Annotated in this window: 47 protein-coding genes and 3 pseudogenes (1 of these 50 running past the window's edge); 38 read left to right on the top strand and 12 right to left on the bottom strand. The window is 64.3% G+C overall.

What is annotated here, in order from left to right; all coding sequences use genetic code 11:
- Positions 1–1,050 carry the final stretch of a condensation domain-containing protein gene (locus BMY03_RS00240; RefSeq protein ID WP_143067504.1) on the top strand. Its footprint begins 1,056 nt before the window's first position, so the window shows 1,050 of its 2,106 coding nt (coding positions 1,057–2,106); its start codon lies off the left edge, out of view; the stop codon is at positions 1,048–1,050.
- Positions 1,051–1,077: 27 nt separating this feature from the next.
- Positions 1,078–1,248, top strand: a pseudogene (locus BMY03_RS26490) (histone-like nucleoid-structuring protein, MvaT/MvaU family); the annotation flags it as partial.
- A 90-nt stretch (positions 1,249–1,338) separates the two neighbouring features.
- Here BMY03_RS26490 and BMY03_RS00230 read toward each other — a convergent pair.
- A complete protein-coding gene (locus tag BMY03_RS00230) occupies positions 1,339–1,905 on the bottom strand; it encodes an ImmA/IrrE family metallo-endopeptidase (protein ID WP_232888155.1) in 567 nt (188 codons plus the stop codon).
- A gap of 438 nt (positions 1,906–2,343) precedes the next feature.
- Between BMY03_RS00230 and BMY03_RS00225 the strand changes: the two genes are divergently transcribed.
- From BMY03_RS00225 to BMY03_RS00205, 5 genes are all read left to right on the top strand, one after another.
- Positions 2,344–3,555, top strand: a complete 1,212-nt coding sequence (locus tag BMY03_RS00225; RefSeq protein WP_094009918.1) for a hypothetical protein — start codon at positions 2,344–2,346, stop codon at positions 3,553–3,555.
- Positions 3,552–4,049: a three component ABC system middle component gene (locus BMY03_RS00220; protein WP_094009917.1), complete on the top strand. Its 498-nt coding sequence runs from the start codon at positions 3,552–3,554 to the stop codon at positions 4,047–4,049. The genes BMY03_RS00225 and BMY03_RS00220 overlap by 4 nt, the downstream gene beginning before the upstream one ends.
- Entirely contained in the window at positions 4,046–6,049 is a 2,004-nt protein-coding gene (locus BMY03_RS00215) for a DUF3732 domain-containing protein (RefSeq protein WP_094009916.1), read from the top strand. The genes BMY03_RS00220 and BMY03_RS00215 overlap by 4 nt, the downstream gene beginning before the upstream one ends.
- A 489-nt stretch (positions 6,050–6,538) precedes the next feature.
- Complete coding sequence (locus BMY03_RS00210; protein WP_094009915.1) at positions 6,539–8,470, top strand: ATP-dependent nuclease; 1,932 nt, start codon at positions 6,539–6,541, stop codon at positions 8,468–8,470.
- Complete coding sequence (locus BMY03_RS00205; RefSeq protein ID WP_094009914.1) at positions 8,467–10,146, top strand: UvrD-helicase domain-containing protein; 1,680 nt, start codon at positions 8,467–8,469, stop codon at positions 10,144–10,146. Before BMY03_RS00210 ends, BMY03_RS00205 begins: the two co-directional genes overlap by 4 nt.
- 199 nt (positions 10,147–10,345) lie before the next feature.
- On the opposite strand, the gene BMY03_RS00200 is transcribed toward BMY03_RS00205, so the two are convergent.
- The 3 genes from BMY03_RS00200 to BMY03_RS00190 all read right to left on the bottom strand — a co-directional run bounded on the left by BMY03_RS00200 (position 10,346) and on the right by BMY03_RS00190 (position 17,645).
- Positions 10,346–11,725, bottom strand: a complete 1,380-nt coding sequence (locus BMY03_RS00200) for a DUF6035 family protein (protein ID WP_094009913.1) — start codon at positions 11,723–11,725, stop codon at positions 10,346–10,348.
- Between the two features lie 232 nt (positions 11,726–11,957).
- Positions 11,958–13,277 carry a putative histamine N-monooxygenase gene (gene basC / locus BMY03_RS00195; RefSeq protein WP_094009912.1) on the bottom strand — a complete coding sequence of 440 codons (1,320 nt, stop codon included), beginning with the start codon at positions 13,275–13,277 and terminating at the stop codon, positions 11,958–11,960.
- A 75-nt stretch (positions 13,278–13,352) separates the two neighbouring features.
- On the bottom strand, positions 13,353–17,645 hold the full coding sequence (locus tag BMY03_RS00190; RefSeq protein WP_232888157.1) for an amino acid adenylation domain-containing protein: 4,293 nt from the start codon (positions 17,643–17,645) through the stop codon (positions 13,353–13,355).
- A 128-nt stretch (positions 17,646–17,773) separates the two neighbouring features.
- On the opposite strand from BMY03_RS00190, the gene BMY03_RS00185 reads away from it, so the two are divergent.
- The 7 genes from BMY03_RS00185 (at position 17,774) to BMY03_RS00155 (ending at position 26,093) form a co-directional block, all read left to right on the top strand.
- Positions 17,774–18,946 (top strand): isochorismate synthase, encoded by a 1,173-nt coding sequence (locus tag BMY03_RS00185; protein ID WP_094009910.1) that lies wholly within the window; start codon positions 17,774–17,776, stop codon positions 18,944–18,946.
- A gap of 26 nt (positions 18,947–18,972) precedes the next feature.
- Positions 18,973–20,574: a (2,3-dihydroxybenzoyl)adenylate synthase gene (locus tag BMY03_RS00180; RefSeq protein WP_094009909.1), complete on the top strand. Its 1,602-nt coding sequence runs from the start codon at positions 18,973–18,975 to the stop codon at positions 20,572–20,574.
- A 17-nt stretch (positions 20,575–20,591) separates the two neighbouring features.
- Positions 20,592–21,458, top strand: coding sequence for an isochorismatase (locus BMY03_RS00175; RefSeq protein ID WP_023632374.1), 867 nt, complete (start codon positions 20,592–20,594; stop codon positions 21,456–21,458).
- A complete protein-coding gene (dhbA, locus tag BMY03_RS00170; RefSeq protein ID WP_353511530.1) occupies positions 21,425–22,207 on the top strand; it encodes a 2,3-dihydro-2,3-dihydroxybenzoate dehydrogenase in 783 nt (260 codons plus the stop codon). The genes BMY03_RS00175 and dhbA overlap by 34 nt, the downstream gene beginning before the upstream one ends.
- An 81-nt stretch (positions 22,208–22,288) precedes the next feature.
- Positions 22,289–23,584, top strand: coding sequence for a histidine decarboxylase (locus BMY03_RS00165; protein ID WP_094009908.1), 1,296 nt, complete (start codon positions 22,289–22,291; stop codon positions 23,582–23,584).
- A gap of 438 nt (positions 23,585–24,022) precedes the next feature.
- Positions 24,023–25,090, top strand: coding sequence for a GNAT family N-acetyltransferase (locus BMY03_RS00160; RefSeq protein WP_094009907.1), 1,068 nt, complete (start codon positions 24,023–24,025; stop codon positions 25,088–25,090).
- Positions 25,091–25,109: 19 nt separating this feature from the next.
- Entirely contained in the window at positions 25,110–26,093 is a 984-nt protein-coding gene (locus BMY03_RS00155; protein WP_094009906.1) for a fatty acid desaturase family protein, read from the top strand.
- A 56-nt stretch (positions 26,094–26,149) separates the two neighbouring features.
- Here the strand turns inward: BMY03_RS00155 and paaX are convergent, their stop codons facing one another.
- Entirely contained in the window at positions 26,150–27,073 is a 924-nt protein-coding gene (gene paaX, locus BMY03_RS00150) for a phenylacetic acid degradation operon negative regulatory protein PaaX (protein ID WP_094009905.1), read from the bottom strand.
- 59 nt (positions 27,074–27,132) lie between these two features.
- Positions 27,133–27,732 (bottom strand): phenylacetic acid degradation protein PaaY, encoded by a 600-nt coding sequence (gene paaY / locus BMY03_RS00145; protein ID WP_094009904.1) that lies wholly within the window; start codon positions 27,730–27,732, stop codon positions 27,133–27,135.
- A gap of 339 nt (positions 27,733–28,071) precedes the next feature.
- Here paaY and paaF point away from each other — a divergent pair, with 339 nt between their 5' ends.
- The 16 genes and pseudogenes from paaF to BMY03_RS00065 all read left to right on the top strand — a co-directional run bounded on the left by paaF (position 28,072) and on the right by BMY03_RS00065 (position 43,977).
- Positions 28,072–28,845, top strand: coding sequence for a 2,3-dehydroadipyl-CoA hydratase PaaF (gene paaF, locus BMY03_RS00140; RefSeq protein WP_094009903.1), 774 nt, complete (start codon positions 28,072–28,074; stop codon positions 28,843–28,845).
- 31 nt (positions 28,846–28,876) lie between these two features.
- Entirely contained in the window at positions 28,877–29,671 is a 795-nt protein-coding gene (gene paaG / locus BMY03_RS00135; protein ID WP_094009902.1) for a 2-(1,2-epoxy-1,2-dihydrophenyl)acetyl-CoA isomerase PaaG, read from the top strand.
- 2 nt (positions 29,672–29,673) lie between these two features.
- Positions 29,674–31,191: a 3-hydroxyacyl-CoA dehydrogenase PaaH gene (gene paaH / locus BMY03_RS00130; RefSeq protein WP_094009901.1), complete on the top strand. Its 1,518-nt coding sequence runs from the start codon at positions 29,674–29,676 to the stop codon at positions 31,189–31,191.
- Positions 31,184–31,633 carry a hydroxyphenylacetyl-CoA thioesterase PaaI gene (gene paaI / locus BMY03_RS00125; RefSeq protein ID WP_038706126.1) on the top strand — a complete coding sequence of 150 codons (450 nt, stop codon included), beginning with the start codon at positions 31,184–31,186 and terminating at the stop codon, positions 31,631–31,633. Before paaH ends, paaI begins: the two co-directional genes overlap by 8 nt.
- Positions 31,626–32,846, top strand: a complete 1,221-nt coding sequence (gene pcaF, locus BMY03_RS00120; protein WP_094009900.1) for a 3-oxoadipyl-CoA thiolase — start codon at positions 31,626–31,628, stop codon at positions 32,844–32,846. Before paaI ends, pcaF begins: the two co-directional genes overlap by 8 nt.
- A 94-nt stretch (positions 32,847–32,940) precedes the next feature.
- Positions 32,941–34,260 (top strand): phenylacetate--CoA ligase PaaK, encoded by a 1,320-nt coding sequence (paaK, locus tag BMY03_RS00115; RefSeq protein ID WP_038707537.1) that lies wholly within the window; start codon positions 32,941–32,943, stop codon positions 34,258–34,260.
- A gap of 215 nt (positions 34,261–34,475) precedes the next feature.
- Positions 34,476–35,465 (top strand): 1,2-phenylacetyl-CoA epoxidase subunit PaaA, encoded by a 990-nt coding sequence (paaA, locus tag BMY03_RS00110; RefSeq protein WP_094009899.1) that lies wholly within the window; start codon positions 34,476–34,478, stop codon positions 35,463–35,465.
- A gap of 26 nt (positions 35,466–35,491) precedes the next feature.
- Positions 35,492–35,773: a 1,2-phenylacetyl-CoA epoxidase subunit PaaB gene (gene paaB / locus BMY03_RS00105; RefSeq protein WP_023631078.1), complete on the top strand. Its 282-nt coding sequence runs from the start codon at positions 35,492–35,494 to the stop codon at positions 35,771–35,773.
- Positions 35,774–35,781: 8 nt separating this feature from the next.
- Positions 35,782–36,540, top strand: a complete 759-nt coding sequence (gene paaC, locus BMY03_RS00100; RefSeq protein WP_094009898.1) for a 1,2-phenylacetyl-CoA epoxidase subunit PaaC — start codon at positions 35,782–35,784, stop codon at positions 36,538–36,540.
- The gene (paaD, locus tag BMY03_RS00095) at positions 36,527–37,051 is read left to right on the top strand and encodes a 1,2-phenylacetyl-CoA epoxidase subunit PaaD (RefSeq protein WP_094009897.1); all 525 of its coding nucleotides are present in this window, start codon (positions 36,527–36,529) and stop codon (positions 37,049–37,051) included. The genes paaC and paaD overlap by 14 nt, the downstream gene beginning before the upstream one ends.
- A 15-nt stretch (positions 37,052–37,066) precedes the next feature.
- Positions 37,067–38,143: a 1,2-phenylacetyl-CoA epoxidase subunit PaaE gene (gene paaE / locus BMY03_RS00090; RefSeq protein WP_094009896.1), complete on the top strand. Its 1,077-nt coding sequence runs from the start codon at positions 37,067–37,069 to the stop codon at positions 38,141–38,143.
- 98 nt (positions 38,144–38,241) lie between these two features.
- Positions 38,242–38,550, top strand: a complete 309-nt coding sequence (locus BMY03_RS00085) for a DUF485 domain-containing protein (RefSeq protein ID WP_023631978.1) — start codon at positions 38,242–38,244, stop codon at positions 38,548–38,550.
- Positions 38,541–40,109: pseudogene (locus BMY03_RS00080) on the top strand (cation acetate symporter); the annotation flags it as partial. The gene BMY03_RS00085 and the pseudogene BMY03_RS00080, both read left to right, overlap by 10 nt.
- 35 nt (positions 40,110–40,144) lie before the next feature.
- Complete coding sequence (locus BMY03_RS00075; protein WP_094009894.1) at positions 40,145–41,377, top strand: OprD family porin; 1,233 nt, start codon at positions 40,145–40,147, stop codon at positions 41,375–41,377.
- A 38-nt stretch (positions 41,378–41,415) separates the two neighbouring features.
- Entirely contained in the window at positions 41,416–43,464 is a 2,049-nt protein-coding gene (gene paaZ, locus BMY03_RS00070; RefSeq protein ID WP_094009893.1) for a phenylacetic acid degradation bifunctional protein PaaZ, read from the top strand.
- A 201-nt stretch (positions 43,465–43,665) separates the two neighbouring features.
- Positions 43,666–43,977, top strand: a complete 312-nt coding sequence (locus tag BMY03_RS00065) for a hypothetical protein (RefSeq protein ID WP_094009892.1) — start codon at positions 43,666–43,668, stop codon at positions 43,975–43,977.
- 17 nt (positions 43,978–43,994) lie between these two features.
- Here BMY03_RS00065 and BMY03_RS00060 read toward each other — a convergent pair whose 3' ends face one another.
- A complete protein-coding gene (locus BMY03_RS00060; RefSeq protein WP_038706120.1) occupies positions 43,995–45,614 on the bottom strand; it encodes an ATP-binding response regulator in 1,620 nt (539 codons plus the stop codon).
- Positions 45,615–45,720: 106 nt separating this feature from the next.
- On the opposite strand from BMY03_RS00060, the gene BMY03_RS00055 reads away from it, so the two are divergent.
- Together BMY03_RS00055 and BMY03_RS26260 are read left to right on the top strand one after the other, a co-directional pair.
- Positions 45,721–46,335, top strand: a complete 615-nt coding sequence (locus tag BMY03_RS00055) for a LuxR C-terminal-related transcriptional regulator (RefSeq protein ID WP_023632602.1) — start codon at positions 45,721–45,723, stop codon at positions 46,333–46,335.
- Positions 46,336–46,481: 146 nt separating this feature from the next.
- Positions 46,482–46,649 (top strand): hypothetical protein, encoded by a 168-nt coding sequence (locus BMY03_RS26260; protein ID WP_158659514.1) that lies wholly within the window; start codon positions 46,482–46,484, stop codon positions 46,647–46,649.
- A 79-nt stretch (positions 46,650–46,728) separates the two neighbouring features.
- On the opposite strand, the pseudogene BMY03_RS00050 reads toward BMY03_RS26260, so the two are convergent.
- Positions 46,729–46,947, bottom strand: a pseudogene (locus BMY03_RS00050) (DUF6555 family protein); the annotation flags it as partial.
- Positions 46,948–47,049: 102 nt separating this feature from the next.
- On the bottom strand, positions 47,050–47,259 hold the full coding sequence (locus BMY03_RS00045; RefSeq protein WP_023632601.1) for a con-10 family general stress protein: 210 nt from the start codon (positions 47,257–47,259) through the stop codon (positions 47,050–47,052).
- A gap of 324 nt (positions 47,260–47,583) precedes the next feature.
- Between BMY03_RS00045 and BMY03_RS00040 the strand changes: the two genes are divergently transcribed.
- On the top strand, positions 47,584–51,714 hold the full coding sequence (locus BMY03_RS00040; protein ID WP_094009891.1) for a CheR family methyltransferase: 4,131 nt from the start codon (positions 47,584–47,586) through the stop codon (positions 51,712–51,714).
- Positions 51,715–51,760: 46 nt separating this feature from the next.
- Here BMY03_RS00040 and BMY03_RS00035 read toward each other — a convergent pair whose 3' ends face one another.
- Genes BMY03_RS00035 through BMY03_RS26720 form a run of 3 tightly spaced genes read right to left on the bottom strand, consistent with a single transcriptional unit; the run spans position 51,761 to position 52,870 of the window.
- Positions 51,761–52,312 (bottom strand): ATP-dependent Clp protease proteolytic subunit, encoded by a 552-nt coding sequence (locus BMY03_RS00035; RefSeq protein WP_023631812.1) that lies wholly within the window; start codon positions 52,310–52,312, stop codon positions 51,761–51,763.
- Between the two features lie 14 nt (positions 52,313–52,326).
- Entirely contained in the window at positions 52,327–52,722 is a 396-nt protein-coding gene (locus tag BMY03_RS00030; RefSeq protein ID WP_038706118.1) for a low affinity iron permease family protein, read from the bottom strand.
- 13 nt (positions 52,723–52,735) lie between these two features.
- Positions 52,736–52,870 (bottom strand): hypothetical protein, encoded by a 135-nt coding sequence (locus tag BMY03_RS26720; protein WP_256586252.1) that lies wholly within the window; start codon positions 52,868–52,870, stop codon positions 52,736–52,738.
- A gap of 157 nt (positions 52,871–53,027) precedes the next feature.
- On the opposite strand from BMY03_RS26720, the gene BMY03_RS00025 reads away from it, so the two are divergent.
- Genes BMY03_RS00025 through BMY03_RS00005 form a run of 5 tightly spaced genes read left to right on the top strand, consistent with a single transcriptional unit; the run spans position 53,028 to position 57,329 of the window.
- Positions 53,028–53,945, top strand: a complete 918-nt coding sequence (locus BMY03_RS00025; protein ID WP_094009890.1) for a DUF72 domain-containing protein — start codon at positions 53,028–53,030, stop codon at positions 53,943–53,945.
- On the top strand, positions 53,942–54,715 hold the full coding sequence (locus BMY03_RS00020) for an endonuclease/exonuclease/phosphatase family protein (protein ID WP_038706117.1): 774 nt from the start codon (positions 53,942–53,944) through the stop codon (positions 54,713–54,715). Before BMY03_RS00025 ends, BMY03_RS00020 begins: the two co-directional genes overlap by 4 nt.
- Positions 54,712–55,914, top strand: a complete 1,203-nt coding sequence (clsB, locus tag BMY03_RS00015; protein ID WP_094009889.1) for a cardiolipin synthase ClsB — start codon at positions 54,712–54,714, stop codon at positions 55,912–55,914. Before BMY03_RS00020 ends, clsB begins: the two co-directional genes overlap by 4 nt.
- A complete protein-coding gene (locus tag BMY03_RS00010) occupies positions 55,914–56,873 on the top strand; it encodes a lysylphosphatidylglycerol synthase domain-containing protein (RefSeq protein WP_094009888.1) in 960 nt (319 codons plus the stop codon). Before clsB ends, BMY03_RS00010 begins: the two co-directional genes overlap by 1 nt.
- A 27-nt stretch (positions 56,874–56,900) precedes the next feature.
- Positions 56,901–57,329 (top strand): hypothetical protein, encoded by a 429-nt coding sequence (locus BMY03_RS00005; RefSeq protein WP_023631785.1) that lies wholly within the window; start codon positions 56,901–56,903, stop codon positions 57,327–57,329.
- Positions 57,330–57,671: the final 342 nt, after the last annotated feature.

Below are 57,671 nucleotides of genomic sequence, written 5' to 3'. Positions count from 1 at the left end.
CTGGCCGGCGAGGCGAAGCACCGCTTCGACCTGGCCCGCGAACTGCCACTCAGGCTGCGCATGCTGCGTGACCCGCACAGTGGCCACCAGGTGCTGTCGTTCCTGGTCCACCACATGGCCATCGACGAATGGTCTCTGAACGTGCTCATGGCCGAACTGGCCGAGGCCTACCTGGCCCGCGCCCAGGACCGGGCGCCGCAATGGCCCGCGGCGGCGCGCACCTTCCACGAATTCGCCCTGGCCCAGAGTGCCCAGGGCCCGAACCCGCGCCACCTGGCGTACTGGACCGAGCTGCTGCGCGACGCCACCCGCGGCCTCGCCCTGCCCGCCTGTGATGACGCCACGCTGCTGCCCGCCGGCCAGGCGACCACGCGTGCGCGCTGGCTGGAACTGCGCCCCGAACCCGGCATGCTGGAACAACTGGGCGCCAGTGCCCGGCTGCATCAGTCATCGCTGTTCAGCGTGATCTACACCGCCATCGCCCTGTCGCTGCACAAGCTCGGCAACCTCCCGGACCTGGTGATCGGCACTTCGGCGTCCGGGCGCACCGACCCTGCGTATTTCGACACCGTCGGCTACTTCACCACCATGGTCGCCCACCGCGTGCAGTTCGCCCCCGAACAGTCGCTGGCCGGGTTGCTGGGCGAGGTGACGCGGATGATCAACGACTCGATGGCCTATGCCGACGTACCCATGGAGACCATCCAGCAGGCGCTGGGCATGACCCCCGCCGAGGGCCTGATGTTCGATGTGTATGTGCAGATCCACGCCAACAACGCCCTCAATGGCGCGCTGCAGGCACCCGATGGCCGGGCTATCCGCTACAAGCAGATCGACCCGGACAAGAGCGAGTCGATGTTCGGCCTGCAGTTCGAGATCATGGAAGATGTGTTCGATGGCCAGCGCTCGCTGCGCCTGGTGATCACCTACCGCAGTGATCGCTACAGCAGTGCTCAGGTCGAGCGCCTGTGCGCGATGATTTCGGCGGCGTTCGGGGTATTTGCGGAAGTGGATGCCGGCCAGCGGGCGCTGGACGACGTGCTGTTGTAGCACCCCGGGGGCGCTTTGCGCCCCTTTCGCGGCGCACCAGCCGCTGTGGCTGAAAAGTCCAGCCGCAAGCCCCGTCAGCTCAAGGTCTACAAGAACCCGCACACAGGCGAGCGTGTCGAGACCAAGGATGGTAACCACAAGACCTTGAAAGAGTGGAAAAGCCATTACGGTTCCGATGAAGTCGAGAACTGGTTAGCTAATAAATCTTCAGAAAAGTGGATGTGCCTTTCCAGGCGACCCTCCCCCCTACATACCCGTTTCAAGTATGGCCAGAGCTACCTGTCCGCTCTAAGACCACCGCACCAAGTCCAGCTCCTTGAGCCGGATGGCCATCGCCGAGTCCGAGACACCGAATTGCTGGGCCAGTGACACCAGGTGTTGGTTGTTAAATCGGGTGCATCGCGCCAGCGCCAGCTCACGTTCTCCCGACTCTTTTGGGGAGTAGAGAAGCCGATCCGGATTGTTGGGGTCGAGGTGATAGGCAATCACGTCGCTGAAGCGCAATTGGCCCTTGGAGCAGAACATGAACTCGAACCGTTCCCTCACCAGCTTTTGAGGCATGAGGAAGCAGGCGGCGAAGCGATCGGCTTGTCTCTCTGCAGGTGCACGTGGTGTTTGCAGAGGACAGCCGTCAAAAGCGCGGTCACGGTGCATGACAGTGTCTTCGCGAAGTACAAGATGGCCGATCTCATGCGCTCCGGTGAAGAGTTGCACTTTGTCACCAAACTCAGTCGCGACTGCGATCTTGTTCGATTGACGGTCAATCAGACCCGCAATACGAGTACCGGTGTTGTGCCGGTTGAACTGGGTGTCCCCAAGTGTGGGATGCACATGGTAGTCGTAGCAGCAGATCATGGCAGCGATTCGAGGACTGCGCACATCATCGGCGGCATCTCTTGATAAGGCTAGAGGTACTGGCGATAACGGTAAATCTGCATGAGCAGGTCAGTCGCCGCTTTCTCGATATGGGCTTCGTTCATGGCAAAACACCAGATGTAGGCTATCAAACACAACCAAGCCCAATATCTAGTAATTTTAATGTTTGGAAAACCCAATATGTAGGTTTTGCCGATGAGCGGTAGATCGGCGCAAGGCGACCCTGGGGAAGCTTTTCCATTGACTGAAATGAAGACCGGATACGGCTTGGATGGCGCTTGGCCACTGGTGATTGCTACTATTGCCGGCTGAACACATTTAGCCTGTATATATGTACAGCATCATGGATGTTCCCGGCCAGGATGGCGACGTTAGCTACTCACTGGCCGATCTTGCCTTCCCAAGATTGGAGTAGCTGTGAACGCCAAGCTCGATTTTGATGCAACAAAGCTCTACGAAGCCCTGAAGTACCAGATCCATGTCGCGATGGAGTACTGCCATACCCTTGAGAAGGACGATGTCCTTTGGATCGAGGTCTTCGGTGATGTCACCGTCGAAGGGAGAGACCAGATTGAAGTCAAGGAGTACAGCGACAGCCTCACCGACAGCCATGAAAACTTCTGGAACACCCTCAATAATTGGCTAAAGCCTGATTTCAACCATCGCCAGTACGCAAACCTGGTTCTATTGACCACCCAGGCCTATGGTGAGCGAGCAGCTATCAAGGATTGGGATCAGTGGAATGCTGATCAGCGCCTGGCTGCGCTTCAGGCCATTTTGAAAGATAGCGAGGCTCGCTTCGAGGCCGCCGCACTCAAAAAAGAAGCGGCCGCTGATCAAAGCGATGAAAGCGGGGCTAAGGCCTCCGGGCCCTCGAAAGCGTTGACCTTGCAGCGCAAGGTAATGGCGCAAGCCATGCGCGAATCCCTGATCGATGCGCTGCCGAAGGTCAAGATCATCACCGAGCAGCCTGACCTGGTCGGCTTGATCGCCAGGTACAAAAGAGCGCACCTCAAAAGTATCCATGAGCATCGCATGGACGACTTCCTGAATGACCTTTTTGGTTTCATGACCAGTGCAGTGAAGGTCACAGAAGGCTGGCGTTTCACCACGGCAGAGTTCGACAGGAAATTCACGGAGCTAACGGCGCGCTACATGAAAGGCTCGGTGAGGTTTCCTCGGGTCAACGCCGACGAAATCGAGCGTGATGCTGGGACGCTGAACGTGCGTGATCGTATCTATGCCAAAAAGCTGGATGAAATCGGCGGCGATGAGGACGTGATTCTTGAGGCTACCGTCGATTTGCTTCACGCCCACAAATACATCGTCGAGCTGATCAAGGATTGCACCACGTCACAAGATGACGTGGAAAGCTACAGCAAAAGCCATATGCGTACCCATAGCGCTAGCAGGTCAGCGCTCATGACCGATATCGACGAAACCTGGTCGGAGGAAAAAACTAAGCGAGCATCCCTCAAATTTTACCATTCACGCTGCGGCATGGATGTCGTTGGCTTGGGTGGCTACGAAGATACGCCAGCAGAATTCCGTAATGGCATCTACCACATGCTCGCGGAGGACGTTCCTGCAAGCCCGGCGAAGGAATTTCACTGGAGGCTGTGGAAATGATTGAGGAAGAGATCGAAAAAGTGCCTGAGAGAGCGGTCAATAAGCCCATCGAACACCTATTCACCCTTCAGCGCTCCCCCATCGCCCTGGCGCCGGTGATCCACAATTTCTTTGCCAATTCGTTGCCTCGAGAGCGTGACCTGCTGTTGAGCTACCTTGTACTGCCCATGGTGCTCTACCCGGCCATGCAGACAGCCCTGCTGGGCGTCAGGAAGACCAGTAATCTGCGTACGCTCTGCAAGGACCAGTCGAGACTGGTTGGGCTTACCCACAACACCCAGCAATTCAAGTCACTCACCAACGCGGCCCTGCTGATCCTTCAGGCCGAACAAAGCATCGAGCTTACTGACGACTTGACTGTGAAGTCCATCAAGGATGTCAGGGCCTCGAATGCCAATCCCAAACACCTCGAAGCCGCACGCCGGCTTTCCATGGTCTGCGCAGAGGCAGACGTCGTCACCATCTACAGGACGTTAGGATTCAAGTCGCTATGAAATGCTTTCTGCGGTACATCGGCGTGGTTGACACCCAAGACAAGATTCACCACGTGCGTTTGGAGCCTGGGCTCAACGTTATCACTGGTAAATCGTCCACGGGGAAAAGCGCGATCCTGGAGATCTTCGACTATTGTCTTGGCAGCACTGAAGACACAATTCCGGTCGGTACGATCACCGAGCGCGCTGAGACGTTCTTCATCGCGTTGCAGTTCCCCAGCTATTTCGTCGTAGCGGCACGGAAGAAGAAATCCGATCGATGCTTCCTGCTTGAAGTGCAGGGATCTGATCCGGAGCGGCTGCTTAAGCTAATTGAGCAACCCAAGGCCTTCTTCGACCCCAAGCACTACATGCCCCTGGCCGACTTCAAGAAAAGCCTCGGGCGTTACTTCGCCATCACGCTTGAGAACGTCGATGAAGACCCGTACCTGAAAGCAGCAGGTCGCAACAAATCCGCGACCCCGTCAGTACGCAGCTTCTCCTCCTTCATGCTTCAGCATCAGAACTTGGTAGCCAACAAACACGCCATTTTCTACCGTTTCGATCAGAAGGAGAAACGTGACCAGGCGATTAACCATTTCAAAATCCTGATGGGGCTCGTCGATGAGGCCTATTTTGATCTGTACCGGGATCATGAGGTCGCCAAGTACGAGCTGAAGAAAATCCAGGCTCAGATTCCGAAGCAAGAGCAGCGGAAAGAAGCTGCTATTGCTCGCTACAACCGTTTTTTGACTGAATTCAAGTCGCTGGCGGGCATCCCTCTAATTGATGCCACGGCTGAAGAGATCTACAGCAAGCCCGCCACCATGCTGAAGATGATTTCTGGCCGGTCTGTCAAAATCGATGTGCTCTCAGACCAGGTCGAAACACGCCGGGCAGAGCTCCATGCGCAACGAATTGTTCAGCTCATCGAGAAGCGGCAGTTGCAGGGGCAAATGAGGCTGGTCAACGAGTCCCTTTCCTCTGCGACACAGTTCAGTTTGAGCATGACGGCTGAATCGTTGCCTGACTCCATCGAGCTGTCTGAAGCCCACTGCCCCCTTTGTGAGGCCCCCACTAGCACCCCTGCCATGGAGGCCAACAAGCTTGTAAGCGCGATTGATTGGTTGAACGACGAGCTCAAGCTGTCTGCATATGCCAGGGAAAGTTTTGCAGCCGAGCGACGTACCATTCAGGAATCGCTCGACAAGGTGAACGTTGAGTTGCGCCGCATCCAGGCCGACATCCAGCCACTAGATGAAGAAATTGCAAAGCTCAAGACGTCCAAGTCGATCGATGAGCAGGCCATGAAGGCTAAGCTGCGTCTCGAAATCGCGATTCAGGAGCAGGTGGACAAGCCCGAGTCCGAGCTTCATGCCCTAGAAAAAATTCTGCGCGTTGAAGTCGATCGCTTGGCGGGCGAGTTGGCTAGATACAATATCAAGGACAGGCTGAAAACCCTGAGCAATGATATCGATGCCAAGATGTGCGAGATTGGCAGCGAATTCGACTTCGAGGCAACGTACAAGCCATCGAAGCTCCGTTTTGACGTCGAATCATTCGACCTCTGGTACCAGCAGAACCCGAGTACCAGGGTGTATCTGCGCTCCATGGGCAGTGGTGCAAACTGGCTATATTCGCACCTGGCATTGTTCATGTCGCTCCACTACCAATTTGCAGTGCTTTCGGAGAAAGGATGCAAGATTCCTCCGATCCTGTTCCTTGACCAACCTACCCAAGTCTACTTCCCTGCGTCTCTGGACGACGCAGAAGCATTTGACGCCAAGGAACTGGCAAAGCAGGCCAAGCGTGAAGAGGCGGTGGATGCGGACATGACAGCGGTGACTAATATGTTCACCCAACTGGCTAAATTCTGTGATGAAACTGGCGAGAAAACCGGTGTAACTCCACAAATCATCGTTTCCGATCATGCCGACCGGCTGACCCTGGGAGAAGGCTACAAGTTCTCGGACTATGTCCGAGCTACGTGGAGAACCCGTGGTTTCATCGCCGAGATGTGATGGTTAGATCATCTGGCCGTCACATCAAAAACGTGACGGTCAGTGATCAATTTTACCGCAAATGGTCGGCTAGCTTTGCCCAGTGCCCGCAGCGCGTCGGCGGGTTTATAAACTGCACTGTTACAAGGGTACATCTGTACTCATCCGAAGTTTTACCATCACAGATGGTCATAGCCGAAGCCGAGCCATCGATCGGGTTTGCCGCGATGGCGCCAGCTCGCACTATTCGTAGTCTCTCGAGGCTTACTCCGAAGGTGTTGTTTGAATCAGAGCCGCTTCCGGCGTCAACTACCCTGCTCTCCTCCACCCGATCAAAGACAATTTGGAAGTTAAAGAAAGGTGCCTAGGGTGCCGTATTCCTGCAAAGCTAATCCTGCCTAGTCATTCACGTAATGCATGTCGTATCTTGTAGCGGCACGGTGCCACCTCCTCACCCCAATATTCGTGAGTCAGAACTAGCCATAAGGAGGAGCCGAAAGGAATCATCTCATGAAGCTTTGCAATCTGAGAATCAGCGGCTTTCAGTCGTTTGGAAAGGGTATTACGGAGATCACCTTCGACGGAGTTACATACCTCCTAGGGCCCAACGGTGCAGGAAAGACGGCCACGCTGCAGGCATTGGCACGTATGTTTGGCTTCGAGCCAGGCCTACGTCGCCTCCGTCGATCAGATTTCCACGTTCCGTTAGATGAGCAGGAGGTACCTACTCAACGCGTGCTTTGGATTGAGGCGGAATTCACGTTCGCTGAAACGCTAGATGATGAGGAAGACGACACAGTACCGCCGTTCTTCACGCAGATGACACTGCAGACGGCTGATGGGGTTCCCCGCATTCGCTATCGCTTGGAAGGCGTTTTGCACCCCGATGGTGAGGTGGAAGAGCGCTTACTCTACGTGATCCGGATGGACGAGAAAGGGCAACCCACGACTCTGAAGCCAGTTGCGAAGCGTGAACGAGACGAGATACACGTCCACTATTTACCCGCCCGGCGGGATCCCGCTGACCATATTGCATATGGCGCGAGCGCGCTATTAGGCCGCCTCCTTCGAGCTGTCAACTGGAGCGATGACCGGGACTCAATCAAGCAGCTCACTGAGCAAATCACTGAGTGTTTGTCGGAAAACGAGTCGATCAAGACCTTAAGCGCTAGCCTCACCGGAGCGTGGCAACGGCTTCACAAAGGCAACTTCTTTGCGAATCCATCCGTTACTTTTGCGAACTCTGAAATTGAGGCCATCCTGCGGTACCTCTCGATTTCCTTCACGCCTGGCCATGGTGAAAGCCACGTGGACTACGCGAGGCTGAGTGATGGGCAGAAATCGATGCTGTACCTCTCGCTCGTCCTCACATCCCTGACCATTGGTCGCGAGGTCAGATCAGGACAGAACACCTCGTTTGACCCCCTCAAACTGAAGCCTGCTGCCTATACGATTCTGGCAGTCGAGGAGCCTGAGAACAGTCTGTCTCCGCACTACCTGGGGCGTATCGTGAGCTCCCTGAAATCATGTGCAGGTGTGGACGCACAGGCATTGATCGCCACGCAGGCCCCGTCGATGCTAAGACGAGTTGAGCCTGACCAAATCAGGTACTTGCGTCTGAATGCAAAGCGAGAAACGGATGTGTCGATCATTGTGCTTCCGGATAAGCGCAGTGACGCATACAAATTCGTCCGAGAAGCCGTCCAGGCATTCCCCGAACTTTATTTCGCCCGCCTGGTGGTGCTGGGTGAGGGCGACAGTGAGGAAATCGTCCTACCTCGCATCCTTCAAGCCAAGGGTGCATCCGTCGACGAATACGCTGTTGCAATTGCTCCTCTAGGGGGCCGGCACGTCAATCACTTCTGGCGTCTGCTGAATGCGCTAGGTACGCCTCACATCACTCTGCTCGACCTCGACGTAGGTCGTTATCAAGGCGGCTGGGGACGTGTGAAGTACGTACGTGACCAACTCGACAAATTTGATCCAGAACGCAGTATCCCTAAGCATTGGGAACGCCATGATTGGAATGATGCCCAACGGCCTGTCAGAACCCATCACTGGTTCGAGAATGGCAACACAACTATAAGCAGCATGTTCCAGGAATTAGAAAATCGAGACGTATTTTTCTCGGATCCACTGGATCTGGACTTTGCGATGCTCAAGGCGTTTCCCGACGCTTTCCTTGCTGTGCGATCAAACCCGACGCCGCACGATCATCTAGCAGTCCTCGGTAAATGCCACTTCGATCCCGGGCAGTACGACGCTGATGAGCAACAACTATTCTCGGCCTACCATAGCCTGTTCAAGCTGAGCAGTAAGCCAGCAGCTCATTTGGACGCCCTGGGCAAGCTTACTGACGCGGAGCTGTTGGCTTCGCTGCCAGCGTCCCTCAATCGACTAGCAGACAGGGTCAAAGCTAAGCTTGAGGAATCTCCAGAGTGATTTCTCATGATCAATGGGTTCCATCGCCCGGCGTGAAGCTGGAGAAAAATGCATGGAGCGTAGTTCGCGAGCTTGGTCGGTCAATCTTGCTGACGGCGGGGCCCGGCGCTGGCAAGACCGAGGTGCTTGCCCAACGGGCCGATTACCTTCTGCGCACCAATGGCTGCCGCTTCCCCAAGCGAATTCTCGCGGTGTCATTCAAGACAGATGCCAGCCGTAACCTGAAGGAGAGGATTCACCTGCGTTGTGGCTGGAACTTCGCATCACGCTTCGACAGTGTGACCTTTCATGGCTTCGCGAAACGAATCATCGACAAATTCCTCCCGATTCTTGCGGAGGAGGGATTAAGCCCAGATTACATAATCGGTGCTGAGGCCATTCAGGGAAAGCAGATAACCTTCAAGCAGTTGCTGCCCTTCGCCATCAAGATCATTCAGCGCAGCGAGGTTGCCCGAAACGCAATCCGCAAAACCTACGCCCATGTTTTTCTGGACGAGTTCCAAGATTGCACTGCTGACCAATATGAGCTCATCAAGCTCCTATTCCTCGGTACCGGCATCCACCTCACTGCGGTCGGAGATCGCAAGCAAATGATCATGGGGTGGGCCGGAGCGCTGGAAGGCGTTTTTAAAACGTATACGACTGACTTCGATGCCCTTCCCCTCCGCCTCTATGCGAACTTCAGGTCGAAGTCCAATCTGCTTCGTGTTCAGAATGAAATCATCCGCGAAATTGATCCAACGGCAGTGACGCCGGCGGAGCTGATCGCAGGAGATGATGGGGAGGTCTTGGCCGCCCATTTCCAGCACTCGTCACAAGAGGCGATGATGCTGGCTGAAAACATTTGTCGCTGGGTTGAAGCGGGAGTTCCACCGTGTGAAATCGCAGTCTTGATGCCGCGCCAGGTGGATGACTATGGCTCGGCCCTGATGGCTGAGCTTGGCAACCGGGGCATAGCCTCAAGGAACGACAGCGAGCTGCAGGACTTGCTGAAAGAGCCGGCAGCGAGGGTCGCGATCGATTACCTGACATGCCTGTACGGAAGAGGCCAAGCAGATGCCTGGGCGCGCCTGATGGATCTGTTCACTTCCTATGAGGACGCTAGTCGTGACCATCTGCACAGACTGTTTGAAACCACGTACCGCGCTCATGTGCGCCAGGTAAGGGCCGCCAGCAAGACTGCCGCCCCGTATGAGGATTGGTGGACGCTTACAAGCAGCTTTCTCCGGGACGTAGGTTATCCAATTCTGACGGCACTCTCAGGTGACTACGAGTCGAAACCACGCTTGCATGAAGTAGTTCGTGAGGTCAGAGATCGCGTCGGTGCGCTGCTCGCCAGCGAAAAGACCATTCCGAATGCCCTCGCCCGGCTTTCAGACGACCAAGCGGTACGCTTTCTCACGATCCACAAGAGTAAGGGGCTTGAGTTTCACACGGTCATCATTCTTGGGGTAGAAACCCAGGCGTTTTGGGGCAAGCTCGCGGAGGAGCGCTGTGTCTATTTCGTGGGCGTTTCACGTGCCAAGGAACGACTGTTGATCACAACGGCGGAGTACCGGCCCAAGCCTAAAGGAGCAGGCCGTTGGACGGAGCACCGTAGTCCCCATGGCGAGTTCGTTTCCCATGTGACAAGGCATATCACTGGGCGACTACCGCCTTCAAAAACCATGTTGTGACTTCCTTAAGGCCATAAGTACCTGATCGTAGAGGCATGCACATTTGCCTTCGATATCAAGGCTTACTCAGAAACAGGGCTGATGAGGGTGACGCAGAAACGACTACCTGAGGCCCACCACCTTGCCGAGGGCTGGGTAGAGAGGCTCCCGGCTCCTCTATCGCTGGCGCCAGCGTGCTGGGGATGCTGCGCCGGATTTATCACCACTCGCGCATGTTGATCAGTCGATCCTTTAGCTCAGGTACCAGGAATGCGAATAATTGGTTGTATTGTCGATCAGGCCGATACGCGTCTTCCCGATCTCTGAGCGCGGCGCGGATGATTGCACGTCGCTTCACCCAGGTACCCTTTTTGTCTTGTTCGATCAACAGCTCATTTTGCTCAAAGAGTTCCAGTGTCCAACCGAACTGAAGCAGGAATGGTTTGTAGGAGTCGAAAGCCTGGTTGCAGACATTGAGCAGGCGCTCGAATCGGTATCCTATCGGCCGTCCATATCGCGCACTTAGCACAATGGAAACGGCCCCTTGAAAAGGGTCTGACCAATGGAAGTTGGGAAGCTTGATAGCGGGAAATACAGTTGCCATGCGCTCGCGCAAATCGAGCCAGCGTTCCCGGGACTCTGGAGTGTCCTGCCTGCCGAACTCCATCCAGAACGCATGAAAATCGCGGCGTAGAACGTCACCGTTGACCGATGCCTCTAGTGCTTCTCTCTGTGCCTGGTAGTCGTTATAGAACACGATCTGCTTCCGGAAGCTAAACGTCAGCTCGTCCAGATAAACGTCAGCCCTCCTCCATTCGTTCACAATGGTGCGACCAACCAACTGAGGCACGGCGTACCAGCAATCAAACGCCATGCGGCCAGCAGATCTGGACAGCGCCAGCGTCCGATCATTGACGATGAAGACGTTCAGATTGTTCAGGAAGAATATGTCCTCCTCCGCCGTTCTGGTTGCGCTAGGGTCGAAATTCTCGAATACCCAGATCATCGATCCGCCGTTAGCTCGGTAGAACTCGCGTCGGCCGACGATCTCCGTAAGGAACGTCGTGGATAACTGTACTTCGAAGGCGATGCGGTCATTGTCCCTCATCACTTGGACGTCTGGCTTGCGCCAGGTCGCACGTTCGGCGACCGCTTGCCCCTTCCAAACTTTCTCTACTTGAGGGGCGCCGCACGATCTGTCTGCAACCAAGCTGTCGCGAATGATCCCCTTTAGCCGCAGGTGCGCAGCGCTCTCCTTTTGCGCGTTGTACTTGATGGCTGTGATCTGGGCTGGGCTGAGCTCACCTTTGGTAGAGATGTCGCATTTGATGAGGCCTTCGATGGTCGGGTGATGGCGGAAATGGAAAAAACGATGGTGCGTGCGCACCAGTAAAAGAGCAGCGCCGCAGAGCTGACAAACTAACCAGGGTTTGTCTCGATCCAGCACGAAACGTGACGCAAGCTCCGCCCTATCCTGTATGACCAAGGACAATTCGCGGCTCAGGAAGCTGGCGATCTCGATAGGTGCGGCGCTGTCCAGATCCATAACGTCCGTCAGCTTCATGTGTTCAGTAGGCTGAGCGTATTCCAAGGTGCGCACGGCTTTCCTCCATCAGCATCGCAATTTTCGCTGCGATGCTGACCATTCGTAGATTCGGTTTCAACAGACACAGGACATCAATGCGAACATGCTGCTGGCTAGCGGAGCATTCGACCAAGTCGCTCAGCTTGGCCCTCCTGATTGGGCGAATCATATCGCCCGTAAGTGGTGTCCGGGATCATTAAGCCAGTTCACCTTGTGCCGCGAAAGGGCTGCAACGCAGCCCCATGGCTCAGTCCTTTGGCAACCCATAGCGCTGGAACGACGAGCGCTGCGGCACCCGGTACTGCGCCCGGCCCAGCAACTGGTTGACGATCACCGCATTGCGCACCGGCCCCAGCCCCAGGTCCGGCGAGCCGACGCCATGCTGGAAGATCTCGGCGTTCTGCACGAACACCCGGCCACTGCCGCCATCGCAACGCTGCGCGGTGAAGTCCTCGCCGACGATGCAGTCGCCGTGCGCGTCGGTGGCCAGCACCGAACCCTTGAGCTGCTCGAACCACTGCGGCCAGGCATGGGCATAGCCAGTCGCCGCGACGATCGCGTCGGCTTCTAGCGTTGCCCGTTGCTCCAGCTGGCTATGCCGGAAGGTCATGCGCAGCCCCGCCGAGCCCAGGTCCTCGACCGTCCCCACGTCACAGCTGGACAGCAGCGTCAGCCCAGGCTCGCGCCCGCCGATGGAGCGTTCGTAGATCAGGTCGTAGATTGCGCCGATGGTCGAGAAGCTGATGCCTTTGTACAACAGGCCCTGCTGGGCGACGATCTCCCGGCGTTTGTCCCGCGCCAGGGTGTGGAAGTAGTTCATGTACGCCGGAGTGAAACACTCCTGGCCGAGCTTGGAGTACTCCATGGGGTGGAAGCCTCCCGAGCGGGTGATCCAGTGGATCGACGCCCCCGCCTCCACCTGCTCCGGGGTCAGCGCGTTGAACAGCGCCAGCACGCACTCCGCGGCGCTCTGTCCGGAGCCGACCACCACCACGCGCCGGCACTGCTCCAGCTCGCCCTGACGCTTGCCGAACTCCGCCGAGTGCAGTAACGGCGCCTGGGTGCGGGTTTGCGCCCAGGCCGGCAACCACGGCCGGGTGCCGAGGCCGATGGCCAGGTCGCGGCTGCTGTAGCGCCGCTCCAGGCCCGACACCGACACGCTGTCGATGACAAAGCGTTCGCTGGCGTTGTCGTAGCGCACGCCCGTGACCTCCTCGCCGAAATGGCAGCCCGGCAGTTGGCCCGCCGCCCAGCGGCAATAGTGGTCGTACTCGCGCCGGGGCACCTGGAAGTGGTCGTAGTAGTAGAACTGGAACAGGCGGTCGTGCTGGTGCAGGTAGTTGAGGTAGCTAAGCGGGTGACACGGGTCGGCCAGGGTCACCAGGTCGGCCAGGAACGGCACCTGCAAGGTGGTGCCGGGCAGCAGCAGGCCCTCGTGCCAGCGGAACTGCGCCTTGCGCTCGAGGAACGCGCAGCTCAGGTGCGGGTGGCGTGACAGCAGCGCGGCCAGGCCCAGGTTGAACGGTCCGATGCCGATGCCGGCGATATCCAGGTGTGCGATGTCCATATGCTCGATGATTTCCCAAGAACGATGATTGGCGCCCCAGGCCAGGCCCAGGACGATTGATTCAGGCCGGTGGTTTCACACGGGGGCGTTGACGAGCAGGCGCTCGACCTCTTCCACCGTGCGACATGGCAGCAACTGCGCGGGCGAAAGGCGCACCGCGAAGGCTTCGCCCAGGCGCGCCGCCAGCGGTTTGAGGTGCTGCGGCCGCAGGCCCATGGCCAGGAAATCCCTGGCCGGCTGGGTGGCGCCGAGCACCTGCTGGTAGATCGCCAGCACCTGGGCATGACGCTGCGGATCGCTGGGCAAAGCCGCCGCTATCGGCGCCTGCCCGGTGTCACCTTCAAGCAAGGCGCGGGCGAGCCTGCGGTCCGGCTTGCCGTTGGCGGTCAACGGCAAGGCGTCGACCTCGACGAACCGCGTGGGTACATGGGACTGCGCCAGCAAGGCCCGGGCATGCTCACGCAACGCCACGGCGCCGGGCGGCGCACCGTTGCGCCTTACATACAGCGCGCCGATGCAGGCCTCGCCCTGTTGCGTGTCGCCATAGTCCACCACCAGCACCTGCTGCACCGCCGGATGGCGGATCAGCTCGATCTCGATGTCCGGCAGCGACACCCGCACGCCGCGCACCTTCACGTAACCGTTGACCCGGCTGTCGAACAGCAGCACGCCGTCCTCGCGGTAGCGGCCACGGTCACCGGTACGGAAGGCACGCACTGGCGCGCCGTGCTCGTCGAGCACATCGACGAAGTCGCTCTGCACCAGTTCGCCGTCCTCCAGGTAGCCCAAGGCCAGGCCCACCCCACTGGTGTGGATACGCCCGGCGACGCCCTGCGGGCAATGCGCGCCGTGCTCGTCCAGCAGCCAGTAGCGGTTGCCCGGCAGTGGCCGGCCATAGGGCACCCTGGCGCGGTCCTGTTCACCGATTTCGTGCCAGATGCTCCAGATGGTGGTCTCGGTCGGGCCACCCAGGGACACCAGCCGCGCCTCGGGCAGTTGCTCGCGTAGTTCGGCGATCACCGCCGGCTTGATGTAGTCGCCGCCCTGGGCCAGCAGGCGCAGGCTGCGCAGACCATCACCCTGACGGCAGGCCAGGAGCATTTCGAGGATGGCCGGGACCGAGCACCAGAGGCTCACGCCGTGCTGCCTGACCAACTGGTTCCAACGCAGCGCATCCTTTTCCTCGCCGGGCTCGGGCAGCACCAGCGCCGCCCCGGCGCACAGGCTGCCGAACACGTCGAACAGCGACATGTCGTGGTGCAGCGGGGTCACCGAGATGAACACATCGTCGCGGCTGACCTGCCACTGCGCCAAGGTGCTGCCGATGACATTGGCGGTGGCGCGGTTGTTCAGCACCACGCACTTGGGCTTGCCGGTGGTGCCGGAGGTGTACAGGTAGTAGGCCGGCGCGGTGCTCGCCGACAAGGCCACCAGAGTCGTCAGGTCCAGGGCTGCCGGAGGGCTGGCCAGCAGTGGCGCAACGGCGTCGACCACCAGTGCCGGCTGGCAGTTGTCCAACAGATAGCGCAGGCGCTCCTCGGGCGCCGCCGCGTCGATCGGTACCCAGACCTGCCCGTTCAGGGCGCAGGCCAGGCTCGTCATGGTGTGCTCAGGACCGCGTGGCAGGCAAATGGCGACCACCTGGCCGGGGCGCAGCCCGCGGGCCTGGAATGCCCCGGCAATGCGCTTCACACCCTCCCCCAGTTCGGCATAGCTGATGCGCCGCTCGCCATGCAGCAAGGCGATGCGTCCATTGTCCGGGCCGAACAGGTTGTGGGCGATGCGCCCAAGGAAATCGACTGGTTCGGCCTGCGCCTCGCTGCTGTTCAGGCGGTAGTGGCCAAGGTCGATGAACTGCCGTGCGTGGACTTCGAATGCAACCTGCCCGGCCAATTGCGCCACCGCCTGGTTCAAGGCCACGAGCAGCTGTCCGACCCAGCGGCCATCGATTGCTTCGCGGGCATAGTCGATCTCGAACGCCAACCCGCCCTCGGCGGTGTTGCAGAAACGGATGTCCATGGCCACCTGCGGCGTCTGGGTCAGGCCCGCGCTCAGGTACATCGGGCCATCGACCGCGCCCACCGGCCAGGACAGGCCGTTGGTCAGCACCACCGGTAGCGCCGGGCCCGGGCCGTTGCTGTCGTACAGCAGGCGGGCCAGGTCCACGCCGGAGAACGCCAGATGCTGCAAGCCTTCCAGCACATCGGCCTGCAGGCGCTTGGCGCGCTCGGCCAGGCTGGGCAGGCCGCGCTGCCAATCGACGGCGATGAAGCTGGAGCGGTTGGCAAATGCGCCGTCCTGGGGCGGCGCCACCGGCACCGCCACGCACAGGCTGCCTTCGTCGAGCCAGTGGCCGAGCACTTCCAGCACCACGGCCATGATCGTCGAGTTCTTGAACAGCCCCTCACGCGCACCTGCGCGGCTCAATGCCTTGAACGCCTGGGCGGAGATTACCTGGCGCTGGCGGGCGTACCGGGCCACGCCGACCTTGTCCAAGGCTTGGCGCCACGGCAGCCTTGGCGCGCCGTCGACCTCAGCCAGCTTTGCCTTCCAATACTCGGCATCGGCCTTGCGCACCTCGCTCTGGTCGATGCCAGCCGCCGTCGGCTCGCTGGCCGTCAGCGGCTGGCAGTGCCCGTCGAACAGCTCGACCATCAAGGTCGCGATGGAGCGTCCATCAAGAATCAGCGCATCGAAGCGTACGAACACCACCAACTCGCCTTGTGGCAACTGGAAGGCGGTGACACTCCAGGGCGGCCCGGCCAGATCGAACAGCGCATGGGCATAGTCCTCGCGACGGACCTCGAGCTGCGCCTGAACCTGCTCGGCCGTCAACCCGTGCAGGTCGATCACCTCCAGGTTGACCTGCACCTGGTCGCTTGTCGACTGGGTCAATGCCTGGGCATCGATGCGGGTGCGCAGGCTATCGTGGCGGCGCACCATGTCCGTGAGGCGGCTGCGCAGCAGCGCCAGGTCCATGCGCCCGCGATACTCGCGGAACTCCTGCATGGCCACGCCGCCCAGCGGCAGATGCTCGCCACGCCCCAGCAGGTAGGCCTGTTGCAGGGCGTTCAGTGGTCGATCCCGGCTCGCCGCGATCGCCAATGGCTGGTGCAGCGCGCCCGTGTCGGCAGCCACCGCCACAGCCAGGGCGATGAAGCGCTCGAACAGTGCCTGGACCCAGTCAGCGGGCAATGCGTCCAGGCGCACGTCCCAATTGATCAGCAGGCCACCATCGGCCCGCGCCACCTGTGCGTCCAGGGCCACCTGCGGGCCCTGGGAGATCACCCAGTCCATCGGCCCGAACACCCGGTTCACCCGCTCGGAGAACAGCTCGCCGCCAGGCAGGTCCAGCCCTGCGGTAAATACCACCGGTGCCAGTTGCGGCGTACCGTGATGACGCGACAGGTCGCGCATCAGGTCCACGCCCGGATAGGCGCTGTGCGCCAGGCGCTCCACCAGTTGCCGATGCAGATCCCGGCACAGCGCGGCAAGGCTGGCGACACCCGTGAAGTCAACGTCCACCAGCACCAGGTTGGCGAACTCGCCAACGATGCGCTGCACAGGCTCCAGCAGCGGTTCACGCCAGAACACCGGGACGTTCAGGCGCAAGCGCCGATCGCCGGTGTGCTCACCCAGGGCGGTGGCGAACAGCCCGAGCATCAACGCCGACGAGGTGATCCGCTGCGCGCGCGCAGCGTGCTGCAAGGCACGATACTGCGCAGGTTCAAGGCGAGCGGCAAAGCGCTCGCTGCGTGCCGGCCCCGCAGGGAGCAAGGGCAGCGAGGGCGCCGGGGCGATCTGCGCCAGGCGTTTTCGCCACCAGGCGCGGTCGTGGCTGCGGGCGGCACGCAGGTCGGCATCGGCACGCACTTGGTCTAGCCAGTCGAAGTAGTTCGGTATGGTAGGCAGAACGCTTTCAGGCGAGTCGTACAGCCGGGCCAGGTCTTCCATCAGCACCCGGAAGCTCGACGGGTCCACCGCGATCATGTCGGTGTCCACGTGCAGCCGGCTGGCATTGCCCGGCAGCAGGCTCAGGCCGAAGCGCGCACCCTGGCCCATGCTCAGGTCCAGGCGCTGGTGGCTCCACTGCTGGCGTTTCTCCAGCAGGCGCCGCTCCACGGCTGGACCATCCAGATCGCTGAAATCCTCCAGCTCCAGTTGGGCGCGCTGTGCTTCGTCGATGGCCTGCAGCCCCTGCCCGTCGATGCGCAGGCTCAGCATCGGATGCGCCCGGTACAGCGCCTCAAGTGCGCCGGCAAGGCGCGCCACATCGATGGCCCGGCCATCGAACTCGGCGTACAGGTGCGCGCTGACGCCACCCAGTGCCGCATGTGCATCCCGCCCGATCCAACAGGCGGCCTGCATCGAAGTTAACTCTCTCATCGCTTACCCGCGTAGTTGACAAATCCATGTGTTTCGCGTCCTCATATTTACTAACGAGAATGATTATATTTCAAGGTTTTCTTTCTCACCCATCGCCAAGGAGGCAACCCATGAAGACAGGCACCCTGCGTTTGCAAGACAGGGACACCATGCCGCTCAACCAAGAGGATTCGAGCTTTTCATTCACATCCGGCGAGCGCGAGCTGAGCGTCAGCGGCCTGCGCGAACGCATCGACACTGCGGCCCACGCCAGCCATTTGGCCGGTGGCGCACTGCGGCGCAGCATCGACCAGGCCTTCGAACGCGCCCGCCAGGCCGGGCAGGAAAATCCCATCGTGGTCGGCGCAATCCCGTTCGACACCACCCAGGCTTCCAGCCTGTACGTGCCCGAGGCCTATACCTGGCAGGCGCGCGCCGCGGCTCCTGTAAAGCCCGGCTCGCTGCCTGCTCTGCTCAGCCAGGCCAACATCCCCGACGAACACGGTTTCAAGCGCGCCGTGCGCCACGCCATCGTCAACTTCCAGCACAGCGATGTGCGCAAGGCCGTGCTCTCGGTGCAGCGCGAACTGCACTTTGCCGCGCCCGTGGACACGGCCCAGGTGCAGGCCAACCTCAAGGCACTGAACCGCGAGGGCTACCACTTCCACGTGCCCCTGGCCGACGGTTCCACCCTGCTGGGGGTGAGCCCGGAACTGCTGGTGCACAAGCAAGGCAGCGCCTTCGTCAGCAATCCGCTGGCCGGCTCCGTGCGACGCATGGCCGACCCCGAGGCCGACCGCGCCAATGCGCAATGGCTGGCGGCGTCGGAGAAGGACCACTACGAGCACCGCCTGGTCACCGAGGACATCGCCCAGCGCGTCGGCGAGCTGTGCAGCCGCCTGCAGGTCCCCGAACGGCCCTCGCTGATCAGCACCGCCGCGTTGTGGCACCTGTCCACGCGCATCGAGGGCGAACTGGCCTCGGCCGATATCGACGCCCTGCAACTGGCCTGCCGCCTGCACCCGACCCCCGCCGTATGCGGTTACCCCACCGAGCGCGCCCGCCAGCTGATCCGCTTCGTCGAGCCCTTCGAGCGTGGCCTGTTCACCGGCATGGTCGGTTGGTGCGACGCCGAAGGCAACGGCGAGTGGGTGGTGACCATCCGCTGCGGCACCTTCAACGGCCAGCGCGTTCGCCTGTTCGCCGGCGCCGGCATCGTCGAGGCCTCCAGCCCCGACAGCGAATGGAACGAAGTACAGACCAAGCTCGGCACCATGCTGCGCGCCTGCGGCCTGGACCATTGACCTCAAACCCGCTTTCCGAGATGCCCATGACCATCGAATTCACCCCCTGGCCCGCGGACCGGGCGCAGCGCTATCGCGCCGCCGGCTACTGGAACGACCAGCCGCTCAGCCAGTTGCTGATCGCCCGCGCCGCCGTGCAGCCGCAAGCCCCGGCGATCCTCTGCGGCGAGCGCCGCATCAGCTACGGCGAACTGGATCGCCGTGCCTCCAACCTGGCATCGCGCCTGGCCGCCCACGGCCTGGGCCAGGGCGACACTGCGCTGGTGCAGCTGCCCAACGTCGCCGAGTTCTACATCGTGCTGTTCGCCCTGCTCAAGGCCGGCATCGCCCCGGTCAATGCGCTGTACAGCCACCGCCAGCACGAGCTGGGCGCCTTTGCCCGGCAGATCCAGCCGGCCCTGCTGATCGCTTCGGCGGAGCATGAGGTATTCCGCAATGACGCGTTCCTCGACGACCTGGCCAAGGAAGGCCTGCGCCCGAAGCTGACGCTGATGCTCGATGCCCTCGACGACTGGAGCGCCAGCGCCGATGTGCGCGGCACCCACTACGCGCCCAGCCCGTGCGGCGAGGTGGCGTTGTTCCAGCTGTCCGGCGGCAGCACCGGCACCCCCAAACTGATCCCGCGCACCCACAACGACTACGCCTACAGCGTGCGGGCCAGCGCGCAGATCTGCGCCCTCGACAGCGACACGCGCTTCCTCTGCGCGCTGCCGGCGGCGCACAACTACACCCTCAGTTCCCCCGGTGGCCTGGGCGTGCTGCACGCCGGCGGCTGCATCGTCATGGCGGCCAACCCGGAGCCGTTGCACTGCTTCGCCCTGATCGAACGCCACGCCGTGACCATGGCCGCCCTGGTGCCCAGCGCCGTGGCCCTGTGGCTGCAGGCCGCCCCCGGGCACGCCGCCAAGCTGCGCAGCCTGCGCCTGCTGCAGGTCGGTGGCGCCAGTTTCGCCGAGGCCTTGGCGCGCCAGGTTCCCGAGGTGCTGGGCTGCAAGCTGCAGCAGGTATTCGGCATGGCCGAGGGCCTGGTCAACTACACCCGTCTGGATGACAGCGACGAACAGGTATTCACCACCCAGGGCCGGCCGATCAGCGAACTGGACGAGGTGCGCATCCTCGACGAACAGGGCCAGCCGGTCGCCGACGGCGAGCCGGGCATGCTCGCCACCCGTGGCCCCTATACCTTCTGCGGCTACTACAAGAGCCTCGAGCACAACGCCCAGGTGTTCGACCAGGACGGTTTCTACCACTCCGGCGATATCGTCCAGCGCAGCGCCGACGGCAACCTGCGGGTCGTCGGGCGGGTCAAGGACCAGATCAACCGCGGCGGCGAGAAGGTCGCTTCGGAGGAGATCGAGAACCTGATCGTCATGCACCCCGACGTGACCCACGCCGCCCTGGTGGCGCTGCCCGACGAACTGCTCGGCGAGAAGAGCTGCGCCTTCATCGTCTCGCGCAACCCGCAACTCAAGCCGATCGCCTTGCGCCGCCACCTCATGGGCCTGGGCATCGCCGAATACAAGCTCCCGGATCGGATCCGGCTGATCGACGCCATGCCGCTGACCGCGGTGGGCAAGATCGACAAGAAGCAACTGCGCGCGCTGCTCGCCGTCGCCCCGACCGTCTGACCGTCCAAGGACCCGACATGACCATTCCAACCATCCACGACTACCCCATGCCGCAACCGGCCAGCTACCCGGCCAACAAGACCACCTGGCAACCCGACCCGGCCCGCGCCGTGCTGCTGATCCACGACATGCAGCGCTATTTCCTGCGCTTCTACCAGCCTGACGGCGCCCTGCTCACCGCGCTGGTGGACAACCTGTCGCGGCTGATCCAGTGGGCTCGCGCGCAAGGCATCCCGGTGGTCTACACCGCCCAGCCCCATGAACAGCCGCCTGAGGACCGCGCCCTGCTCAACGCCATGTGGGGCCCGGGGCTGCCCGCGGCCAGCCCCGAACAGCAACCGATCATCGACGCGCTTTCGCCGCAGCCGGGCGATACCGTGCTGACCAAGTGGCGCTACAGTGCCTTCCAGCGCTCCGACCTGCTCGAACGCATGCGCGGCTGGCAGCGGGACCAACTGCTGATCGGCGGCGTGTACGCCCATATCGGCTGCATGATCACCGCCGCCGACGCCTTCATGAACGATATCCAGGCCTTCCTGGTGGGCGACGCGGTGGCCGATTTCTCCGAGGAGGAGCACCGCCTGGCCCTGAAGTACGTGGCCACCCGCTGCGGCCATGTCACCGACACCGCCACCCTGCTGACCCAGCCGGCGGGCGTGACTACCCGTGACTGGCTGCACGGCCGGGTGCGCCAGATGATCGAGGACGACAGCGAGCTCGACCCCCAGGAAAGCCTGATCTTCTACGGCCTCGACTCGCTGCAGGTGATGAAACTGGCCGCCGAGCTCAAGCAGCGCGGCATCGCCGTCAGCTTCGAGGAGCTGGCCAACGCGCCGACGCTGGATGGCTGGTGGTCGCTGGTGCAAGCGCGGGGGGCCGCCTGATGGCCATGGCCCGCTTCACTGGCCGGCGCGTGCTGGTCACCGGTGCCGCCAGCGGCATCGGCCGCTGCGTGGCGCAGCGCTTTGTCGAGGAAGGCGCCGAGGTCATCGGCCTGGATTGCGAGGAGGCCGACGTGCCGTTCCCGCTGCTGCATGTCGACCTGACCGACCCGGCCGACGTGCAACGGGTCTGCGACCGGCTCAAGGAACAGGCGCAGTATCTCGATGTGCTGGTCAATGTGGCCGGCGTGCTGCGGCTCGGGCTCAGCGACGAGGTGTCCTGCGAGGACTGGCAGCGCTGCCTCGACGTCAATGCCAGCGCGCCGTTCTACCTGATGCGCCAGTGGACCCCGGTGTTCCGCCGCCAGCGCCGCGGCGCCATCGTCAACGTCGCTTCCAATGCAGCCCATGTGCCGCGGCTGAACATGGCCGCCTACTGCGCCTCCAAGGCCGCGCTGGTCAGCCTCAGCCACTGCGTGGGCCTCGAGCTTGCGCCCTATGGCGTGCGCTGCAACGTGGTCTCGCCGGGCTCGACGCGCACGCCGATGCTGGCCGGCATGCTGGGCGATCCGGCGGCAGAACGGCAGTTGATCGACGGCCTGCCACAGCAGTTCAAGCTCGGCGTGCCCCTGGGCAAGATCGCCACGCCCGACGATATCGCTCATGTGGTGCTGTTCCTCGCCTCCGAGCAGGCCGGCCACGTGACCCTGCAGGACATCGTGGTCGACGGCGGCGCCACCCTGGCCGCCTGAGCCCGACACGGCCACCGACAAGGACTTTCACCCGCAACGCGCCCGGCCCTGGTCGGCCGGGCGCGCTCCATGGAGCTGGACATGACATTCTCACCTGCCGACCACACACGTCTCGAGGCGTTCTGGCGCTACTGCCTCACCCACCAGTACTTCAATGTCGGCTACCCCGAATCCGCCGACTTCGACTACAGCCTGCTGCACCGTTTCATGCGCTTTTCCATCAACAACTGCGGCGACTGGAACGAGTACAGCAACTACCTGCTCAATTCCTTCGATTTCGAGCGCGAGGTGATGCGCTTCTTCGCCGAACTGTTCCACATCCCCTTCGAGGACAGCTGGGGCTACGTCACCAACGGCGGCACCGAAGGCAACATGTTCGGCTGCTACCTGGGCCGCGAGCTGTTCCCCGACGCCACGCTCTACTACTCCCAGGACACCCACTACTCGGTGGCCAAGATCGTCCGCCTGCTGCGCATCAAGGCCCAGGTGGTGGCGTCCCAGGCCAATGGCGAGATGGACTACGACGACCTGGTCGCACGGATCGCGGCCGACGGCGAGCACCACCCGATCATCTTCGCCAACATCGGCACCACCCTGCGCGGCGCCACTGACAACATCGCCACCATCCAGCAGCGCCTGGCCCAGGCCGGCATCCGCCGGGAGGACTACTACCTGCATGCCGACGCGGCACTCAGCGGCATGATCCTGCCCTTCGTCGACGCTCCCGAGCCCTACTCGTTCGCCGACGGCATCGACTCGATCTGCGTCTCGGGGCACAAGATGATCGGCTCGCCGATGCCCTGCGGCATCGTCGTGGCACGGCGCGCCAACGTCGAACGCATCTCGGTGGAGGTCGACTACATCAGCGCCCGCGACCAGACCATCAGCGGCTCGCGCAACGGCCACACGCCGCTGATGATGTGGGCCGCCCTGCGCAGCCGCTCCATGGACGACTGGCGTGAACGTATCCAACGCTGCCTGGACCTGGCCCAGCATGCGGTGGACCGGCTGCGGGCGGCGGGGATCGACGCCTGGCGCAATCCCAATTCGATCACCGTGGTGTTCCCCTGCCCCTCGGCCAGCGTGTGGAAGCGTCATTGCCTGGCCACCTCGGGCGACACCGCGCACTTGATCACCACCGCCCACCACCGGGACAGCACGCAGATCGATGCCTTGGTCGACGAGGTGATCGCCGATCTCAAGGCCCGTGGCAAGCCACCAGCCAGGCAACCGTTGCAAGGCGCCCTGGTCGACGGGCTGGCCACTCGCACCCAGGTCTACAGCACTGCCAGCCAGCCTCTGCGGGTGCCAGCGCCGGGCCTGGGAAAAGCCGAACCGCAACGCATCATCGCCCATCCCAAGGGCAGCGATAGCTGAACGCCGAGTCGTCATTCCGGGCGTTTGCATGTAAGCCTGTGCCTACAACGCGCGCGCCTGGAAGCTGGCGTGCCGAAAAACCGGGGGCGGGCTGATCCGCCCCTTGGCCGCCCCGCAGAGACCACCGCGCAGGCGACCCTCCGTGCGCGTTTGACAGCCCATGGCGTGGCTCTATAGTCCGTTTCCTGGCAACGGGAAGGATTTCTGTTTGCCTCGGACAAGAACCCCGCCATGTACAGGAGTTGCGTAATGGCCATGCTCACGGATGACGCTCCGTTCAAACCCGCCCTGCCTTGCCTTTTGCTCGCCCCCGCCTGCTTCGCCGTCAACCGACGACATTCCCGCCACTGACCGCAGCGCCAAAACCGACACCTGCCCGTGACCTGCCCTGGGCGGTCACTGCCTTCGTTCGCCTTCAATAAAGACAAAAGGTGCGTCATGACTGCGATCCGTTCGCCGCAAACGGCCGTTGCGCCGTTGCCGGAAACCGAAACACTGCGCTATCGCCCGGCCAACCCCGCCGATATCGAAGCCCTCGCCGCGCTGTTCCAGCAGGTCTATGGGCAGACCACCCACCCCTGCCAGAGCGCGTCCTACATCCGCCACTCGATGAGCAGCGGGCAACAGCAGTGGTTCGTCGCCGAGGCCGAGGGCAACCTGGCCGGTTGCTGCTGCATCGCCCGCCGCCCGTGGAACCAGTCGTGGGAGGTGTGCCACGGTGTTATTCACCCTGACGCGCGCAGGACCGGCGCCATCTCCAGCCTGGTCCGCCTCGGTTTCGAGACGCACCGGCCAGCGCCCATGGAACTGGGCTTCTACATTACCCGCAACATCGCCAGCCACGGTGTCATGAAGAAGATCCGCCCCGCCGTGCTGGTGGGCCATGACGGCGGCCCGGACAAGGTCGATGGCCTGCGCGAGTACCACCTGACCGCCATCCACCCTGTACCCCAGGCCGGCTTCGCGCACGTCGCCCCCTGGTACGTGACCACCCGCGCCGCCGACTATATCCGCAGGCTGCTCTACCCCGCCCTGCAGCTTGCCGTTGCCCCCGGCAGCTACCCGGACACCTACCTCAGCGGCCCGACCGGCATCGAACGCCATGGCCAGCTCAGCTACAGCCACGACCCGCAGGCCGCCGCGCTGATGCTGTCGGGCCAATGCGGCCGCTATGGCTCGACCCATGCCGTGCTGACCGAGCTGGGCGCGCTGCTGCGTCAGTATTCCCAGGCCGAGTACGTCGGCCTGGTGATCCTCGCCGACAAGCTGGAGCTGCTGGCCAGCCTGCGCCGCCTGGGCTTTGCGATCACCGCCTACCTGCCGGCCTGGCACCTGGAGAACGGCAGCCGCTACGACTGCATCCAGCTGGTGTTCCAGGACTTTGCCGTGGCGCCGCGCAGCCACGGTTTCGATGACGACATCGCCCGCTTCGACCTGGCCTACGCGCACTTGGCCAACAACCTCTGCAGCCTTCCCGCGGCCCCGGTTTCCCGGGCCGCCAGCTAACCGATCGGAGTTTCAGCAAGTGACCAAGGACCAATGGCTTAGTGTAAGAAAACAGATCCCCGACGGCGCCCGGGAACCCTGGACCGTGATGTTGTGGGTCGCCGACCTGCTGCTGCTGGCGGTGGCCTGGAACCTGTGGCTCGCCGACTCCACCGCCCTGCAGTTGCTGGGCCTGGCGCTGGCAGGTCTGGCCACCGTGCAGCTCTACCTGATCATGCACGAGGCGACCCACGGCGCCGCCTCGGCCAACCGTCGGTTCAACGACTTCATCGGCCACTGCAACGGCTGGCTGATCGCCCTGCCGTTCCTGGTCCGCCGGCGCTTCCACATGGCCCACCACACCTGGACTGCGCACCCGCTGAACGACCCGGAGAACCGCGGCATGATCGAGCGCTTCTCGGTGATGACCAAGAAGCAGGAGCGCACCCTGGAGTTCGTCTGGAAGCACTGGATCCCGATGATCGCCGCCAACCACTTCCTGCTCAACTGGCGCGCGCCCTTCATCGCCAAGGCCAAGGGCGACAGTTCGCCACGGATCCTCAAGGAGATCCGCTTCGCCCGCCTGTACCTGGCCGGCTACCTGGCGGCGGCCGTGCTGGCCTGGAGCCTGGGGCACCTGCTGGACCTGGTGCTGTTCTACCTGATCACCTGGGTGTTCCTGTTCTTCATGGTCGAGCTGCTCAACCTGCCGCACCACGCCGAGGCCCCGCTGCTCGCCCGCGATGCCGATCGCCTGCAGTTCTGGGAGCAGGACGGCGTGTCCCACGACTGCAAGAGCCTGCCGCTGTGGTCGCGCTTCGTGATCCTCAACTTCAACCTGCACATCGTCCACCATGCCTTCCCCTCGGTGCCCTGGTACCGCCTGGCCAAGGTGCAGAAGTTGCTGGGCGAGCATGAGCTCGGCCATGCGCCGTCGCAGACGCATGAATGGGAGTTCGCGGTGAAGAACCGACGCCGGCCGTTGTTGCAGCTGATGGGGCATTTCTTCGATCAGCGTGGCTGAGAACGTCACCCTCCCCTGTAGGCACGGGCAAGACCGTTCCTACAGGGCACCACCTGTCAAGCAAGCCCACCAAAGCGCTTGAAGTAACTCTCGTTGGCATCCGGCAACGGCCCATCCGCCGTCTCCAGCGCACTGGCCAGGTATTCCTCCGCCCTGCCCTGCACCAGCCGGTACAGGTTGCGGCACAGCTGCCGCGCCGCGCGGCCTTCCCAATCCCCCGGCAATAGCTCGTCCGGCAACTGCGGATCACGCAGCAGCAGGCGGCGGTACTCGTGGATCAGCAGCGTGCGCGCCAGGAAGCAGTCCTGCGGGCTTGGCGCGTCCAGGTCCTTCATCGCCTGCCACAACGGGCGGAACAGGTGGATGAACTCGCTGTAGTGCTGGCCCAGTTCCTCGATGTTCCAGCTTTCCCGCACCTGGGCGCGCAGGGCCTTGGAGGCCAGCACTTCCTGGGCGTGGGTCTCGAAGACGATGCAGTCGTCCTCGGCATCCTGCTCGCGCAGGGTCGCAGCGAGGTCGGCACGGTCGGTGCGCGGGCAGCCCAGCAGGTTCGCGCCCATGACGCCGAAGCCTTGCCACTCGAGCTCTTCACGCACGGCCTTGCGCTTGGTGGCATCGAGCTGGGCCAGCAGCACCAGGGTCCAGGCGCCGTTCCAGGCCGGCAGGCTGGCGCTGTAGACGCGCTTGAAGGCTTTTTCGAAGCGCCGCCGGCCGGTGCCGGTGAGGCTGTAATAGCTGCGCCGACCGACCTTTTCGGCGGTCAGCCAGCCTTCCTTGGTCAGGCGGAAGATCGAGGTGCGGATCAGCCGCTCGTTAATGCCCATCGGCTCCAGCAGGTTGATCAGGCTGCCCAGCCAGACCGTGCCGCCATGGGGTTCGATGGCATCGCCGTAGAGAGTGATGATCAGGGAGCTGGCGCGGATCGGCGTCTGCTCCTGGAAACGGGTGATCAGGTGATTCAGGGGGGCAAGGCTGCTCATGGGGGAACGAGGCGCGGCTAAAGCCTCGACTATACCTGCCTGCCGCGACCGCGCAAGGCTCATGCACCGCCCTCGGCCTTGGGCCTGAAGCCGGAGTCGCCCATGCGCGGGCGGTCCTGCTCCGGCGCGGTCAATGGCGGGCATTCCACCAGCGCGCTCAGGCAACGCCGGGCGAGGCTGTGGTATTCGGCGGTACCGCGCTGTTTCCAGGCCAGTTCCTGGTCGCTGAGCGGGCGCTTGGCCACGGCCGGCGCGCCGACCACCAGGTGTTGCTGCGGGCATTCGAAGCCGGCCTTGACGAAGGCCGTGGCGGCGACGATGCAGCGCGGGGCGATATGCGCGGCGTCCATGACCACCGCGTTCATGCCGACCAGGGCATCCTCGCCGATCCGGCAGCCGTGCAGCACGGCGCCATGGCCGATATGGCCGTTGCGCTCGACCACCGTGTCGCCGCCGGGAAAACCGTGCATCACGCAGGTGTCCTGCAGGTTGGCGCCCTCTTCCAGGATGATTCGCCCGAAATCGCCGCGCAGCGAGGCCAAGGGGCCGATGTAGCAGTTTGCGCCGACCAGCACGTCGCCGATCAGCACGGCGCTGGGGTGTACATAGGCGCTGGGATGGACCACGGGGGTCAGGCCGTCGAGGCGGTAGCAGGGCATGGGTCTGGCTCTCGATATGATTCAGAAGACTTGTTGATCCTGTATCAGATCAAATCCCTTAGTCAATGCCTTGCTGGTGTATCGCTTTCTTCACCAAGCTTCCGACCAGTGAAGACCTCATCACTAGGCAAGCCCGCCCCAATATCAGCTATGAAAGCAAGGCTGTGTGGGAGCGGGCTTGCCCCGCGATAGCGTCACTCGCCTCATATACAGATACGTAATTACAATTTCCACGTTGATTTTATGTATCGCATTGAACATATACTTGCCCCAGCACCACGAGCAACTCCAAGAAAAGCCGGCCCAAGCCGGCGCCGAACGTGCAGCCCGAGGTATCCCATGCCAAGCAACCTCATCGTGCAGGCCCCGGCGGACGGTGTCCGTCTGATCACCCTGCACCGCCCGCAAGCCCTGAACGCCCTGAACACAGCGCTGCTGGAAGAGCTGGCCGCAGAACTGCATGCCGCCGACCAGGATCCGCAGATCCGAGCCGTGGTCATCACCGGCAGCCGCAAGGCCTTCGCCGCCGGCGCCGATATCAACGAAATGGCCGAGCGCGACCTGGTCGGCATCCTCGACGACCCACGCGTGGCCCACTGGCAAAGCATCGCCGGTTTCGGCAAACCCCTGATCGCCGCGGTCAACGGCTTCGCCCTCGGCGGCGGCTGCGAACTGGTGATGTGCGCCGATATCGTCATCGCCGGCAGCGACGCCCGTTTCGGCCAGCCGGAAATCAACCTCGGCATCCTCCCCGGCGCCGGCGGCACCCAGCGCCTGCTGCGCGCCGTGGGCAAGCCGCTGGCCATGCAGATGGTCCTCGGTGGCGAGGCCATCGGCGCCCGCCATGCCCTGCAGGCCGGCTTGGTCAGTGAAGTCACCGAGCCCGAACTCACCGTCGAGCGTGCTCTGCAGGTGGCCGTAGCGGTCGCCGCCAAGGCGCCGCTGGCGGTGCGCCTGGCCAAGGAGGCGCTGCTCAAGGCCCAGGACATGGACCTGGCGAGCGGCCTGCGCTTCGAGCGCCACGCCTTCACCCTGCTGGCCGGCACCGCCGACCGCAACGAAGGCATCCGCGCCTTCCAGGAAAAACGCCCGGCCCGATTCCAAGGGCTGTAAGCCTTCCACCGACTGACGGAGCGAGCCAGTCATGTCTTTCCAGCACATCCTGTTTTCCATCGGCGACGACGGCGTTGCCCTCCTCTCGCTCAACCGGCCCGAGCAGCTCAACAGCTTCAATACCGCGATGCACCTGGAGGTGCGCGAGGCCTTGAAGCAGGTACGCCACAGCGAACGCGCCCGGGTACTGCTGCTGACCGGCGAAGGCCGTGGCTTCTGCGCAGGCCAGGACCTGGCCGACCGCAATGTCGCGCCCGGCGCCGAGCTGCCCGACCTTGGCCAGTCCATCGAGCAGTTCTACAACCCGCTGGTGCGCAGCCTGCGCGACCTGCCGCTGCCGGTGATCTGCGCGGTCAACGGCGTGGCCGCCGGTGCCGGGGCCAACCTGCCACTGGCCTGCGACCTGGTGCTGGCGGCACGCTCGGCGAGCTTCATCCAGGCGTTCTGCAAGATTGGCCTGGTGCCGGACTCCGGCGGCACCTGGTTGCTGCCCAGGCTGGTCGGCATGGCCCGGGCCAAGGCGCTGGCCCTGCTGGGCGAGCGCCTGAGCGCCGAGCAGGCCGAGCAATGGGGGCTGATCCACCGGGTGGTGGACGATGCCGCGCTGCGCGACGAAGCACTTGGCCTGGCCCGTCACCTGGCGGCCCAGCCCACCTACGGCCTGGCCTTGATCAAGCGTGCCCTCAACCAGAGCTTCGACAACCGCTTCGATGAGCAGCTGGAGCTCGAGCGCGACCTCCAGCGCCTGGCCGGGCGCAGCGAGGACTACCGCGAGGGCGTCAGCGCCTTCATGAACAAACGTACACCTGTGTTCAAGGGGCGCTGATCATGGCCGCACTCGACAATGACGCCCTGGTGGCAGTGATCGGCGCAGGCGCCATGGGGGCCGGCATCGCCCAGGTGGCGGCCCAGGCCGGCCATCCCGTGCGCCTCTACGATACGCGCCCCGGCGCCGCCGAGCAGGCGATCGAAGGCATCGATCGCCTGCTCGGCCGGCAGGTGGAAAAAGGCAAGCTTGCGCCTGACAGCCGCAGCGTGATCCGCGACCGGCTGCAACCGGTGGATACCCTCGACGCCCTGGCCGACGCCCATCTGGTGATCGAAGCCATCGTCGAACAACTGCCTGTCAAACAGGACCTGCTGCGTCGGCTTGAAGGCCTGTGCGCCACGGACTGCATCCTGGCCAGCAACACTTCCTCGCTGTCGATCACCAGCCTCGCCGCCGGGCTCAAACACCCGGAGCGGGTCATTGGCATGCACTTCTTCAACCCGGCGCCCTTGATGGCGCTGGTGGAGGTCGTCTCCGGGCTGGCCACCGCGCCGAGCCTGGCGGCCACGCTTTACGACACCGCCCGCGCCTGGGGCAAGCAACCGGTGCATGCCCGTTCGACGCCGGGCTTTATCGTCAACCGCGTGGCCCGGCCCTTCTATGCCGAAAGCCTGCGCCTGCTGCAGGAAGGCGCCGCCGACTGCGCCACCCTCGATGCCCTGCTGCGCGATGCCGGGGGCTTTCGCATGGGCGCATTCGAACTCACCGACTTGATCGGCCACGACGTCAACTACGCGGTGACCTGCTCGGTGTTCGAAGCCTTCTATGGCGATTTCCGCTTTCAGCCGTCGCTGGTGCAGAAAGAGCTGGTCGACGCAGGACGGCTCGGGCGCAAGACCGGCCAAGGCTTCTACAGCTACACCGAAGGTACCGAGCGGCCAGAGCCCGCAACGCTCACCAGTCAGACGTCTGTCAAACGCTGCACGGTGGAGGGTGACCTGGGTGCCCTGCAGCCCCTGGTCGAGCGCTTGCGCGCCAATGGTGTCGGCGTCACCGAACGCGCCGGCACCGGCCTGCTCCGTGTGGGAGATGCCACCCTGGCGTTGTCCGATGGCCGCCTGGCCAGCCAGCGCGCCCGCGAGGACGGCTTGCGCAACCTGGTGCTGCTGGACCTGGCCCTGGACTACGCCAGCGCCCCGCGCCTGGCCATCAGCCACGGCGCCGAATGCGGCGCCGTGGCCCTGGACCAGGCCGTCGCCCTGCTTGCCCGGGCCGGCCTGAGCGCCTGCCAGGTGGCCGACCTGCCCGGCCTGGTGGTGCTGCGCACCGTGGCCATGCTCGCCAACGAAGCCGCCGACGCCGTGCTGCAAGGCGTCGCCACCCCCGGCGACATCGACCTGGCGATGCGCGCCGGGGTCAACTACCCGCGCGGCCCGCTGGCCTGGGCCGACCAGCTGGGCATCGGCTACACCCTGAACGTGCTCGACAACCTGCAACGCAGCTACGGCGAGGAACGTTACCGGCCGTCCCTGTTGCTGCGCCGCACCCACGCCGAAGGAGGCCGCCTGCATGGCTGATCAATCCACACACGCTTTGGCCCGCGCCTGCGCCGAGGCCATGTTCGGCCGTGACGCCGCCAGCCAGGGCCTGGGCATCGAGCTGCTCGAAGCCGGCCCCGGCAGCGCCCGCCTGGGCATGACCGTGCGCGCCGACATGATCCAGGGCCACGGCACCTGCCATGGCGGCTACCTGTTCGCCCTGGCCGATTCGGCCTTCGCCTTCGCCTGCAACAGCTACGATGAAGCGGCCGTGGCCCTGGGTTGCAGCATCGACTATGTGGCCCCGGCGCGGCTCGGCGACCGCCTGCAGGCCAGCGCCAGCGAACAAAGCCGCAAAGGCCGCACCGGCAACTACGACGTGCGCATCGAGAACCAGCAGGGCGAGCTGATCGCCCTGTTCCACGGCAAATCCTACAAAGTGCGCGGCACCGTGCTGTCGCCGGAGACTTCAAATGACTGACGCCAGCCTGCCCCACGCGCTGATCATCGATGCCGTGCGCACCCCCATCGGCCGCTACGGCGGCGCCCTGTCGAGCGTGCGCCCCGACGACCTTGCCGCGGTGCCGATCAAGGCGCTGATGGCGCGCCATCCCGGGCTGGACTGGGCGGCGCTGGACGATGTGATCTTCGGCTGCGCCAACCAGGCCGGCGAAGACAACCGCAACATCGCGCGCATGGCCGGCCTGCTGGCCGGGCTGCCGATCGAGGTGCCCGGCACCACGATCAACCGCCTGTGTGGCTCGGGCCTCGACGCCATCGGCAACGCTGCCCGCGCCCTGCGCTGCGGCGAAGCCGGGCTGATGCTGGCCGGCGGCGTCGAGTCGATGTCGCGGGCACCCTTCGTCATGGGCAAGTCGGAACAGGCCTTTGGCCGCAGCGCGCAACTGTTCGACACCACCATCGGCTGGCGCTTCGTCAACCCTTCGATGCAGGCGCAATACGGCATCGATTCGATGCCCGAAACCGCCGAGAACGTCGCCGAGCGCTTCGACATCTCCCGCGAAGACCAGGATGCCTTCGCCCTGCGCAGCCAGCTCAAGGCCGCCGCCGCCCAGGCCAATGGCCGTCTGGCCCAGGAGATCGTCGCGGTGGAGATCCCGCAGCGCAAAGGCCCGCCCAAACGCGTCGAGCATGATGAACATCCACGAGGCGACACCACCCTGGAACAACTGGCGCGCCTGGGCACGCCGTTCCGTGAGGGCGGCAGCGTCACCGCCGGCAATGCCTCGGGGGTCAATGACGGCGCCTGCGCCCTGCTGCTGGCCAGCCCACGGGCCGCGCAACGCCACGGCCTCAAGGCCCGTGGCCGGGTGCTCGGCCTGGCGGTGGCGGGCGTCGAGCCACGCCTCATGGGCATCGGCCCGGTGCCGGCGACCCACAAGGTACTGGAGCTGACCGGCCTGGCGCTGGCCGACATGGACGTGATCGAGCTCAACGAAGCCTTTGCCGCCCAGGGCCTGGCCGTGCTGCGCGAGCTGGGCCTGGCCGACGACGATCCGCGGGTCAACCCCAACGGTGGCGCCATTGCCCTGGGCCACCCGCTGGGCATGAGCGGCGCACGACTGGTCACCACCGCCCTGCACCAGCTGGAGCAGACCGGCGGCCGTTACGCCCTGTGCACCATGTGCATCGGCGTCGGCCAGGGCATCGCCCTGGTGATCGAGCGCCTCTGATCAGCCGCCAGAGACGCCACGCGACGCGGGCAGTATGCTGCCTGCCATGACACTCAGGGCCCCGGCCCACGACAAGAACAACTCGAGTGAAACCATGAATCTCTACCACGATGCCGACCGCGCCCTGCTCGACCCGATGGAAACCGCCAGCCTCGACGCACTGCGCCAGCACCAGCTGGAGCGCCTGCGCTGGAGCCTGAACCACGCCTACGCCAATGTGCCGCTGTACCGCCAGCGCTTCGACGCCTGTGGCGCCCATCCCGACGACCTGAAATCGCTGGAGGACCTGGCCCGCTTCCCCTTCACCGGCAAGAACGACCTGCGCGACAACTACCCCTACGGCATGTTTGCCGTGCCCCAGGACCAGGTGGTGCGCCTGCACGCCTCCAGCGGCACCACCGGCAAGCCGACGGTGGTCGGCTACACCCAGAACGACATCGACACCTGGGCCAACGTGGTGGCGCGCTCGATTCGCGCCGCCGGCGGGCGCCGCGGCGACAAGGTGCATGTCTCCTACGGCTACGGCCTGTTCACCGGCGGCCTGGGCGCGCACTACGGCGCCGAGCGCCTGGGCTGCACGGTGATCCCCATGTCCGGCGGCCAGACCGAGAAGCAGGTGCAGCTGATCCGCGACTTCCAGCCGGACATCATCATGGTCACCCCCTCGTACATGCTCAACCTCGCCGACGAGATCGAGCGCCAGGGCATCGACCCGCACGACCTCAAGCTGCGCCTGGGCATCTTCGGCGCCGAACCCTGGACCGACGAACTGCGCCGCGCCATCGAGCAGCGCCTGGGCATCGACGCCCTGGATATCTACGGGCTGTCGGAAATCATGGGCCCGGGCGTGGCCATGGAGTGCATCGAGACCAAGGACGGCCCGACCATCTGGGAAGACCATTTCTACCCCGAGATCATCGACCCGGTCACAGGCCAGGTGCTGCCGGACGGCCAGCTCGGCGAGCTGGTGTTCACCTCGCTGAGCAAGGAGGCGTTGCCGATGGTGCGCTACCGCACCCGCGACCTCACCCGCCTGCTGCCGGGCACGGCGCGGCCGATGCGGCGCATCGGCAAGATCACCGGGCGCAGCGACGACATGCTGATCATTCGCGGGGTCAATGTGTTCCCGACGCAGATCGAGGAACAGGTACTCAAGATAAAACAGCTTTCCGAGCTATATGAGATCCACCTGTATCGTAATGGAAATCTCGACAGCGTCGAGGTGCATGTTGAACTGCGCAGCGACAGCCAGTACCTCGACGAGGGCCAGCGCAAGCAAGTGGTGGGTGAACTGGCGAAGCAGATCAAGACCTACATCGGCATCAGCACGCAGATCCAGTTGCAGCCGTGCGGCACGCTGAAACGCTCGGAAGGCAAGGCCTGTCATGTGTATGACAAGCGCCTGGCCAGCTGACCGATAGCGGTTCCTGGAAAGCCCCGGCCAAGTTCCGGGGCTTTTTTTCGCCTGGCCGAACGTTATCGCGGGGCAAGCCCGCTGCCACGCCCGGCCAACTCATGCGAAAGCGATACACAAATCTTATTTGATACATCAAATACTGTTTGATGTTGTGTTTTGTATCGCTTATAAATGACCCACGCCCCAAGCAGCCCATCAGCGGGAGCACGACCATGTACGCACAGCTCGTAGAAACCGGCGTCAAGCGCCTGAAGACCCTGGAAGAGATGTCGCCCGAAGAGCGCGCCTTCCAGGAGAAGATCGACGCCGAGATCAAGATCGAAGCCAAGAACTGGATGCCCGAGGCCTACCGCCAGACGCTCATCCGCCAGATTTCCCAGCACGCCCATTCCGAGATCGTCGGCATGCTCCCGGAAGGCAACTGGGTCACTCGCGCCCCTTCGCTCAAGCGCAAGCTGCAGTTGATGGCCAAGATCCAGGACGAGGCCGGCCACGGTCTGTACCTGTACAGCGCCATGGAAACCCTTGGCGCCGACCGCGACCAAGAGATCGCCAAGCTGCACAGCGGCAAGGCCAAGTACTCGAGCATCTTCAACTACCCGACCCTGAGCTGGGCCGACATGGGCGCGGTCGGCTGGCTGGTGGACGGCGCGGCGATCGTCAACCAGGTGGTGCTGCAGCGCACCTCCTACGGCCCCTACTCCCGCGCCATGATCCGCATCTGCAAGGAAGAAAGCTTCCACCAGCGCCAGGGCTACGAACTGCTGCTGACCATGATGCGCCACGGTACCCAGGCGCAGAAGGACATGGTCCAGGACGCCATCGACCGCCTGTGGTGGCCGGCGCTGATGATGTTCGGCCCCAGCGACGAACATTCGCCCAATAGCGCGCAATCCATGGCCTGGAAGATCAAGCGCCAGAGCAACGACGAACTGCGCCAGCGCTTCATCGACCAGACCGTGCCGCAGCTGGAACTGCTCGGCTGCACCGCTCCCGACCCTGAGCTCAGGTGGAACGCCGAACGCGGCCATTACGACTTCGGCCAGATCCAGTGGGAAGAGTTCTACGAGGTGCTCAAGGGCAACGGCCCATGCAACCAGGAGCGCGTCGCCACCCGCCGCAAGGCCATCGAAGACGGCGCCTGGGTACGCGAGGCCGCCGTGGCCTATGCGCGCAAGCAACACAACAAGAACGCCGCCTGAAGCGGCCATCGATGCGGAGATCGAGCATGTCTGACTGGACCCTCTACGAAGTATTCGTGCGCAGCAAGCACGGCCTGAACCACAAGCACGTCGGCAGCGTGCATGCCGCCGACGCCGCCATGGCCATTGAGAACGCCCGCGAGCTGTACACCCGCCGCAGCGAAGGCGTGAGCCTGTGGGTGGTGCCCTCGGCGCTGATCACCGCCTCTTCGCCCGACGAGAAGGACCCACTGTTCGCCCCGGCGGACGACAAGGTCTACCGCCATGCCAGCTTCTACGAGCTGCCCGCCGAAGTCGGACACATGTGAGGCCCGCCATGCACAAGCAAGCACTCATCCAATACCTGCTGCTGCTCGGCGACAGCGCCCTGGTCCAGGGCCAGCGCCTGTGCGAGTGGTGCGGCAAGGCGCCGGCGCTGGAAGAAGAACTGGCGCTGATGAACGTCGGCCTCGACCTGGTGGGCCAGGCGCGCAACTGGCTGGACTATGCCGCCGAACTGTTGGACGACGGCCGCGACGCCGATGCCCTGGCGTTCCGCCGCGACGAGCGCGCCTACCGCAACCTGCTGCTGGTCGAACAACCCAACGGCGACTACGCCGTCACCATGCTCAAGCAGTTCCTCTACGACGCCTGGCACCACGCCACGCTTGAAGCGCTCGGCGCCTCGCGCGATGAACGCATCGCCGGCATCGCCGCCAAGGCCCTGAAAGAAGTCACCTACCACCTGCGCCGCTCCGGCGAATGGGTGCAGCGCCTGGGCGGCGGCACTGATGAAAGCCGTCGGCGCATGCTCGAAGCCATCCCGACACTGTGGCGCTTCACGGTCGAATTGAGCGTGGCCAACGACGGCGAAGTCCAGCTGGCCAATGCCGGTGTCGGCGCCGATCCGGCGCGGATCGCCCAGCACTGGCTGAACACCGTCACGGCCATCTTCGCCTCGGTCGACCTGCCCCTGCCCAAGGCCGCCAGCCACTTCTACCTGGACGGGCGCAAGGGCCTGCACAGCGAACACCTCGGCCTGCTGCTGGCTGAAATGCAGTGCCTGCCGCGAGCCTACCCCGATGCGACCTGGTGAGCTGATCGCCGGCGACCGCGGCGCCAGGGCCTTGCGCGATGGCGACCTGAGCCGGGCCTGGGCGGTACTGGCCGAGGTGATGGACCCGGAAGTGCCAGTGGTCAGCGTGGTCGACCTGGGTGTCGTACGCGACCTCGACTGGCGCGCCGGCCACCTGCACCTGGTGGTCACCCCGACCTACTCTGGCTGCCCGGCCACCGAGGTGATCGAGAGTGACATTCGCCAGGCCCTGGAACAGGCCGGTTTCGCTGAGCCTGCGCTGGAGCGTCGTTTCACCCCGGCATGGAGCACTGACTGGATCAGTGCGCAAGGCCGTGAGCGGCTGCGCGCCTACGGCATCGCCCCACCCGAGGGCAGCGCCAACCTGCGCGGTGCGGCACCCAGCGTGTGTTGCCCGCAGTGCGGCAGCGCCGATACCGAACTGCTCAGCCAGTTTGGCTCCACCGCCTGCAAGGCCCTGTACCGCTGCCGCGCCTGCCTGGAACCGTTCGACTATTTCAAATGCCTTTGAGCCGTGGAGAATGCCATGAGCCAGTTTCACAGCCTGACCATCAAGCAAGTGCGCCAGGAGACCCGCGACGCGGTGTCCATCGCCTTCGACGTGCCCGCGCACCTGCGCGATGAGTTCCGTTTCACCCAGGGCCAGTACCTGGTCATGCGTACCCAGCTCGACGACGAGGAAGTGCGCCGCTCCTATTCGATCTGCAGCGCAGTGCAGGATGGCGAGCTGCGCGTGGCGGTCAAGCGCGTGCCGGGCGGTCGTTTCTCGGCCTTCGCCAACGAAGTGCTCAAGGCCGGCCAGCAATTGGAGGTGATGCCTCCGTCGGGCAACTTCTTCGTGCCACTGGAGCCGACGCGCCGGGGCAACTACCTGGGCGTGGCCGCAGGCAGCGGCATCACTCCGCTCCTGTCGCTGGTCGCCACCACGCTGGCCACTGAACCAGACAGCCGCTTCACCTTGCTGTACGGCAACCGCGCCAGCAACAGCGCGCTGTTCCGCGACCGCCTCGAGGACCTGAAGAACCAGTACCTCGAGCGCCTCAACCTGATCTTCGTGTTCAGCCGCGAGCAACAGGACGTCGACCTGTACAACGGCCGCATCGACGCCGACAAGTGCGGCCAGCTGTTCTCCCGCTGGCTCGACGTGACCTCACTCGATGCCGCCTTCATCTGCGGCCCCCAGGCGATGACCGAAACCGTGCGCGACAGCCTGCAGGCCAACGGCATGGACAAGGCGCGCATCCACTATGAACTGTTCGCCGCCACCGGCAGCGAAGCCCGCCGCGAGGCCCGTGAAGCGGCCCGCGAGCTGGATTCGGCAGTCAGCCAGGTGACCGTGATCAGCGATGGCCGCGCCCTGGCCTTCGACCTGCCGCGCAACACCCGCAGCGTGCTCGACGCCGGCAATGCCATCGGCGCCGAGCTGCCGTACTCGTGCAAGGCCGGGGTGTGCTCGACCTGCAAGTGCAAGGTGATCGAGGGCGAGGTGGAGATGGACAGCAACCATGCCCTGGAAGACTACGAAGTGGCCGCCGGGTATGTGCTGTCGTGCCAGACCTACCCGCTGAGCGACAAGGTGGTGCTCGACTTCGATCAGCTTTGAGACCGCATTGCCTTCATCGCTGGCTTGCCAGCGATGAAGCCCTCGGCAACACCCGCGTGACCTGAAAAACAATTACAACAGCCAGAGAGAACGCTCCCATGACACCCGAACACATCGAAACCATCAGCAACCACCCCGCCTTCGTGCAACTGATCAAGCGCAAGCGCCGCCTCAACGGCAGCCTGACCCTGACCATGTTTGTCGCCTATTACGGCTTCGTCCTGCTGGTGGCCTTCGCCCCGGGCGTGCTCGGCCAGTCCCTCAGCGGCGGGGTGACCAGCGTCGGCATGCTGGTGGGCGTGTTGATGGTGCTGCTGTCCTTCGCCCTCACCGGCATCTACATGCACCGCGCCAACCGCGTCATCGACCCGCTCAACGAAGTGGTCAAGCAGGAGTGCGCGCGATGAACTGGACCGCCATCTCGATGTTCCTGGTGTTCGTCTGCTTCACCTTGCTGGTGACCCGCTGGGCCGCCCTGCGTACCCGCTCGGCCAGCGACTTCTACACCGCCGGCGGCGGCCTCACCGGCATGCAGAACGGCCTGGCGATCGCCGGCGACATGATCAGCGCCGCGTCCTTCCTGGGCATCTCCGCGATGATGTTCATGAACGGCTACGACGGCCTGCTGTATGCCCTGGGCGTGCTGGCCGGTTGGCCGATCATCCTGTTCCTGATCGCCGAACGCCTGCGCAACCTGGGCAAGTACACTTTCGCCGACGTGGTCTCCTACCGCCTGGCCCAGGCCCCGGTGCGCCTGACCTCGGCCTTCGGCACCCTGGCCGTGGCGCTGATGTACCTGGTGGCGCAGATGGTCGGCGCCGGCAAGCTGATCGAGCTGCTGTTCGGCATCAACTACCTGTACGCGGTGATGCTGGTGGGTGCGCTGATGGTGCTGTACGTCACCTTCGGCGGCATGCTCGCCACCACCTGGGTGCAGATCATCAAGGCGGTGATGCTGCTCTCCGGCACCACCTTCATGGCGTTCATGGTGCTCAGGCATTTCGGCTTCAGCAGCGAGGCAATGTTCGCCAGCGCCGTGGCCGTGCACGCCAAGGGCCAGGCGATCATGGCGCCGGGCGCGCTGCTGTCCAACCCGGTGGATGCCATTTCCCTGGGCCTGGGCATGATGTTCGGCACTGCCGGCCTGCCGCATATCCTCATGCGCTTCTTCACCGTCAGCGACGCCAAGGAAGCGCGCAAGAGCGTGTTCTACGCCACCGGCTTCATCGGCTACTTCTATCTGCTGCTGATCGTCATCGGCTTCGGCGCCATCGTCATGGTCGGTACCGAGCCGTCCTACCGCGACGCCACCGGGGCGATCATCGGCGGCGGCAACATGGTCGCCGTGCACCTGGCCCAGGCGGTGGGCGGCAACCTGTTCCTCGGCTTCATCTCGGCGGTGGCCTTCGCCACCATCCTCGCCGTGGTCGCCGGCCTTGCGCTGTCCGGCGCCTCGGCGGTATCCCACGACCTGTACGCCTGCGTGGTGCGCAAGGGCCAGGCCAGCGAACAGGAAGAAATGCGCGTATCGCGCCTGGCCACCTTGGGGATCGGCCTGTTCGCGGTGCTGCTGGGGCTGCTGTTCGAGTCGCAGAACATCGCCTTCCTCTCAGGCCTGGTGCTGGCGGTGGCCGCCTCGGTCAACTTCCCGGTGCTGCTGCTCTCGATGTTCTGGAAGGGCCTGACCACCCGTGGCGCGGTGGGCGGCAGCCTGGCCGGGCTGGTCTCGGCGATCGTGCTGGTGGTGCTGGGCCCGGCGGTGTGGGTCAACGTGCTGCACAACGAACGGGCGCTGTTCCCCTACAGCAACCCGGCACTGTTCTCCATGTCGCTGGCCTTCCTCGCGGCCTGGGCCTTCTCGGTCACCGACGGCTCGCAGCGGGCGCACGAAGAGCGTGGGCGCTACCTGGCCCAGTTCATCCGCTCCATGACCGGTATCGGCGCCGCCGGTGCCAGCAAGCACTGACTTCAAGAACAATAACAATGTCGGGTACAACAACAATGAACCGCATGCACCTCAAGTCAGCCGCCTGGCTGGCCACCCTCGCCCTGCCCTTGCCGGCCATGGCGGACTTTATCGCTGACAGTCACGCCCGCCTCGAACTGCGCAACCACTACATCAACCGCGACTTCCGCCAGAGCAACGCCCCGCAGAGCAAGGCCGAGGAATGGGGCCAGGGCTTCACCGCCCGCTTCGAGTCGGGTTTCACCGAGGGGCCGGTTGGTGTCGGGGTGGACGCCATGGGCCAACTGGGCATCAAGCTCGACTCTAGCCGCGACCGACGCAACACCGGCCTGCTGCCCTACGGGCCAAACAGTCTGGAGCCAGTGGACGACTACAGCGAGCTGGGTCTGACCGCCAAGCTGCGTGTCTCCAAGAGCACCCTGCGCCTTGGCACGTTGCAGCCGATCCTGCCGGTGGTGGTGTACAACGATACCCGCCTGCTGGCTTCGACCTTCCAGGGTGGCCTGCTGACCAGCCAGGAGCTGGACGGCCTGACCTTCAACGGCGGGCGCCTGACCAAGGCCAACCTGCGCGACTCGTCCGGGCGCGATGATATCGGCTACGGCGCCGCCAGCAGCGATCACTTCGACTTCGGCGGCGGCAGCTACGCCATCACCCCGCAGGCCAGCGTCAGCTACTACTACGCCAAGCTCGAAGACATCTACCGCCAGCAATACGTCGGTTTTTTGCATACCCAACCCTTGGCGGAGGGCATCAGCCTGCGCAGCGACCTGCGCTACTTCGACAGCCGCGGCGACGGCGCCGAGCGCGCGGGCAACATCGACAACCGCAACTTCAACGCCATGTTCACCTTGGGCGTGAAGGCCCACAAGTTCACCGCCACCTGGCAGCAGATGTCCGGCGACAGCGCCTTCCCGTTCCTCAACGGCGGCGATCCGTACACCGTCAACCTGGTCACCTATAACACCTTCACCCGCGCCAGGCTCGACTCCTGGCAGCTGCGCTACGACTACGACTTCGTGGCCATGGGCATCCCCGGGCTGAGCTTCATGACCCGCTACACCGACGGCCGCCACGCCGAAACCGCCACGCTCAGCAATGGCCGCGAGCGCGAACGCGACACCGACATCACCTACGTGATCCAGAGCGGTCCGTTCAAGGACGTCAGCCTGCGCTGGCGCAACGTCACCTTCCGTTCCGGCAATGGCCTGACCAATGCCGTTGACGAAAACCGCCTGATCATCGGCTACACACTGGCGCTCTGGTAAGCGCGCCCCCTGTCTATCAGAACAGCAAGGAGAACAGCATGTCCGCCGCCCCTACCCTGCAAAGCTTCATCGCCGGCCGCTGGATCGGCCAGCACGGCGCCCAGGCCCTGCGCAGCGCCCTCGACGGCCACGTCCTGGCCTACAGCCACGAGGAACGCCCGGACTTCGCCGAGGCCGTGGACTTTGCCCGCGTCCAGGGCCTGAAGCAGCTGCTGGCCATGGATTTCCAGCAGCGCGCCGCCCGCCTCAAGGCCCTGGCGCTGTACCTGGCCGAGCGCAAGGAGCAGCTCTACGCCCTGTCCCATCACAGCGGCGCCACCCGCGCCGACAGCTGGATCGACATCGAAGGCGGCAACGCCACGCTGTTCGCCTATTCGAGCATGGGCCGCCGCGAGCTGCCCTCGGGCAACCTGGTACACGAAGGCCCGGCGATCCCCCTGGGCAAGCAAGGCCATTTCGCCGGCAGCCATATCCTGGTGCCGCGTGCGGGCGTGGCCGTGCATATCAACGCCTTCAACTTCCCGATCTGGGGGATGCTGGAGAAATTCGCCCCGACCTTCCTGGCCGGCATGCCGTGCATCGTCAAGCCTGCCACGTCCACCAGCTACCTGACCGAGGCCGTGGTACGGCTGATGAACGAATCGGGCCTGTTGCCGGCCGGCAGCCTGCAACTGGTGATCGGCAGCACCGGTGACCTGCTCGAGCGCCTGCAGGGGCAGGATGTGGTGACCTTTACCGGGTCCGCCGACACCGCAGCCAAGCTGCGCGTCACCCCGAACCTGATCCGCAACTCGGTGCCGTTCAACGCCGAGGCCGACTCGCTGAATTGCGCCATCCTTGGTCCGGACGTGAGCCCTGACAGCGAGGAGTTCGAGCTGTACATCAAGGAAGTGGCGCGGGAAATGACCACGAAGGCCGGGCAGAAATGCACGGCGATCCGCCGCGCCATCGTCCCGGCCAGGCACATCGACGCGGTAGCCACCCGCCTGCGCGAACGCCTGCGCAAGGTGGTGGTGGGCGATCCTTCGGTGGAAGGCGTGCGCATGGGGGCGCTGGCCTCCCATGACCAGCAGCGTGATGTCGCCGAGCGCGTGCACCAGTTGCTGGCCACCTGCGAGCAGCTGCTGGGCGCCAGTGACGGTTTCACCCCGGTCGGTGATGGCGTGGCCGAGGGCGCGTTCTTCGCCCCGACCCTGCTGCTGGCCCGCGACCCGCATGCCGAGGGCGGTGCCCATGATATCGAGGCGTTCGGCCCGGTCAGCACGCTGATGGCTTACGACGACCTCGACGAGGCCTTGGCCCTGGCCGCCCGCGGCAAGGGCAGCCTGGTGGCGAGCCTGGTCACCGCCGACCGCGCCGTGGCGGCCAAGGCCATCCCGGTGGCGGCGGCCTGGCACGGGCGGCTGCTGGTACTCGACAGCGAGGCGGCCAAGGAGTCCACCGGGCATGGTTCGCCATTGCCGCAGCTCAAGCACGGCGGCCCCGGTCGTGCCGGCGGCGGCGAGGAGCTGGGCGGCCTGCGTGCGGTCAAGCACTACCTGCAGCGCGCCGCGGTGCAAGGTTCGCCGAGCATGCTGATGGCAGTGACCGGCGAGTATGTGCGCGGCGCCGAGGTGATCGAAACCGAAGTACACCCGTTCCGCCGCCATTTCGACGACCTGCGCATCGGCGAGTCGCTGCTGACCCACCGCCGCACGGTGACCGAGGCCGACCTGGTCAACTTCGGCTGCCTGTCGGGCGATCATTTCTACATGCACTTCGACGAGATCGCCGCCAGACAGTCGCAGTTCGGCAAGCGCATCGCCCACGGTTACTTCGTGCTGTCGGCGGCCGCCGGGTTGTTCGTCAGCCCCGGCGAAGGGCCGGTGCTGGCCAATTACGGGCTGGACACGCTGCGTTTCATCACCCCGGTGGGCATCGGCGACACCATCCAGGCGCGCCTGACCTGCAAGCGCAAGATCGACCAGGGCAAGACCAGCCCGCAGGGGCAGCCACAAGGGGTGGTGGCCTGGGATGTGGAGGTGACCAACCAGCTGGGTGAGCTGGTGGCCAGTTATGACATTCTGACCTTGGTGCTCAAGCGCTGACTGCCAGTGGGCGGCGAGATGCCTGCATGCAGTCAGGTGGCAGGCATCCCGCAACCCAATCAAGGCAAAATGCCACCTCGGACATCCGCCCTACATCGCGCAACGCCGCCTCAGCGCTATAGTCGGCCAAGCGCCCCACCGCCAGCCCCCTTCCTGGCGGCGCGGGCGCCGTACCGAGAACAATGCCAAGGAAGCAACGCGATGATCCTCAAGTCCTTCCCTTTCAAGTCCCTCGTCCTGCTCGCCGGCCTTGCCGCCATGGCCGGCTGCCAGACCGCCAGCCCCAGCGCCGACACCCTCAAGCAACGCACCGAGGTCACCCTCGGCGTGCCCGTGAGCAAGGTCAGCAACCTGCGCAGCGACTCCAACACCACCTACTTCACCGCCAGCACCAGCAAGGGCCAGTACGACTGCCAGGTGCCCAGCGGCGGCCTGGTGGCCGTGGCCGGCATGGGTATCTACACACCATCCCCCACCTGCTGGAAAGAAGGCCAGGCGCCGGTCTTCCAGTGATGGTCGAGGGCGCCGGCCTAGACCACCGGTGCTGCCACGCTCTCACGCAAACCCCGCAGCGCCGCACGCAGCTCCGCCGGTCGCACCGGCTTGGCCAGTACCGCGATACCCCGTGCCTGCAGGGCGCCCTGCAGCCTGTCGATATCATGGCCGGTCATGATCAGCGCCGGCACTTCGGCGCCGCGTTGCGCGCGCAACTGGTCGATGCAGTCGATGCCGGTGGCCTGTGGGCCCAGGTCGTAGTCGGCAACGATCACATCGCAGTCACTGGCCAGGCCAAAGGGCGAGCTCTCGGCCTGCACCTCGCACCCCCAGCGTTGCAGCAAGGCACTGGTGGCCTGCAGGACGTTGTGGTCATCCTCCACCAGGCACACCCGCAAACCGGTGAGCATGCCGGCCTGCACGGCCTGGTCGGCAACGGCCCGTGGCACTTGTGCCGGCACCTTGGGCAACCCTTGCAAGGTCAGCGTGGTGCCATGCCCCTGGCGCGAGCGCAGGCTGACCGCCAAACCCATCAGTTGCCCCAGGCGTTTGACGATGGCCAGCCCCAGGCCGACGCCCTCGACGTCCTTGTCACGTGCCTCGCGCACCCGGTAGAACTCTTCGAACACGTGACCCTGGTGCTCCTCGGCAATGCCCCGGCCCTGGTCGCAGACGACGATGGCCAGCCCCTCGCCGCGTGGCCGCACGCCGATCAGCAACGGGCGCCCGGCGGCGTACTTGAAGCTGTTGGACAGCACGTTCTGCACCATGGTCGCGAGCATCCCCGGGTCGGCGCGTGTCCAGTGGCGGCTGGGCACCAGGCGCATCTCGACCCCGGCCCAGCGCGCCGCCTCGCTGTTCTGGCGCAACAACTCGCGCAGGAAGCCGTCCACGGCGAAGGTTTCCCACTTCGGCTGTACGCGGCCGTTGTCCAGGGTGTACAGGTCGAGGATCGAGCGGAACAACTGCGAGACGTTGAGCAGCGAGCGGTCGATGCTGTCCACCAGGCGCCGCTCTTCCTCGCCCAGCCGCGCTTCGCGCAGGCAGGCGGTGAACAGGCCGATGGAATGGATCGGCTGGCGCAGGTCGTGGCTGGCCTGGGCCAGGAAGCGCGACTTCTCGCGGGTCGCCGCCTCGGCCAGGGCCGTGGCCTTGCGCGTGCGCTCGAGCAGCAGGTGGGCATAAAACGGAATCAGGGTGCTGGTGGTCAGCAGCATCGGCAGCAGGAACGGCTGTTCCTGCCAATAGGGGGTCAGCTGCCACACCACAACCAGCGCGGCCAGGGCCAGCACGGTGGCGATGGCCAGGTAGCGCGAGCCGAAGCGCATGCCGTTGCCCAGGTTGATCCAGACCATCACCGCATACAGCGGCAGCGCGGTTTCACCGCCGACCACCAGGCCGAAGCTGGTGCCGGTGTAATCGCCCAGCATGCCGAAGATGCGCCGCGCCGGGTAGTGCCCGGGCCAGCGCTTGATCGCCTGGCGCATGCCGATCGACACCACGACGAATCCCGCGTAGTAGAGCAGCACCGGCAGGTAGGTGGCAGGCGAGCGGCCCGGCAGGAAACCCAGCAACGCCACGTAGCTGATCGCACAGGAGGCGACGATGATGCGCAGGTTGGCCTGGTCCAGCTCGTTGTTCTTCTCGAACTTCATGGGTAACGTCCTTGTGCGCCAGTCGGCATTTGCGGCACGCTGCGTGGGAAAAAACCGCAGGTGACTGCTAAATTAGCATGTGTCGGCTGACAGGGAGTTCCACGACGTGAGTTGCCGCATCATCGTGGCGGATGACCATCCGCTGTTCAGGGAAGCCATGGTCAACACCGTGCGGCGCATCCTGCCCGAGGCGCGCCTGGAGGAAGCCGGCAGCCTGGCCGATGTGCTCAGGCTGGCCAGCATGGGCGAGACGCCCGACACCCTGATACTCGACCTGCGCTTCCCCGGCCTCACCTGCATCGGCCGCCTCGCCGAACTGCGCCGCCAACTGCAGCGCACCACGCTGATCGTCGTGTCGATGGTCGACGACCCGGAGGTGATCTGCGCAGTCATGGCCGCCGGCGTCGATGGTTTCATCGGCAAGAGCGTCAGCCCCGAAGCCATCGGCGCGGCCATCCTCGCCATTCGCGACGGCGAAGTGGTGGTCGACTACGCGCCCAGCGGGTTGCTACCGCAACTGGAAGCCCCCAGCGAGCTGGAACAGCTCACCCACCGCCAGCAGGACGTACTGCGCCTGATCGCCCAGGGCAAGACCAACAAGGAGATCGCCCGGGCACTGGACATCTCGCCATTCACCGTGCGCATCCATGTGTCGTCGCTGCTCAAGACCCTCAATGTGCCGACCCGCACGGCCGCCGCGGTGAAATATTCCGGAAACTGAGCGACCGCTGGTCGGCGCACCGTGGCATGCAATCGACCCTTCAAGCGCTTTGCAACCTCCCAATCCATGAGGGTGGCGATGTTCACGCCTGTGTTCGGCCTGCCCGAGCGTGGGCCGTTTTTTCACTCTGAGGAGAGGATGACGACATGAGCACTCAACACTGGATGGGCGGTGGCGATGTGCAGAGCGACTGGCCGGAACTCGAGCCAGACCGCCGCAATGATCAGGCCGACGACCCGGATGCCGACCCGAACCTGACCGAGGAAGAGAACCGCCCTGGGGTACCGGCCAGCGACCCGGAGTCAGGCGCCTGAGTGTGCATGGCAGTGAAAGAGCGGGCCAGGCCCGCTCTTTCACTGAAGTCTATTAGCTGGCCAGGTCCACGCCGGTTCACACCCTCCAGCGCACCTCGGTTATCCCATGCCGTTCGGCCATGGGCCGGCTGACTTTCTTGATGCGCTCGCGTCCGAACTTCGGAATGATCCCCAAACCCGCGTCGCAACTCGCCCAATGCCAGGCCTCGGCATTGTCCATGTGTTCCTGGCGGATGATGAAACGTCGTGGCTGACCGTGCAGCAGGTATTCGATGGTAAACAGCTGGGGACTTGGCATTGACGCAGGCCCTCCTCTTCTCCATGGATGACTTTCTGACAGATCACGTCGTTCCATGAAAATTCAAAAAATGTCCACAACAGCAAGGGAGGGCCCGCAAGGTCACGAACCGCTGGTGCTCCCGTGGCTGTTGCGACCACCCTTGCGGCCGGCCTCGGAGGCGCGGGCGCGGTCATTGGCGAAGTTGCCGCCAGAGTTGCGGCCACCCTTCTGGCCCGCCCGCGAGGCCCTTTCACGGTCGTTGGCGAAGTTGCCGGGGTTGGTTTCCTTGGTGCCGCCGCGTTGTCCGGTCTGATCCTGGTCACGAGCCATGACGTTTCTCCTTTACGCTGGATTGGACGTGCCGCGCGAAGATGCCGTGCACTTAATTACGAACAGGGGCGCAAGCCAACGGCTCATTTGTTGTACCGAGGTTCTGACCGACGGCACTTATCCGCCTGGCCAAGGGTCACAGCTCTGACTACTGACGGTGGACGAAGGAGACGCCCCCATGCACCGTGCTTGCCGACCGCTTACCCTCGTATACCGGCCCTTGCTTGGCGCCAACCGCTCGTCGGCGGGATGAACAGCAGCCTATAATCTGCGCCCAGTGCCCGACCAAGCGGGCCATTTCCAGGTCCGTACAAGGCTGATGCCATGAAGTCCTCCAGCAAAACGTCCCTCGCCTCGCCGCACAATCCGGCACTCAGCCCGAGCCACCTGGATTTCCCCGTGGTCGGCATCGGCGCCTCGGCCGGCGGCCTGGAAGCAATCCGCACCTTTTTCCGCCACACCCCGCAGGACTGCGACATGGCGTTCGTGGTGGTGCTGCACCTGTCGCCGGACCACCAGAGCCAGGCCGACCGGATCATCCAGGCGGTGACCAGCATGCCTGTGCGCCAGGTCAGCGAACCAGTACCGATCGAGCGCAATCATGTCTATGTGATTTCGCCGGCCAATCGCCTGTCGACCAACGACGGTTACCTGCGCGTCAGCCCGGCCAAGCGCAGCCGTGGCGACCATGTGGCCATCGACCTGTTCTTCCGCGACCTGGCCGATGTGCACAAGGATCATGCATTCTGCGTGGTGCTGTCGGGCACCGGCAGCGACGGCGCCGTGGGCCTGTCGCGGATCAAGGAACAGGGCGGCGTGACCCTGGTGCAAGCCCCCGAGGATGCCGAATACCCCGAGATGCCCCGGGCGGCGCTGGCCACCGGCATGGTCGACCTGGTGCTGCCGGTGGCCGAGATGCCCGCCCGCCTGGTCGAGATGTGGCGCACCGCCCGCCAGGTGAAGTTGCCGCGCATCGACGACGACAGCCTGCCGCCCGCGCTGGGCGAGCGCGAGGGCGACCCGGCGGCGTGCGACCCGCTGCTCGACGAAATCCTGTTGTCGCTGCAGGACAACACCGGCCACGACTTCAGCCATTACAAGCGCGCCACCGTGCTGCGCCGCCTGGAGCGGCGCCTGCACGTGACCGGCCAGACCGACCTGGCCGGCTATCGCGACTACCTGCAATGCCATCCGGACGAATCACGGGCGCTGCTGGCCGACATGCTCATCGGCGTGACCAACTTCTTCCGTGACCGCGAGGCCTTCGAGGCCCTGCAGCGCCATGTGATGCCAGGCCTGGTGAACCGCGAAGGCAACGAAGAGCCGGCCAGCGAGGTGCGTGTTTGGTCGGCTGGCTGCTCGACCGGCGAGGAGGCCTACAGCCTGGCCATGCTGGTAAGCGAACAGCTGGCGATCGAACGACGCAGTGCCCAGGTGCAGATCTTCGCCACCGACCTTGACGACCGCGCCATCGGCATCGGTCGCTGCGGGCAGTATCCGGACGCCATCGCCACCGATGTGTCGCCGGCCCGGCTGCGCCAGTTCTTCCTCAAGGAGGACCAGCATTACCGGGTGCGCAAGGAAATCCGCGAAAAAGTCCTGTTCGCCCGCCACAACCTGCTGTCCGACCCGCCGTTCTCGCAACTGGACCTGATCGTCTGCCGCAACCTGCTGATCTACCTCGACCGGGAGGTGCAGCGCGATATCCTGCGCCTGTTCCACTTCGCGCTGCGCCCGGGCGGCTATCTGTTCCTGGGCAGCTCCGAATCCACCGACCTTGCGGCCGACCTGTTCGTCGCCGTGGACAAGCGCAACCGCATCTTCCGCGCCCGTGAAGTGGCGGCCGTGCGTCATCCGGCGCGCCTGCAAGCCCCCGAGCCTGCGCTCGCTCCGGCGCCGGCCCGGGCACGCGCCGCCCGCAAACTGTCCTATGCCGAAATCCATCACCGAGCCCTCGCCCGCTGCACGCCGCCGAGCCTGGTGGTCGATACCGAGGGCAATATCTTGCACATGAGCGAGGGCGTGGGGCGCTATCTGCGCCATGCCGGCGGCGAGCTCAGCCACAACCTGCTCAACCTGGTCCTCACGCCGCTGCGTCCGGCCCTGCGCAGTACCTTGCTGCAGGCCCAGGGCAGCGGCCAGGCGGTAACGTCGCGCACAGTTTCCCTCGACCTCGACGAGCATACCGAAGGGGTACGCATCCTGGTCCAACCGCACCAGGACGAACCCAGTGGCAGCGAGTGCCTGCTGGTGGTTTTCCAGAGCGGCGAAGCCGACAACGCGATCACCCGGGCACCCGGCGTCGAACAGACCGAAGGGATGCTGTTGGGCAACCTGGAGCGCGAACTGCACCGCACGCGCCTGCAGTTGCAGGAAACCATCGAGCAGTCGGAGTTTTCCAGCCAGGAGCTGACCGCCTCCAACGAAGAGATGCAGGCGATCAACGAGGAGCTGCGCTCGGCCAGCGAGGAGCTGGAAACCAGCAAGGAAGAGCTGCAGTCGATCAACGAAGAACTGCTGACGGTCAACTACGAACTCAAGATCAAGGTCGAGGAAACCGACAAGGTCAACGACTACCTGAGCAACCTCATCGCGTCCACCGACATCGCCACGGTGTTCGTCGACCGCAACCTGTGCATCCGCTGGTTCACCCCGCGCGCCACCGATATCTTCAGCATGCTGCCGGTGGACACCGGGCGCTCGCTGCTCGACATCACCCATCGCCTCGACTATCCGGGCCTGGCCGACGACGCCCGGGCGGTGGTCGAGCGCGAGACCACCATCGAGCGCGAAGTGGTCGGCCACAACCAGCACTGGTACCTGGCCCGCCTGCTGCCGTATCGGGCCAGCGAGCGCAACGTCGACGGCACCGTGCTGACCTTCATCGACATCAGCCAGAGCCGCGCCGCCGAGGAACGCCTGCGCCAGGGCGAGGAGCGCATGCGCCTGGTCGCCGAGAGTACCCATGATTTCGCCATCATCCTGCTTGATGAGCAGGGCCTGATCACCGACTGGAACACCGGCGCCGCGCTGATCTTCGGCTATGGCAAGGATGAGGTGCTCGGCCATCATTACCAACTGATCTTCACCGAGCAGGACCGGGCCAGTGGCTTGCCCGAGCGCGAACTGCGCAGTGCCCGCCTGCACGGTCGTGGCCAGGACGAGCGCTGGCATGTGCGCAAGGACGGCAGCCGCTTCTACTGCAGCGGTGAAGTGTCGCGCCTCAAGGGCAGCAGCCTGCGCGGCTACGTCAAGATTGCCCGCGACCTGACGGGGCACAAGCGTCTGCACGATGAACAAAGCAAACAGCTCGCTGAATCGCAGAACACCAGCCACATGAAGGACGAGTTCTTCGCCGTCATGTCCCACGAGCTCAAGCACCCGCTCAACCTGATTCAGCTCAATGCCGAAATCCTGCGCCGGTCCCCGTCGGTAAAGGGCAACGGTGTCGCCAGCAAGGCGGTCGGCACTATCTGTGAGGCGGTCTCGAGCCAAGCGCGAATCATCGATGACCTGCTCGATGTCGCGCGTATCCGCACCGGCAAGCTCAAGCTCAAGACCCAGGTGCTCGACCTGTGCGCGGTGCTGCAGGCCATCCAGGCCGTGCTGGCCAACGAGCAGCACGCCTGCGAGGTGCGCCTGGCGCTGCCCGCCGACGGCGCACCGGTGTACGTCGAGGCCGACAGCACCCGGCTCGAGCAGATCGTCTGGAACCTGCTCAACAATGCGCTGAAATTCAGCCCCGCCGGCAGCGAGATCCGCCTGGCGCTGGCCCGCCATGGCAACCAGGCGCGCCTGGAGGTCATCGACCAGGGTATCGGCCTGACCGACGAAAGCCTGGAAAGCGTCTTCGACCTGTTTTCCCAAGCCGCGCCACAAGCCTCCGGCAACCACCGCGACGGGCTCGGTATCGGCCTGTCGCTGGTGCGCCAGCTGGTGGAAGCGCATGGCGGCACGGTCAGCGCGACGTCCGCCGGCCTGGGTTGCGGCGCCACCTTCACGGTGTGCCTGCCGTTGTCCGACCCCGGACAGCAGGCCCAGCCGGATACCAGCGACGACAACATCGAGGGCCGCTTGAACGGGGTCAGGGTGTTGCTGGTGGACGACTCGGTGGAAATCCTCGAGGTGATGCAGCAACTGCTGGAAATGGAAAGCGCCGAAGTCGAGGCCTACAGCAACCCGCAGGCCGCACTCGAGGCGGCCGCCCATGGCCGCTATGACATCATCCTCTCGGATATCGGCATGCCGGTCATGGACGGCCACGCCCTGATCAAGGCCCTGCGGGGCCTGGAGCACCTGCGCTATACCCCGGCCATCGCCCTGACCGGCTACGGGGCCAGCGCCGACCAGTACCGCTCGCGCCAGTCGGGCTTCGACCGGCACCTGAACAAGCCGGTGGGCTACGACGAGCTGATCGAGGCGATCGAGGGTCTGAGCGGCTCGCTACCCTACTGACGCCCTACCCGCCCCGGCCTGCCTGTGGCCGGGGCGCCGTCGTGCCTCAGGCATGGACGCTCCACTGCACGGCAGCGGCCTCGATCGGCAGTTCGTCCACTGCGTGGATCATCCCGCTGTCGAGCGCTTCCTGGGGGCCCAGGATCCGTGGATAGGCCATCAGGTAGCGCGGCACATCGAGCCGCTCGCTCGCACCCTCGGTGCGCTCGGCGACAATCTGCGCATACAGGCGCAGGTCATAGTCCAGGCTCATCGCGTACTCGGCCATCCGTGAGTGGTCCACCGAGCCGTGCAGGGTCCAGTGGAACGGGTGGAACAGGAATTTGCTGTAGGCGCAGGCGGTACGGTGGCTGCCGGCCAGGAACAGGATGTTGCCCATCGATTCGACCGTGCCCAGGTTGTGGGTGTGCACCGGCACCGGCAGTGAGCGCAGGAAGTTGTACAGGGTGAAACCGTAGCTGCATTCGCCGCCCATGGTGGCAATGTTGATCTGCAACACCTCGGCGCCCTGCTGCAAGGCCTTGGAACAGGTGTTGATGAGGTTGCCGCAAGTCGCGGAATTGATCGGGCCGGTGTAGTGGATGATGTGTCTGGCCATGCCGTCCTCCAGGGTCAGTCAAGGGTGTCCTTGGCCGGTGCGTCGTTGCCCGGCGCCGCTTGGTCGTGCTCGCCCAGTTGCTGGTACTGCTTGCGCAGCGCATGCAGTTCGGCCGGGCCCATGTCCTCGAGGTCGAGCAGGGCCTTGTGCGCCCGCTGGGTGGTGCGCAGCAGTTCGTCGATCTTGATGTGCAGTTCGTCGTTGTCGCGGTTCTGGGTGTTCTGGATCAGGAACACCATGAGGAAGGTGATGATGGTGGTCGAGGTGTTGATCACCAGTTGCCAGGTGTCGTTGAAATGGAAGAGCGGCCCGCTCACGCCCCAGGCGATGATCAGCATCAATGCGATGACGAAGCTCGCCGGGCGCCCGCTGCGGTTGGCCAGCCATTGGGCGAAACGATCGAATTTCATGGCTAGCGCTCCCTCAGGCCGGCTGCCGGGTTTCTCCGGGCAGGCCCTTGATGTCAGGGTCGTCCGGCAGCACCTCGGGTTCTTCATCGTCTGCCTCGGTCGGTGCTGGCGGCGCCTGCACGTCTCCCGGTTCTGTCTCGCTGTTCATCGGCGTTGCCTCCATTGGCTGCTTCCCTCTGTGGTGGAGGGCCGGATGGCAGGCAAAGTTCCGGGTTTTGCGCCACCGGCCACTCGTCATTCCTGCTGAACCCTGACGCCGCGATGCCGGTCGCTAGTCAAGAGTGCACGAACGAAAGGGAGCCCTCGTGAGCGAGATCCGCATTGGCATATCCGGTTGGCGCTATGGCCCATGGCGCAAGGACTTCTACCCCAAGGGGCTGCGCCAGGACGATGAGCTGGCGTTCGCCTCGCGGGCGGTGAACAGCATCGAGATCAATGGCTCGTTCTACGCGTTGCAGACCCCCGAGCGCTACCGACAGTGGCGCGATGAAACACCGGAAGGCTTCGTCTTTTCGGTGAAGGCGCCGCGCTACATCACCCATGTGCGACGGCTGCGCGACATCGACGAGCCGCTGGCCAACTTCTTTGCCTCGGGGCCATTGCTGCTGGGTGACAAGCTGGGGCCGTTCCTCTGGCAGTTTCCCCCGAACATGAAGTTCGACGCTGAGCGCTTCAGCGATTTTCTCGCCCTGCTGCCCCGCGACCGTAAGGCCGCGCGCGCCTGTGCCCGGCAGGCCGCAGAACGCTTGCAGGACAACGGTGGTAGCGCCATCCGCGGCAATGCGCGCTTGCGCCATGCCGTGGAGATCCGCCATCCGAGCTTCCTCTGCGACACCTTCATCAACCTGCTGCGCAAGCACAAGGTCGCGCTGGTGGTCGCCGACAGCGCCGGCAAATGGCCTTATATCGAGGAAGTCACGGCCGATTTCGTCTACCTGCGCCTGCACGGCGATGTCGAGCTCTACAGCAGCGGCTACACCGCCAGCGCCCTGCGCCGCTGGCGCCTGCGCATCCAGGCCTGGGCCGCAGGCGGCCAGCCGGAGGATGCCCAGCGCATCATCCGGCGCGCTCCGGCGAAACGCGCCTCGCGGGATGTGTATTGCTACTTCGACAATGACCAGAAGGTACATGCCCCCTACGATGCCCGCCGCCTGCTGGGTAAGCTGGGCCTGGACGGCGAGCTGGTGACCGAACCCGGCGTCGAGCCGCAGGAGTCGCTATGAACGGCACCCTGCCCGCCCCCGACCGCATCATCGACAACGTCACGGCCGTAAACCGTCTGACGGTGCTTACCCTTAACGTGCACAAGGGCTTCACCCTGTTCAACCGCCGTTTCATCCTGCCCGAGCTGCGCGAGGCGGTGCGTGCCACCGGCGCCGACCTGGTGTTCCTGCAGGAGGTGCACGGCAGCCATCAGCGCCATGCCGAGCGCCATCCGACCTGGCCGCAGACTCCGCAGTACGAGTTCCTCGCCGACAGCATGTGGCCGCAGTTCGCCTACGGGCGCAATGCGGTCTATCCCCATGGCGACCATGGCAACGCGCTGCTCTCCAAGTTCCCCATCCGCGCCTACGACAACCTCGATGTGTCCATCCATGGGAACGAGGAGCGCGGCCTGTTGCACTGCCAGCTCGAAGTGCCCGGCCATGAGCAGGTGCATGCGATCTGTGTGCACCTGGGCCTGCGCGAGGAGCACCGCCAGCGTCAGGTCGACTTGTTGCTGGCCTTGCTCGAGCGCCTGCCGCCGGAGGAGCCGGTCATCGTCGCCGGTGACTTCAACGACTGGCGCCTGAAGGCCGATGCGCGGCTGTCGGTATCGCTGAGCGAAGCCTTCGGCACGCCGGCGCGCAGTTTTCCCGCGCGCCTGCCGCTGCTGCGCCTGGACCGCATCTACCTGCGCAATGCCCAGGCGTGCGAGGCACGGGTGTTGTCCAGATACCCATGGTCGCACCTCTCGGACCATGCTCCGCTGGTAGCGCAGGTGACGCTATGAAGCAGGCCTGGAGCGACGGCAACCACGTCGAACTGCTGATCAACGGCGAGCAGTACTACCCGCGTGTGTTCGAGGCGATAGCCCAAGCCCGGGAGGAGATCCTCCTGGAAACCTTCATCATCTACGACGACAAGGTCGGCCAGCCGCTGCGCCTGGCGCTGATCGACGCGGCGCGCCGTGGCGTGCGGGTGGAGGTGGCGGTTGATGGCTACGGCACCGCCGACCTGCCTGACGAGTTCATTGCCTCGATGACCGAGGCCGGGGTGCGCTTCCATGCATTCGACCCGCAACCGCGCCTGGCTGGCATGCGTACCAACCTGTTCCGGCGCCTGCACCGCAAGATCCTGGTGATCGATGGCCAGCGCGCGTTCATTGGCGGTATCAACTACAGCGCCGACCATCTCGGCGACTTCGGCCCGCAGGCCAAGCAGGACTACGCCGTGGAAGTCACAGGCCCGGTGCTGGCCCAGGTGCACGCTTCCAGCTGCCGCATGCTCGCCCCCGTGCTGGGCGGGCCAAGCGCAGTGGTGCCGGGCGGTGACGTCGCAGGTTCGATCAGCGCCGTGCTGGTGGAACGCGACAATCGTCGCCATCGCACCGACATCGAGGCGTGCTACCTGCAAGTCTTCCGTGAAGCCCGGCAACGCATCGTCGTGGCCAACGCCTATTTCTTCCCCGGCTACCGATTGCTGCGCGAGCTGCGCAACGCTGCCCGGCGTGGCGTGGCGGTGACCCTGATTCTCCAGGGGCAACCGGACATGCGCTGGGTACGCGCACTGTCGCGCCTGCTCTACAACTACCTGTTGCGCGACAATGTGCAGATCCATGAGTACTGCCAGCGCCCGTTGCACGGCAAGGTGGCGCTGGTGGACGACGAATGGTCCACCGTGGGATCGAGTAACCTCGACCCGCTGAGCTTGTCGTTCAACCTCGAAGCCAACCTGATGATCCGCGATCGTGCCTTCAACGAGGGGCTGTACCGGCATTTAAGCGAACTGAGTGCCGCGCACTGCAAGCGTGTGACCTTGGAGCGTATGGTGCGTGGCTACTGGTGGCGCGCGCCGTTGATCTTCCTGGGCTTCCACATCACCCGCTACTTCCCGCGCATCGCCGGCTGGTTCCCCGCGCACCGGCAGCGTCTGCAGTCGCTGCAGGCGGACAACCAAGCGCCGGTGGACTTCAACGGGGGCAAGACCTGATGGCCAAGCCACGCTGGAAGACCTGGGGCATGCGGCTGCTCACCCTGCTATTCCTGGTATTGATACCGGTGCTGCTGTTCACCCTGGCACGCAACCTGGACTGGAACGAAGTCCGCCAGTCGCTGCTGGCCTACCGGCCCTCTACCCTGGCCCTGGGGCTGTTGCTGGCCCTGTGCAGCTACCTGGTATTTGCCAGCTACGATCTGCTCGCTCGCGCCTACACCGGCCACCGCTTGCCGGCCCGCCAGGTGCTGCCGGTGGCCTTCGTCTGCTATGCGTTCAACCTCAACTTCACCACCTGGGTCGGCGGCGTGGCCCTGCGCTACCGCCTGTATAGCCGGCTGGGGCTGGACACCGCGACCATCACCCGCATTCTCACCCTGGGGCTGTTGACCAACTGGATGGGCTATCTGCTGCTGGCCGGCACGGTGTTCGCCCTGGGCTTGGTCAAGCTGCCGGCAAGCTGGGCGGTGGGCGCCGGCGGCCTGCGCCTGATCGGTGTGCTGATGGTGGCGGTTGCAGCCGCCTACCTGCTCGCCTGTGCCTTCGCCAAGCGACGTACCTGGCATCTGCGCGGACATGAAGTGACCCTGCCGAGCCTGCGCCTGGCGTTGTGCCAGGTGGCGCTGGGCGCGAGCAACTGGGCGTTGATGGCGGCACTGATCCACCTGCTGCTGCCGCCGGAGCTGTTCTATCCGTCGGTACTGGGGGTGTTGCTGATCAGCTGCGTGGCAGGGGTGGTGGCGCATATTCCTGCCGGGCTGGGGGTGCTGGAGGCAGTGTTCCTTGCCCTGCTGCACGGGCAATTGGGCCAGGGCACGCTGGTGGCCGCATTGCTGGGGTATCGGACGCTGTACTACCTGATCCCGCTGTTGCTGGCGGTGATCACTTACCTGGTTCTGGAGAAGCGCGCCAAGGCCCTGCGCCGACAGGCCGGGCCAGCCCTGGACAAGCGCTGAGGGCCCTATCGGCCCGGGAGGTTCGTCATGCGGTTCATTCTGTGTGTGGCATTGCTGGGCAGCCTGCTCAGCGGGCAGGTGCTGGCCGAAGGTTGCGACGTGGTCACCCGCTCGTCCAGCGAGGCGGTCAAGCCGGTGCAGCAGCATACCTGCTACAGCTACGGCAACATGCCTGCCGAAGCGATTGCCTGGTCGTGCAGCAACGAGAGCAAGGAGATGCTCAACAGCCAGAAACGCAAGGTCGAGCGTTGCGCCGATGGCAGCGTGGGCAGCTGCATCGCCCCGCTGACCCAGGAGACCCTGGCCAATCCTGATGCCGCAGGGCGCGGCGAGCCCTCGACACGGCCGGCTGTGCCCAAGGATGCGCGGATCATCACCTACTACTACGACACCCCAAGCCTGGGGCAGGCGCGCAGTGATTGCGAACGCAACAATGGGATCTGGCAGACGCATTGACGCGAACGCGTGGAGTTGTTGCCGTTGCCGTTGCCGATCAGAAGTCTAGCGCCCTACCCAGCTAGCGACAGCTGCGTCAGCCCAGGCGCCGCCCGTAACTTCGCGACTTCAGGAGGCCGAACGGAGGTCTTGCGGAGGGAGGTGACGGGCATGGATGCCCGTCAAGCGCTGCGCCCCAGGATGGGGCGTTCAGCGCGGTCCTCCCGGGAGCAAGGCCGGAGTGAGGGGACCCGGAGCGAAGCGGAGGGCCGGATGAATGGAGCGCTGTACGGATCACCCACATGGGTTACACAAAAGTTCACTCACATAGGTGACAACACCTTGAGTGTTACATAACCATCA

The organism is Pseudomonas soli (assembly GCF_900110655.1).
In the GTDB taxonomy this organism is placed as follows: domain Bacteria; phylum Pseudomonadota; class Gammaproteobacteria; order Pseudomonadales; family Pseudomonadaceae; genus Aquipseudomonas; species Aquipseudomonas soli.
The sequence above is the reverse complement of the archived record's forward strand: the minus strand, read 5'-3'. Positions and strand labels throughout refer to the sequence as shown.

Excerpts from the sequence above, each read along its gene's own strand:
- BMY03_RS00035 (WP_023631812.1), bottom strand. The coding sequence starts at position 52,312 with ATGGCCAGACACATCATCCACTACACCGGCCCGATCAATTCCGCGACT.
- paaH (WP_094009901.1), top strand. The coding sequence starts at position 29,674 with ATGGCCGCACTCGACAATGACGCCCTGGTGGCAGTGATCGGCGCAGGC.
- paaE (WP_094009896.1), top strand. The coding sequence starts at position 37,067 with ATGAGCCAGTTTCACAGCCTGACCATCAAGCAAGTGCGCCAGGAGACC.
- BMY03_RS00010 (WP_094009888.1), top strand. The coding sequence starts at position 55,914 with ATGGCCAAGCCACGCTGGAAGACCTGGGGCATGCGGCTGCTCACCCTG.
- BMY03_RS00060 (WP_038706120.1), bottom strand. The coding sequence starts at position 45,614 with ATGAAGTTCGAGAAGAACAACGAGCTGGACCAGGCCAACCTGCGCATC.
- BMY03_RS00005 (WP_023631785.1), top strand. The coding sequence starts at position 56,901 with ATGCGGTTCATTCTGTGTGTGGCATTGCTGGGCAGCCTGCTCAGCGGG.
- BMY03_RS00220 (WP_094009917.1), top strand. The coding sequence starts at position 3,552 with ATGATTGAGGAAGAGATCGAAAAAGTGCCTGAGAGAGCGGTCAATAAG.
- BMY03_RS00085 (WP_023631978.1), top strand. The coding sequence starts at position 38,242 with ATGACACCCGAACACATCGAAACCATCAGCAACCACCCCGCCTTCGTG.
- pcaF (WP_094009900.1), top strand. The coding sequence starts at position 31,626 with ATGACTGACGCCAGCCTGCCCCACGCGCTGATCATCGATGCCGTGCGC.
- clsB (WP_094009889.1), top strand. The coding sequence starts at position 54,712 with ATGAAGCAGGCCTGGAGCGACGGCAACCACGTCGAACTGCTGATCAAC.
- paaX (WP_094009905.1), bottom strand. The coding sequence starts at position 27,073 with ATGAGCAGCCTTGCCCCCCTGAATCACCTGATCACCCGTTTCCAGGAG.
- BMY03_RS00045 (WP_023632601.1), bottom strand. The coding sequence starts at position 47,259 with ATGGCTCGTGACCAGGATCAGACCGGACAACGCGGCGGCACCAAGGAA.
- paaK (WP_038707537.1), top strand. The coding sequence starts at position 32,941 with ATGAATCTCTACCACGATGCCGACCGCGCCCTGCTCGACCCGATGGAA.
- BMY03_RS00215 (WP_094009916.1), top strand. The coding sequence starts at position 4,046 with ATGAAATGCTTTCTGCGGTACATCGGCGTGGTTGACACCCAAGACAAG.
- BMY03_RS00075 (WP_094009894.1), top strand. The coding sequence starts at position 40,145 with ATGAACCGCATGCACCTCAAGTCAGCCGCCTGGCTGGCCACCCTCGCC.
- BMY03_RS00065 (WP_094009892.1), top strand. The coding sequence starts at position 43,666 with ATGATCCTCAAGTCCTTCCCTTTCAAGTCCCTCGTCCTGCTCGCCGGC.
- paaA (WP_094009899.1), top strand. The coding sequence starts at position 34,476 with ATGTACGCACAGCTCGTAGAAACCGGCGTCAAGCGCCTGAAGACCCTG.
- BMY03_RS00160 (WP_094009907.1), top strand. The coding sequence starts at position 24,023 with ATGACTGCGATCCGTTCGCCGCAAACGGCCGTTGCGCCGTTGCCGGAA.
- paaB (WP_023631078.1), top strand. The coding sequence starts at position 35,492 with ATGTCTGACTGGACCCTCTACGAAGTATTCGTGCGCAGCAAGCACGGC.
- paaC (WP_094009898.1), top strand. The coding sequence starts at position 35,782 with ATGCACAAGCAAGCACTCATCCAATACCTGCTGCTGCTCGGCGACAGC.
- BMY03_RS00210 (WP_094009915.1), top strand. The coding sequence starts at position 6,539 with ATGAAGCTTTGCAATCTGAGAATCAGCGGCTTTCAGTCGTTTGGAAAG.
- basC (WP_094009912.1), bottom strand. The coding sequence starts at position 13,277 with ATGGACATCGCACACCTGGATATCGCCGGCATCGGCATCGGACCGTTC.
- BMY03_RS00185 (WP_094009910.1), top strand. The coding sequence starts at position 17,774 with ATGAAGACAGGCACCCTGCGTTTGCAAGACAGGGACACCATGCCGCTC.
- BMY03_RS00180 (WP_094009909.1), top strand. The coding sequence starts at position 18,973 with ATGACCATCGAATTCACCCCCTGGCCCGCGGACCGGGCGCAGCGCTAT.
- paaY (WP_094009904.1), bottom strand. The coding sequence starts at position 27,732 with ATGCCCTGCTACCGCCTCGACGGCCTGACCCCCGTGGTCCATCCCAGC.
- paaZ (WP_094009893.1), top strand. The coding sequence starts at position 41,416 with ATGTCCGCCGCCCCTACCCTGCAAAGCTTCATCGCCGGCCGCTGGATC.
- BMY03_RS00190 (WP_232888157.1), bottom strand. The coding sequence starts at position 17,645 with ATGCAGGCCGCCTGTTGGATCGGGCGGGATGCACATGCGGCACTGGGT.
- paaD (WP_094009897.1), top strand. The coding sequence starts at position 36,527 with ATGCGACCTGGTGAGCTGATCGCCGGCGACCGCGGCGCCAGGGCCTTG.
- paaI (WP_038706126.1), top strand. The coding sequence starts at position 31,184 with ATGGCTGATCAATCCACACACGCTTTGGCCCGCGCCTGCGCCGAGGCC.
- BMY03_RS00030 (WP_038706118.1), bottom strand. The coding sequence starts at position 52,722 with ATGAAATTCGATCGTTTCGCCCAATGGCTGGCCAACCGCAGCGGGCGC.
- paaF (WP_094009903.1), top strand. The coding sequence starts at position 28,072 with ATGCCAAGCAACCTCATCGTGCAGGCCCCGGCGGACGGTGTCCGTCTG.
- paaG (WP_094009902.1), top strand. The coding sequence starts at position 28,877 with ATGTCTTTCCAGCACATCCTGTTTTCCATCGGCGACGACGGCGTTGCC.
- BMY03_RS00175 (WP_023632374.1), top strand. The coding sequence starts at position 20,592 with ATGACCATTCCAACCATCCACGACTACCCCATGCCGCAACCGGCCAGC.
- BMY03_RS00040 (WP_094009891.1), top strand. The coding sequence starts at position 47,584 with ATGAAGTCCTCCAGCAAAACGTCCCTCGCCTCGCCGCACAATCCGGCA.
- BMY03_RS26720 (WP_256586252.1), bottom strand. The coding sequence starts at position 52,870 with ATGAACAGCGAGACAGAACCGGGAGACGTGCAGGCGCCGCCAGCACCG.
- BMY03_RS00165 (WP_094009908.1), top strand. The coding sequence starts at position 22,289 with ATGACATTCTCACCTGCCGACCACACACGTCTCGAGGCGTTCTGGCGC.
- BMY03_RS00020 (WP_038706117.1), top strand. The coding sequence starts at position 53,942 with ATGAACGGCACCCTGCCCGCCCCCGACCGCATCATCGACAACGTCACG.
- BMY03_RS26260 (WP_158659514.1), top strand. The coding sequence starts at position 46,482 with ATGAGCACTCAACACTGGATGGGCGGTGGCGATGTGCAGAGCGACTGG.
- BMY03_RS00230 (WP_232888155.1), bottom strand. The coding sequence starts at position 1,905 with ATGATCTGCTGCTACGACTACCATGTGCATCCCACACTTGGGGACACC.